Annotated in this window: 51 protein-coding genes (2 of these 51 running past the window's edge); 31 read left to right on the top strand and 20 right to left on the bottom strand. The window is 69.8% G+C overall.

The window, feature by feature from the left end:
* The 8 genes from ACIBO1_RS23305 to ACIBO1_RS23270 all read left to right on the top strand — a co-directional run.
* Positions 1-1,288: the 3' portion of an N-6 DNA methylase gene (locus ACIBO1_RS23305; RefSeq protein WP_396749935.1), read on the top strand. 758 nt of this gene lie to the left of the window's left edge; 1,288 of the gene's 2,046 nt are visible here — the last part of the coding sequence; its start codon lies off the left edge, out of view; its stop codon occupies positions 1,286-1,288.
* The gene (locus tag ACIBO1_RS23300) at positions 1,285-2,571 is read left to right on the top strand and encodes a restriction endonuclease subunit S (protein WP_396749933.1); all 1,287 of its coding nucleotides are present in this window, start codon (positions 1,285-1,287) and stop codon (positions 2,569-2,571) included. The genes ACIBO1_RS23305 and ACIBO1_RS23300 overlap by 4 nt, the downstream gene beginning before the upstream one ends.
* 58 nt (positions 2,572-2,629) lie before the next feature.
* Positions 2,630-3,859 (top strand): AAA family ATPase, encoded by a 1,230-nt coding sequence (locus tag ACIBO1_RS23295; RefSeq protein WP_396749931.1) that lies wholly within the window; start codon positions 2,630-2,632, stop codon positions 3,857-3,859.
* A 26-nt stretch (positions 3,860-3,885) separates the two neighbouring features.
* Positions 3,886-4,449: a hypothetical protein gene (locus tag ACIBO1_RS23290; protein WP_396749929.1), complete on the top strand. Its 564-nt coding sequence runs from the start codon at positions 3,886-3,888 to the stop codon at positions 4,447-4,449.
* 159 nt (positions 4,450-4,608) lie between these two features.
* Positions 4,609-4,872 carry a hypothetical protein gene (locus ACIBO1_RS23285; RefSeq protein ID WP_396749927.1) on the top strand — a complete coding sequence of 88 codons (264 nt, stop codon included), beginning with the start codon at positions 4,609-4,611 and terminating at the stop codon, positions 4,870-4,872.
* A 3-nt stretch (positions 4,873-4,875) separates the two neighbouring features.
* Entirely contained in the window at positions 4,876-5,136 is a 261-nt protein-coding gene (locus ACIBO1_RS23280; RefSeq protein ID WP_396749926.1) for a hypothetical protein, read from the top strand.
* Positions 5,133-5,786, top strand: coding sequence for a hypothetical protein (locus tag ACIBO1_RS23275; RefSeq protein WP_396749924.1), 654 nt, complete (start codon positions 5,133-5,135; stop codon positions 5,784-5,786). Before ACIBO1_RS23280 ends, ACIBO1_RS23275 begins: the two co-directional genes overlap by 4 nt.
* Positions 5,783-6,211 carry a hypothetical protein gene (locus tag ACIBO1_RS23270; protein ID WP_396749922.1) on the top strand — a complete coding sequence of 143 codons (429 nt, stop codon included), beginning with the start codon at positions 5,783-5,785 and terminating at the stop codon, positions 6,209-6,211. Before ACIBO1_RS23275 ends, ACIBO1_RS23270 begins: the two co-directional genes overlap by 4 nt.
* Positions 6,212-6,423: 212 nt before the next feature.
* Here the strand turns inward: ACIBO1_RS23270 and ACIBO1_RS23265 are convergent, their stop codons facing one another.
* Entirely contained in the window at positions 6,424-6,660 is a 237-nt protein-coding gene (locus ACIBO1_RS23265) for a GntR family transcriptional regulator (RefSeq protein ID WP_131050851.1), read from the bottom strand.
* Positions 6,661-7,264: 604 nt separating this feature from the next.
* Here ACIBO1_RS23265 and ACIBO1_RS23260 point away from each other — a divergent pair.
* The 5 genes from ACIBO1_RS23260 to ACIBO1_RS23240 all read left to right on the top strand — a co-directional run bounded on the left by ACIBO1_RS23260 (position 7,265) and on the right by ACIBO1_RS23240 (position 13,716).
* Positions 7,265-8,410, top strand: a complete 1,146-nt coding sequence (locus tag ACIBO1_RS23260; RefSeq protein ID WP_396749919.1) for a helix-turn-helix domain-containing protein — start codon at positions 7,265-7,267, stop codon at positions 8,408-8,410.
* Between the two features lie 329 nt (positions 8,411-8,739).
* Positions 8,740-10,911 carry an NACHT domain-containing protein gene (locus tag ACIBO1_RS23255; RefSeq protein WP_396749917.1) on the top strand — a complete coding sequence of 724 codons (2,172 nt, stop codon included), beginning with the start codon at positions 8,740-8,742 and terminating at the stop codon, positions 10,909-10,911.
* A gap of 49 nt (positions 10,912-10,960) precedes the next feature.
* A complete protein-coding gene (locus ACIBO1_RS23250; RefSeq protein ID WP_396749915.1) occupies positions 10,961-11,431 on the top strand; it encodes a PIN domain-containing protein in 471 nt (156 codons plus the stop codon).
* Positions 11,432-11,440: 9 nt separating this feature from the next.
* Positions 11,441-12,697 carry a hypothetical protein gene (locus ACIBO1_RS23245; protein ID WP_396749913.1) on the top strand — a complete coding sequence of 419 codons (1,257 nt, stop codon included), beginning with the start codon at positions 11,441-11,443 and terminating at the stop codon, positions 12,695-12,697.
* Between the two features lie 23 nt (positions 12,698-12,720).
* Positions 12,721-13,716 (top strand): NAD-dependent epimerase/dehydratase family protein, encoded by a 996-nt coding sequence (locus tag ACIBO1_RS23240; protein ID WP_396749911.1) that lies wholly within the window; start codon positions 12,721-12,723, stop codon positions 13,714-13,716.
* Here the strand turns inward: ACIBO1_RS23240 and ACIBO1_RS23235 are convergent.
* Genes ACIBO1_RS23235 through ACIBO1_RS23225 form a run of 3 tightly spaced genes read right to left on the bottom strand, consistent with a single transcriptional unit; the run spans position 13,707 to position 17,426 of the window.
* A complete protein-coding gene (locus tag ACIBO1_RS23235; protein ID WP_396749909.1) occupies positions 13,707-14,918 on the bottom strand; it encodes a pyridoxal phosphate-dependent aminotransferase in 1,212 nt (403 codons plus the stop codon). The genes ACIBO1_RS23240 and ACIBO1_RS23235 overlap by 10 nt on opposite strands.
* Positions 14,915-15,862 carry an ornithine cyclodeaminase family protein gene (locus ACIBO1_RS23230; RefSeq protein ID WP_396749907.1) on the bottom strand — a complete coding sequence of 316 codons (948 nt, stop codon included), beginning with the start codon at positions 15,860-15,862 and terminating at the stop codon, positions 14,915-14,917. Before ACIBO1_RS23230 ends, ACIBO1_RS23235 begins: the two co-directional genes overlap by 4 nt.
* A gap of 1 nt (position 15,863) precedes the next feature.
* Positions 15,864-17,426 (bottom strand): asparagine synthetase B family protein, encoded by a 1,563-nt coding sequence (locus ACIBO1_RS23225; protein WP_396749905.1) that lies wholly within the window; start codon positions 17,424-17,426, stop codon positions 15,864-15,866.
* A gap of 357 nt (positions 17,427-17,783) precedes the next feature.
* Here ACIBO1_RS23225 and ACIBO1_RS23220 point away from each other — a divergent pair, with 357 nt between their 5' ends.
* Together ACIBO1_RS23220 and ACIBO1_RS23215 are read left to right on the top strand one after the other, a co-directional pair.
* Complete coding sequence (locus ACIBO1_RS23220) at positions 17,784-20,963, top strand: type I restriction endonuclease subunit R (protein ID WP_396749903.1); 3,180 nt, start codon at positions 17,784-17,786, stop codon at positions 20,961-20,963.
* Positions 20,963-22,534, top strand: a complete 1,572-nt coding sequence (locus ACIBO1_RS23215; RefSeq protein ID WP_396749901.1) for a protein kinase — start codon at positions 20,963-20,965, stop codon at positions 22,532-22,534. Before ACIBO1_RS23220 ends, ACIBO1_RS23215 begins: the two co-directional genes overlap by 1 nt.
* An 83-nt stretch (positions 22,535-22,617) precedes the next feature.
* Here ACIBO1_RS23215 and ACIBO1_RS23210 read toward each other — a convergent pair whose 3' ends face one another.
* The gene (locus tag ACIBO1_RS23210; RefSeq protein ID WP_396749900.1) at positions 22,618-23,220 is read right to left on the bottom strand and encodes a response regulator; all 603 of its coding nucleotides are present in this window, start codon (positions 23,218-23,220) and stop codon (positions 22,618-22,620) included.
* Positions 23,217-24,368, bottom strand: a complete 1,152-nt coding sequence (locus tag ACIBO1_RS23205) for a sensor histidine kinase (RefSeq protein WP_396749898.1) — start codon at positions 24,366-24,368, stop codon at positions 23,217-23,219. Before ACIBO1_RS23205 ends, ACIBO1_RS23210 begins: the two co-directional genes overlap by 4 nt.
* Before the next feature lie 104 nt (positions 24,369-24,472).
* Between ACIBO1_RS23205 and ACIBO1_RS23200 the strand changes: the two genes are divergently transcribed.
* The 3 genes from ACIBO1_RS23200 to ACIBO1_RS23190 are packed head-to-tail and all read left to right on the top strand — an operon-like array spanning position 24,473 to position 26,782.
* Positions 24,473-25,354, top strand: coding sequence for an ABC transporter ATP-binding protein (locus ACIBO1_RS23200; protein WP_396749896.1), 882 nt, complete (start codon positions 24,473-24,475; stop codon positions 25,352-25,354).
* Positions 25,355-25,379: 25 nt separating this feature from the next.
* A complete protein-coding gene (locus ACIBO1_RS23195) occupies positions 25,380-26,099 on the top strand; it encodes an ABC transporter permease (protein WP_350699615.1) in 720 nt (239 codons plus the stop codon).
* The gene (locus ACIBO1_RS23190) at positions 26,096-26,782 is read left to right on the top strand and encodes a GPP34 family phosphoprotein (protein ID WP_396749894.1); all 687 of its coding nucleotides are present in this window, start codon (positions 26,096-26,098) and stop codon (positions 26,780-26,782) included. The genes ACIBO1_RS23195 and ACIBO1_RS23190 overlap by 4 nt, the downstream gene beginning before the upstream one ends.
* On the opposite strand, the gene coaD is transcribed toward ACIBO1_RS23190, so the two are convergent.
* The 3 genes from coaD to ACIBO1_RS23175 all read right to left on the bottom strand — a co-directional run bounded on the left by coaD (position 26,779) and on the right by ACIBO1_RS23175 (position 28,725).
* Positions 26,779-27,216 (bottom strand): pantetheine-phosphate adenylyltransferase, encoded by a 438-nt coding sequence (gene coaD, locus ACIBO1_RS23185; protein ID WP_396749892.1) that lies wholly within the window; start codon positions 27,214-27,216, stop codon positions 26,779-26,781. The two genes, ACIBO1_RS23190 and coaD, sit on opposite strands and share 4 nt — an antisense overlap.
* Complete coding sequence (locus tag ACIBO1_RS23180) at positions 27,213-27,746, bottom strand: DUF6817 domain-containing protein (RefSeq protein WP_396749890.1); 534 nt, start codon at positions 27,744-27,746, stop codon at positions 27,213-27,215. The genes coaD and ACIBO1_RS23180 overlap by 4 nt, the downstream gene beginning before the upstream one ends.
* A 127-nt stretch (positions 27,747-27,873) precedes the next feature.
* Complete coding sequence (locus tag ACIBO1_RS23175) at positions 27,874-28,725, bottom strand: ATP-grasp domain-containing protein (RefSeq protein ID WP_396749888.1); 852 nt, start codon at positions 28,723-28,725, stop codon at positions 27,874-27,876.
* Between the two features lie 161 nt (positions 28,726-28,886).
* On the opposite strand from ACIBO1_RS23175, the gene ACIBO1_RS23170 reads away from it, so the two are divergent.
* Together ACIBO1_RS23170 and ACIBO1_RS23165 are read left to right on the top strand one after the other, a co-directional pair.
* Positions 28,887-30,761, top strand: a complete 1,875-nt coding sequence (locus tag ACIBO1_RS23170) for an ABC transporter ATP-binding protein (RefSeq protein ID WP_396749886.1) — start codon at positions 28,887-28,889, stop codon at positions 30,759-30,761.
* Positions 30,758-32,578 (top strand): ABC transporter ATP-binding protein, encoded by a 1,821-nt coding sequence (locus ACIBO1_RS23165; RefSeq protein ID WP_396749884.1) that lies wholly within the window; start codon positions 30,758-30,760, stop codon positions 32,576-32,578. The genes ACIBO1_RS23170 and ACIBO1_RS23165 overlap by 4 nt, the downstream gene beginning before the upstream one ends.
* Here ACIBO1_RS23165 and ACIBO1_RS23160 read toward each other — a convergent pair.
* On the bottom strand, positions 32,557-32,823 hold the full coding sequence (locus tag ACIBO1_RS23160; protein WP_350699624.1) for an acyl carrier protein: 267 nt from the start codon (positions 32,821-32,823) through the stop codon (positions 32,557-32,559). The genes ACIBO1_RS23165 and ACIBO1_RS23160 overlap by 22 nt on opposite strands.
* A gap of 231 nt (positions 32,824-33,054) precedes the next feature.
* Between ACIBO1_RS23160 and ACIBO1_RS23155 the strand changes: the two genes are divergently transcribed.
* From ACIBO1_RS23155 to ACIBO1_RS23140, 4 genes are all read left to right on the top strand, one after another.
* Complete coding sequence (locus ACIBO1_RS23155) at positions 33,055-34,440, top strand: condensation domain-containing protein (RefSeq protein ID WP_396749882.1); 1,386 nt, start codon at positions 33,055-33,057, stop codon at positions 34,438-34,440.
* Positions 34,441-34,560: 120 nt separating this feature from the next.
* On the top strand, positions 34,561-36,234 hold the full coding sequence (lysS, locus tag ACIBO1_RS23150; RefSeq protein ID WP_396749880.1) for a lysine--tRNA ligase: 1,674 nt from the start codon (positions 34,561-34,563) through the stop codon (positions 36,232-36,234).
* A gap of 111 nt (positions 36,235-36,345) precedes the next feature.
* Complete coding sequence (locus ACIBO1_RS23145; RefSeq protein WP_396749878.1) at positions 36,346-37,446, top strand: Ldh family oxidoreductase; 1,101 nt, start codon at positions 36,346-36,348, stop codon at positions 37,444-37,446.
* On the top strand, positions 37,443-38,546 hold the full coding sequence (locus tag ACIBO1_RS23140; RefSeq protein ID WP_396749876.1) for a hypothetical protein: 1,104 nt from the start codon (positions 37,443-37,445) through the stop codon (positions 38,544-38,546). Before ACIBO1_RS23145 ends, ACIBO1_RS23140 begins: the two co-directional genes overlap by 4 nt.
* A gap of 113 nt (positions 38,547-38,659) precedes the next feature.
* Here ACIBO1_RS23140 and ACIBO1_RS23135 read toward each other — a convergent pair whose 3' ends face one another.
* From ACIBO1_RS23135 to ACIBO1_RS23105, 7 genes are all read right to left on the bottom strand, one after another.
* Entirely contained in the window at positions 38,660-39,703 is a 1,044-nt protein-coding gene (locus ACIBO1_RS23135) for a sulfotransferase family protein (RefSeq protein WP_396749874.1), read from the bottom strand.
* A complete protein-coding gene (locus ACIBO1_RS23130) occupies positions 39,700-41,382 on the bottom strand; it encodes a B12-binding domain-containing radical SAM protein (protein ID WP_396749872.1) in 1,683 nt (560 codons plus the stop codon). Before ACIBO1_RS23130 ends, ACIBO1_RS23135 begins: the two co-directional genes overlap by 4 nt.
* Before the next feature lie 66 nt (positions 41,383-41,448).
* A complete protein-coding gene (locus ACIBO1_RS23125) occupies positions 41,449-41,919 on the bottom strand; it encodes a DUF6027 family protein (protein WP_350699636.1) in 471 nt (156 codons plus the stop codon).
* 54 nt (positions 41,920-41,973) lie between these two features.
* Positions 41,974-42,951: a dimethylarginine dimethylaminohydrolase family protein gene (locus ACIBO1_RS23120; RefSeq protein ID WP_396749869.1), complete on the bottom strand. Its 978-nt coding sequence runs from the start codon at positions 42,949-42,951 to the stop codon at positions 41,974-41,976.
* Positions 42,926-44,275, bottom strand: a complete 1,350-nt coding sequence (locus ACIBO1_RS23115) for a sulfotransferase (protein ID WP_396749867.1) — start codon at positions 44,273-44,275, stop codon at positions 42,926-42,928. Before ACIBO1_RS23115 ends, ACIBO1_RS23120 begins: the two co-directional genes overlap by 26 nt.
* On the bottom strand, positions 44,269-46,248 hold the full coding sequence (locus tag ACIBO1_RS23110) for a methyltransferase domain-containing protein (RefSeq protein WP_396749865.1): 1,980 nt from the start codon (positions 46,246-46,248) through the stop codon (positions 44,269-44,271). The genes ACIBO1_RS23115 and ACIBO1_RS23110 overlap by 7 nt, the downstream gene beginning before the upstream one ends.
* 41 nt (positions 46,249-46,289) lie before the next feature.
* Positions 46,290-46,745 carry a hypothetical protein gene (locus ACIBO1_RS23105; RefSeq protein WP_396749863.1) on the bottom strand — a complete coding sequence of 152 codons (456 nt, stop codon included), beginning with the start codon at positions 46,743-46,745 and terminating at the stop codon, positions 46,290-46,292.
* 345 nt (positions 46,746-47,090) lie between these two features.
* Between ACIBO1_RS23105 and ACIBO1_RS23100 the strand changes: the two genes are divergently transcribed.
* Positions 47,091-47,843: a class I SAM-dependent methyltransferase gene (locus tag ACIBO1_RS23100; protein WP_396749862.1), complete on the top strand. Its 753-nt coding sequence runs from the start codon at positions 47,091-47,093 to the stop codon at positions 47,841-47,843.
* Positions 47,844-47,907: 64 nt separating this feature from the next.
* Here the strand turns inward: ACIBO1_RS23100 and ACIBO1_RS23095 are convergent, their stop codons facing one another.
* Positions 47,908-49,137, bottom strand: a complete 1,230-nt coding sequence (locus tag ACIBO1_RS23095) for a sulfatase (protein ID WP_396749860.1) — start codon at positions 49,135-49,137, stop codon at positions 47,908-47,910.
* Between the two features lie 128 nt (positions 49,138-49,265).
* On the opposite strand from ACIBO1_RS23095, the gene ACIBO1_RS23090 reads away from it, so the two are divergent.
* The 4 genes from ACIBO1_RS23090 to ACIBO1_RS23075 are packed head-to-tail and all read left to right on the top strand — an operon-like array spanning position 49,266 to position 53,400.
* Positions 49,266-50,000 carry a QueT transporter family protein gene (locus tag ACIBO1_RS23090; protein WP_396749858.1) on the top strand — a complete coding sequence of 245 codons (735 nt, stop codon included), beginning with the start codon at positions 49,266-49,268 and terminating at the stop codon, positions 49,998-50,000.
* Between the two features lie 19 nt (positions 50,001-50,019).
* Entirely contained in the window at positions 50,020-51,690 is a 1,671-nt protein-coding gene (locus tag ACIBO1_RS23085; RefSeq protein ID WP_396749856.1) for an ABC transporter ATP-binding protein, read from the top strand.
* 3 nt (positions 51,691-51,693) lie between these two features.
* Positions 51,694-52,485, top strand: coding sequence for an energy-coupling factor transporter transmembrane component T family protein (locus ACIBO1_RS23080; RefSeq protein WP_396749854.1), 792 nt, complete (start codon positions 51,694-51,696; stop codon positions 52,483-52,485).
* A 48-nt stretch (positions 52,486-52,533) separates the two neighbouring features.
* The gene (locus ACIBO1_RS23075) at positions 52,534-53,400 is read left to right on the top strand and encodes an HAD family hydrolase (RefSeq protein WP_396749852.1); all 867 of its coding nucleotides are present in this window, start codon (positions 52,534-52,536) and stop codon (positions 53,398-53,400) included.
* Here the strand turns inward: ACIBO1_RS23075 and ACIBO1_RS23070 are convergent.
* Positions 53,345-54,538 (bottom strand): DUF455 family protein, encoded by a 1,194-nt coding sequence (locus tag ACIBO1_RS23070; RefSeq protein WP_396749850.1) that lies wholly within the window; start codon positions 54,536-54,538, stop codon positions 53,345-53,347. The two genes, ACIBO1_RS23075 and ACIBO1_RS23070, sit on opposite strands and share 56 nt — an antisense overlap.
* Positions 54,539-54,751: 213 nt before the next feature.
* Here ACIBO1_RS23070 and ACIBO1_RS23065 point away from each other — a divergent pair, with 213 nt between their 5' ends.
* Positions 54,752-55,507, top strand: a complete 756-nt coding sequence (locus tag ACIBO1_RS23065; RefSeq protein WP_396749849.1) for a phytanoyl-CoA dioxygenase family protein — start codon at positions 54,752-54,754, stop codon at positions 55,505-55,507.
* Positions 55,508-55,569: 62 nt separating this feature from the next.
* On the top strand, positions 55,570-57,213 hold the full coding sequence (locus ACIBO1_RS23060; protein WP_396749847.1) for a B12-binding domain-containing radical SAM protein: 1,644 nt from the start codon (positions 55,570-55,572) through the stop codon (positions 57,211-57,213).
* A gap of 31 nt (positions 57,214-57,244) precedes the next feature.
* On the opposite strand, the gene ACIBO1_RS23055 is transcribed toward ACIBO1_RS23060, so the two are convergent.
* On the bottom strand, positions 57,245-57,671 hold the final stretch of the coding sequence (locus ACIBO1_RS23055; protein WP_396749845.1) for a sulfatase-like hydrolase/transferase. The gene runs 995 nt beyond the window's last position; 427 of the gene's 1,422 nt are visible here — the last part of the coding sequence; its start codon lies beyond the right edge, outside the window — the gene reads right to left on this strand; it ends in the stop codon at positions 57,245-57,247.

The following is a 57,671-nucleotide window of genomic DNA, read 5'->3' as shown; positions in this document are numbered from 1 at the left end:
CGTCAAGGTCTTCGGGCAGGAGTTGAATCCGGAGTCCTGGGCGATCTGCCGCTCCGACATGATGATCAAGGGCCAGGACCCGGAGAACATCAAGTTCGGCAACTCGTTCAGCGACGACGGCCACCGGGGCGAAAGCTTCGACTACCTGCTGGCCAACCCGCCCTTCGGCGTGGAGTGGAAGAAGGTCAAGGACGACATCGAGGGCGAGTACGAGACGCTCGGCGACAGCGGCCGCTTCGGTGCCGGCCTGCCCCGCATCAACGACGGGTCGCTGCTGTTCCTCCAGCACATGATTTCAAAAATGAAACCGGTCACCGCCGACGGCAACGGCGGTAGCCGGGTCGCGATCGTCTTCAACGGCTCGCCGCTGTTCACCGGTGCCGCCGAGTCGGGCGAGTCGCGGATCCGCCAGTGGATCCTGGAGAACGACTGGCTGGAGGGCATCGTCGCACTGCCCGACCAACTCTTCTACAACACCGGCATCTCGACGTACTTCTGGATCCTCACCAACCGCAAGTCCCCCGACCAGCGGGGCAAGGTGGTCCTGCTCGACGCCCGCGACCGCTTCGCCAAGATGCGCAAGTCCCTCGGCGACAAGCGTAAATACCTGACCGCCGACCAGATCGCCGAGATCACCGACCTCTACACCGAGGCGCTGCACGTCGCCGATGACCCCGAGCACCCGCTGCACCAGAAGGTGAAGGTCTTCGCCAACGAGGACTTCGGTTATCGCCGGATCACCGTCGAACGCCCTCTCAAGCTCCGCTTCGAGGTCACCGACGACACCCTGACCCAGGTACGCGACCCGAAGCCGATCACCAAGGCCCTCGACGTCGACTTGTTCACCGCCGCCCTCAAACCACTTGTCGGCCGCTCGTGGCAGACCAAACGGGCCGCCTGGGACGCGATCCGTTCGGCGATGGCCGAAGGCGGCGTCCTCTGGCCGACCGGTGCCCCCTTTCAGAAGGCACTGCGCGAGCTGGTCGGCGTCCGCGACCCCGACGGCGAGGTCCAACTCGTCAAGGGCGACTCCGAGCCCGACCCGGAGCTGCGCGACTACGAGAACGTGCCGCTGCACGAGGACGTCGACGAGTACCTGCGCCGAGAGGTTCTCCCCCACGTCCCCGACGCCTGGATCGACCACACCAAGACCAAGATCGGGTACGAGATCCCCTTCACCCGCCACTTCTACGTCTACAAGCCACCAAGGCCGCTCGCCGAGATCGACGCCGAACTGAAGGCCCTGGAAGCCGAAATCCAGGCACTGCTGGGCGAGGTGACGGGATGAGCCTGAACCCATCCAGCCGACTCCCCTACGGGGCCTCGCCGCCCGACTCCTGGAACGTAATACCCCTTAAATATTTAGTGAGGCTTTCGAACGGCTTTGTCTTCAAATCGGAGACTTGGACCGAAACCGGAACGCCGATCCTCCGGATCGAAAACTTGAACGGTTCAGACAATTTCAACTACTCACAGGCCGACCCCGGAGAGAGGTATCACGTCACCCAAGGCGACCTTCTCTTTTCCTGGTCAGGAAACCCAGGTACGTCATTTGGGCCTTTCAGGTGGAACAAATCCGGCAGGCACTTTCTAAATCAGCACATCTTTAAGGTCTCAGTTCACGGCTGTGACGCCGATTGGCTATACTGGGCACTCAAGGCTGCAACTCACTGGATCGAACGCGAGTTGACGAGCGGCATGATCGGGATGGTGCACGTAACGAAGGACGAATTGGGAATGACCCCGATCCCGATTCCTCCACTCGAAGAACAGCGACGCATCGCCGCCTTCCTCGACGCCGAATTGAATCACACTAACAGCTTAGCGAGACGGCGGAGCCGACAAATTCAGTTGCTAGACCTTCGGCTTTCGAGTTGGCTGACTGAAATTCAGCACAAGCTGATCGACGAATTTGGTCGCGTGAGACTTCGCCATCTCATTCAGTCGATCGAGCAAGGTTGGTCTCCCCAGTGCGAGGATCGACCTACAGCGGATGGCGAATGGGGCGTCGTAAAGGCCGGCTGTGTAAACTCTGGCACTTTCGACAGAAGTCAGCATAAAGCACTTCCGTCTCACATCACCCCACGCCTGGATTACCGCCTAAGGAGTGGCGACATACTGGTGTCTCGCGCAAGCGGATCCCCCGATCTGATCGGAAGCACCGCTGTCGTTGAGGACGAATCAACGAATCTACTGCTCTGCGACAAGATCTACCGCCTAAAGATAGACAACAACAGAACAGCACCTTGGTTTATCGCTTTTATGTTACGCAGCCACCCAGTCCGCGAACACATAAAGAACGGCATCTCGGGCGCCGATGGGATGGCAAATAATCTACCCACATCCGCAGTAAAAGATTGCATCATCCCCAACGCCCCTCTCTCTAAGCAGAGGGAAGCTGTCAAGGAAATCGTGGCAGCGCAAGCGGCTACGAAAAGCGCTCGTTCGGCACTGGTGCGAGCAGATCAATTCCTCCGCCAGAGGCATCAAGCCTTGATTACTGCTGCCGTCACCGGGCAGTTCGATGTGTCCACCGGCGGGCGTGGAGTTGCGGAAGGGGTTTCGTCATGACGATTGACCGGCCCTCGCCCACACCGTCGCTGCATGCCAGCAGAGTCGTTGAAGTGTCATGACCAGCAAGGCAGCCGAGCGACCAGTTCCGTTTATCCGCCGGGTGCGGATCGAGAACTACAAGTCGATCGGGCACTGTGACGTTACCCTCGGCCCGTTCAGTGTTCTTCTCGGGCTGAACGCCGCCGGCAAGTCGAATTTTATCGATTCGCTGCGTTACGTCCGCGATGCAGTGACTTATGGACTCAGCCGCTCCACGGAGACACGTGGCGGCCTGCACGAGCTACTACGTCGCACGCCCGAGCCGACCGATCACGCCACCATCGCCCTGGAGTGCCTCATCTCATCGTCGGAGTCCGGCGATGCCCTCTGGGAGGCTCGGTACGAGTTGACCGTGGGCCACCCCGACATGGCCGGGCACAGTGTTCATATCAAGCGGGAGGAGTGCACGATCGGCCCTCCTGGCGGTCCGCCGCAAGCTCGTTTCCTGGTTGAGGGAATGGAGGTGGAGGACTCGGTCAACCCGCGCCATCGGAGGCTCACTCGTGATGGCCCCTATCTGGGCCAAGTCCGCCTCATCGAGCCGTACGCGCAGTTGTGCGACGCGTTGAGCAGCATGTTCTTCTATGATCCCGACCTGAGAGTGTTGCGCGATGCTCGTCCGAACACTCAGGCCGGCGTACTCGGTGAGAACGGCAGTGATGTCGGCAGCGTGCTGGCTCAAATGGGCACGTGGGAGCGAGACCGGACCTCCGCGTACGCTGCCGCGATCGTGCCACACCTGACCTCGATCGGGCCGACCTCGCCCGGCGAGAACTATGTGGCAGCCCAGATGACAACCGCGACCGGTCCCGATGACACCGAGCAGCGATTCCGGGCCGAGTCGATGTCCGAGGGAACCATCCGGGCGGTCGGCCTGCTCACCGCGCTCTTCCAGCCACCCGCACGGGACGGCCGAATCCCGCTCGTAGCCCTGGAGGAACCGGAACTCGCCCTGCACCCGATGGCCGCAGGCGTGGTCTTCGACGCACTGACCGAGGCAAGCACGTGGACGCAGGTCATCGCGACCAGTCAGAGCGCCGAGCTCTTCGACCGCAAGGAGGCTGACCTGTCTGCGGTGCTCATTGCCGCCGCAGAGAATGGCGTGACCACCATCGGCCCCATCGATCCGGTGAGCCGATCCATCGTGTCGGACGGGCTGGCCACCATGGGCGAACTGCTGCGCTCGGACCAGTTGCGGCCGGTCAGCACGACGGACGAGCCCGGTGAGGAGTCGGACGCAGGATGACGGCCCACCGGGTGACCATAGCGTCAGTGGTCGAGGGGGAAGGCGAGCTGACTGCGCTTCCTGTCGTACTGCGGCGGGTGATATCCGACATGATGATCTGGGATGCGGATATCCAGCGCCCGTACCTGACCAATCGCAGCAGGTTGGTCAAGCATGGCGGTCTCGAAGCGGCGGTGGAAAGCCTTGCCCGCCGAGTGCCGCAGAGCGCTCCAGGCGGCATTCTCATCGTCATAGACGCCGACGACGACTGCCCTGCGACGCTGGACCTGCGCTACTTCAACGGGCGCAGGCCGTACGGCCGGATCGGCGAATCGCCGTGGTTCTCGCAAACAGAGAGTTCGAGGCATGGTTTCTCGCGGCAGCGCCGTCCTTGGCTGGTCGAGCCGGGCTGCCGGAGGGTTTGCCCGTCCCCGAGGACAGCGAGCGACCACGCGACTGCAAGGGCTGGCTCAGCCACCGCCGGACCGACGGCGGAAGCTACCGGCCTCGAATCGACCAGCCTGCGTTGGCGGATGCTTTCGACCTGTCGATGGCGCGTCACAACGCATCCTCCTTCGACAAGTTCTGCCGTGACGTGGCATACCTGGTGACCGGCAAGCGAGAGGAGTAGCTGAACGGTCGGTCCGGCTGCCGCCTACACGCCTGGTCACGCGAACGGGGCTGCGGAAGAGGATTCATGTTGGATAGTGTCTGCCTCGCTACGGCACGTGCAGGACGCCAGCATCCCTCGCCGCGCACCGGAGGACGGCATGGCCAGCATCGAACAAGTCAAAGCCGAACTCGCCCAGGCAGCCGCGCAGAGTAACGCGACGACGGGCCAGATCCGGGCCGCGATCGAGGGCACCGAGCAGGTGCTCTCCCGGCTACGCGCGGTCGCGTCCGGCACCGGGCATCCGGCGATCTCGGAGGCGATCGCCCGCGCCGAGCAGAGCAAGCAGCGGCTGATCGAGGCGGCGACCGTCCTTCAAGGCAGTACGCAGGCGGCCCGGCAATACATCAGCATCCTTGGCTGACCAGTGAATATCGGCGAGGTCAAGGCGGCCCTGACGCAAGCGCACCAATCCCTCGACGAGGGCAGGACCACGGTCGAAGGGGTCGGTACGGACCTGGACGAGGTGTCCGCACTTGTGCTCGCCACCCTGCACGACAGCCAGCGGACCGAAGCAGCGCAGGCCCGCAAGGCCATCGCCGATGCCATCCGCGAGGTGCAGCTGACCTTACGGGTCCTCGCCGCCGGTCAGGACAACGGCCGCGCGTACCGGGATGTGCTGGGATGAGTGGCCTGCTCGCCCAGGTCATCGCCCAACTCAGATTCGCCGTGGACCAACTTGACGGCATCGCGGTACGCGCCACCCGCGCCGCAGCAGACGCCGCCGAGGCAAACGCCCTCTACACCCGGGTCGGCACAGGCACCGACCATCCGAAGCTCCGGGCTGCGGTGATGCAGAGTCGCGTCGGCGTCGACAAAGCTTACCGGCTTGCCCGGCTGAGCAGCGACGCGGCCCGGCACATAGGCGCGTATATGAATACCATCGCTCCGGGATCGGCTTCGCTGCCAGTCGCCGCCTCCGGGCCGCCGTCAGGCGAGGAGATCCTGACGGACAGCGACCGTCGTGCCCTCACCCGCGAACGGATGCGGGGAATGCTCACCCAAGCCGTACGAAAGGCCGACGAACTACAGGAGCGGGCAGCCAACGCGACCGAGGCCACCCAGCAGATCATCAAGGTCTCTCGTGGCCCCCAGGGTCCTACCGGAACACACCACACGGGCACTGGCACCCCCGCCGCCCCGGGCGCCGCACCACGACCGAAGATTGACAGCGCGGAGGCCGCAGGCAACCTTGTGGTGGTTGGCCTGCTTGCAGGAATGGGCGCGCGGTGGTTCGCGATGGCGGCGGGCAGGATGATTGCGAGGTTGAAGCGATGACGGTTCAGGCGCTCAGCGAGCTTGTCCGGGCGTTGGCAAGGGCTGACTGGGATGCTGCCGAGACTCTTGTCGCGGAGATTGGCCGTGGCGGCTGGGTCGGCGGTCTACAGATAATCGGTGCGGCGTTCACCCTCGCCGTCAACCGTTACTTTGGCCCCGGCACCACCCCGACCGACGTAGCCGCCTGGGTGGCCACGACCCGCGCTCGCTACGACGAGGGCGACACCCTGCCAGCCCTTGAGATGGAAGGTCTCATCCGCGCCGCTCTCGGTGAACCGCAACTGGTCGACAGCATCCCAGCCGAGACCATGATCGCCGCCGAGATCTTCGTACTTGGACAACTGCTCCTAGAGATGACGCTGACTCCGGACGAACTCAATGAGTTCGTGGCAGAGGCAGAGGAGGTCGCAGCCGAGTACATGTAGGCGTGCGTCCATGATGACATCGACGTCCGCCAGCTGAGCTAGACCGATGATCATTCGGGAGCCTCCCTCAGGACGGAACTTCGCGGTGGCGCATTCATCTTCGTGGGTGATGACGATTTGGCACCAAATCGGCGGTTTCCCACTGAGTCCCTGCGTCGATCTCATGGACACAGCAGACTTCGCAGTGCGTGGCTCCGGCGTGGCTCCTGTGGCTAGGGATCCTGCTCCGCTGGGTTATTGACGAAGACGCCCAAACCTTGTCGGCCGATGAGCTCGCCAGACTCGATCATGGAATCGACTGCCCTGCGGACGGTCGCAGAGGTTGTCGAGTGCTGGGCCATGAGTTCGCGCGTGGTCGGGATCTTCTCGCCTGGCTTCAACAGGCCTGCCTGGATCCGTGCCCTCAGATCATCGCGGATGGATCTCCAGAGGGGCTGGGCGTAGGGCATTCCTTGATGGGATCACCGGCCTTGAGGAAGAAGACAAGCAACCCTAACTTTGCTAGTAATCCTAGCAAGACTTGCGCTAACGTCAACGCACAGCTGAAGGGAGGGGCCATGGGCCGGCGGTGGAAGTGGTTCTTACGACCCGGCAGGGTGGCGCTCGACATCGTCGGGCAGGAGGCGCCGACGCAGCTTCGTCGGCCTGAGGTGGACTCTGTCGTGTCGGACCTCCGGATGACCTCGCGCTGCGACGGTTTGGAGGTCACCGAGTTACCTGAGGAGCGGTCGACGCGGCCGCGAAACGTGGTCGCGGGTCGCTACGTGCGAAGTCGGCCCGGTACACGCAACCGGGGGCGAGGCATCGCGATGATTGTGGCAGTGCGGCTGCGCGACACGCCGAGGCGCGAACAGCCAGACTGCCACGATCATGTGCGCGCTTCTCGCCCGACTCGCGGCCTGTGCCGGACCGGGTCGAGGTGGTGACGATGATGGTCGTCGGTGCCGTGCTGCTGGGGTTCCTGGCTGGGCTGTTCGCGTTTCGGGTGAAGTCGCGGTGGTGCCCGCGCTGCGGGGAGTCGACCGACGCCATGCCCCCGGCCGGGGGCAGCAGATGACCCATCGACGTGACCACAACTCCGTACCTCTCGGGCGACGGGTGGCCGAACTGCGGGCGCACCGGGGCATGACCCAGCAGGCGTTCGCGGATCGGCTCGGCAAGTCGAAGAGTTGGGTCGACAAGGTCGAACGCGGCGTACGTCAGCTCGACCGGTATTCGGTGATCCAGGAGATCGCCGACGCGCTGCGCCTCGATCCCGAGATGCTCCTCGGTCCCCACCGGCCGCCACCCACGACGCCGAGTCTGGACGGTGTCGACGCGATCCGGGCCGCTCTGGCCCGTTACCAGCACCAGCCGGAGCACACCGTCGCGGAGCACCAGGCCGGTCGACAGGTCGCGCACGCCTGGATGAGCTACCAGCACGGCCGGTACCCGCAACTCGTGGGAACCCTGCCCGGCCTGCTCGACGCCACCCACGACCTCCGGAGCCTGCTGGCGTCCACCTACCGGATCACCGCCGCCGTACTCGTCAAACTCGACCACGCCGACCTGGCCTGGCTCGCCGCCGACCGGGCCGTCGCCACCGCCACCGGTGACCCCACCCTCGCCGCCAGCGCCACCATCGCCGTCGCCCAGGCGCTGCGGGCCCTCGGCCACCACCGAATCGCGCTCACCGCCGCGCTCACGGCAGCGGACACCACGGACGACGACGCCGTACGCGGCACCCTGTTCCTCCAGGCCGGGCTCGCCGCCGCCGGTGACGGCGACCGCCGCAACGCCCACGACCTGCTCGACCACGCCGGCGTTCTCGCCGACGGGCCGATCGACCACACCGACGAACACCACACCGGCTTCGGGGCGGTCGCCGTCCAGGTGGCACGCTGCCTCGCCGCCCACCGCCTCGGCGACACCGTCGAAGCCGTCCAGCGACACGAACACGCCCTCGCCGACGACGGCTGGCCACGACTCCCACCCGAGCATCGCGCCGCCCACCTGGTCGACGCCGCCCGCGCCTACCTCGACGTCGGCGATCCCGGCCGAGCTGGACACGTACTGCTCGACGCCGACAGCATCGCGCCCGCCGAGGTCCGCAGTCGCCCCGCCGCCCGTACCCTCCTCGCCGAGATCATCCAGCGCGGGCCCGCACCGGCCGACGTCGCGCGACTGGCCGCCGTCGTCGGCCTGACCCGACAGCCCTGACCCGCCGACGGTGGGACTGTGTCGGATTTCGGCTGATCAACTCGCTGCCGGCGAATCGTGGCAGGTCATTCGCCCGTGAATCCGGGTGCACATGGCTGTCGATGCCCACTGGATGATCGGTTGATTGACGGTCCCGGCCGTCGGCACAACCCTGGGTGTCCGCAGTGTCCGCCCGAGAGTCGCGGACCAGCCTACGTCCCGGATGGTTGATGCATTTGTTGACGGCAGCCGGAGCGTCGACGCCGGACGGCGATCGCGTCGAGACCTACCGTGCCAACCTCCGGCGCAGGCTACGGCACGACCCGGTCGAATCCTCGATACCGCTCGAGGTGCGCAGCACCACCCTGGCCGGGTCCGACACGTCCGAGTCGCTGCTCGGACTGGTCCGCACCGGCGAGGAACGCCGGATCGTCCTGCTGGGCAATCCGGGTGCGGGAAAGACCACGCTCGCCAAGCAGCTCTGCCTCGACCTCGTCGAATCCTCCCCGGACCGGCTACCGGTCTTCGCCGAGCTCAAGCGCTACCAGGCCACCACCCGTGACATCCGGACCCTGCTGCGCGCGCAGGCGCCGGACCTCTGGCCACGGGACGAGAAGGAGCTTCCCGGCCGGGTGGGTGTCGTGGTGCTCGACGGGTTGAACGAGGTCGCCGAGAGCCAGCTGCACGACGCGTTGGCAGATATCGAGGACTTCATCGACTCGCCGGACGTGGCCGACGTGACCTGCGTACTGACCTGTCGGGCGGTGGACTTTCCCACCAGCTACGGGCCGTCGTTCGCCCGCTACGAGGTGGTGCCGGTCAGTGCGGCGTCGGCGCAGCGCTACCTCGATGAGCGGCTCGGCCCGAAGCGCGCCGAGCAGGTGTGGCGGCAGTTGCCCCACCGGCTGCGGACCCTGTGCCACTCGCCGCTGCTCCTCGGCATGCTGACCACCGTCCTGCTCGACGAGGCGGACACCGACCGGGACCTGCCCCGCAACAGGGGAGCCGTCTACGCCCGGTTCCTCAGCCAGTTGAACCGGCGGACCCGCGAACGCAACCGGGTGGAGACCCCGGAGGACATCCGGGAGGCATGTCTGGCCTTCCTGGCGTACCGGTTGAAGAACGAACGGGTGGACGTCCCCCGGATCGAGCTCGGGGAGTACGTGACCAAGGACTTCTTCGACCCGAGTTGGCACATTCCCATCGGCGCCCTGCAACGGGAGGTGCTGGACCTGCCCCCGATGGGTGCGGTGTCCTCGTCCCAACCGGACGCCGCTTCCCACCGATCGTTCATGCACCAGAGCTTCCAGGAGTACTACACCGCGGTGTACCTGAAGTCGTGGCTCAGCAGACCGCCACAGGAAGGGATCCGCCTGGCCGACCTGCGGACCGAGCTCGGTGCCGGGGCAGTCGCCTGGCGGGAGACGTTCTGCTTTCTCAGCGGGATGCTGGACGACTCGACCGAGCTGGTTCGGGCCTGCCGCAAGGCCGAGAACCATCTGCTCGCCGCCGGCTGCATCGAACACGCCAACACGGTCCTGCCCGCCGAGGTCGACGACTTCATCTGCCAGACATTGGACGCGTTCAAGTACGGCGACGCCTTCAACTACCACCTCATGTTCGCGCTCCAGCGCGTGACGGACCGCAGCAGCAGCGGTCTGCCCCGCCGGGTGGTGGACGACATCGGCTACTGGGCGGAGAAGTACAGCAGGTCCAGGTCGGACCCGCAGACGATTGCCACCAGCGTGACCGATGGGCAGGTGATCGCCATGGTGACCGACGGATCGCCGCACGAGCGGATAGACGCGGTGTGGACGCTGGGGCAGCGTCAGGTCGGCTCCGCCCTGCCGATGCTGGAGGCGCTGGCCGTACGCGAGACCGACGAGGCGGTACGCGAGTACGCCGTCGTCGCGCTCGGCCGGATCGCCGCCGAGCGGTCGTTCCCGATCCTCCGGCAGATCGCCACCTCGAACGACGAGAGCAAGTGGATCCGCTCGTACGCGCTGCACGCCATCGGCTCGTTCCCGACACCGGAGGCGGTCGCGGTCCTGGTCGACTACCTGACCCAACCCGATCGCCAGCCCTTCGCCGACGACGCGGCCTGGCCCCTCAGCGTCCTGGCGCGATCCCACCACGAACTGGTCCGGCCGCAGCTGCCCGTCTTGCTCGAGGTGCTCCACCGGGAAGCCCTGGACCGCTACACCAAGGGCTGCGTCCTCTACGTCTTCGGTTGCGGCGGATTCACCGAAGCCAACGACGCGATCCTCGACTACCTGAAGACCGAGGAGGACCCGTACGTCCTGGAGGATGGCGCGCACGCGCTCGGTGCTCTCGGCCTGCGGACGAGCATCGGGTTGCTGTCCCGGCTGGCCGATCCGGCGGTGTCGGGCGATGCCATGACGAGGCGGGAGGCGCTCCGGTCGCTCGTCGCCCTCGACGGCGTCGAATCACCGGCGGCCCGGGCAGCCCGGCAGGACCCGGCCTCGTTCGTTCGTGACGTCGTCGAGAGACACGACCGGTGAGGAGCTTCGGGATGGCACCACGTGCTACTCCAGCGGGAGGTGAGCCGCCGTGAGCACCGACGGGAGCAGGGTGGATCTCCGCACCACCGCCGAGCTGACCTTCGTCGACACGAGTGCGTGGCGCGCCCTCCTCGACCGCGACGACCTCCATCACGAGCACGCGGTGGCGGTGATCGCCCGCTGTGCCCCGGAGTCGCTGGTCACCACCCGGCAGATCACTGCGGAGATGTCCCGGCTCTGTGCCGAGTACGACGATCCCCTGATCGCCGTCACCTTCACGTGGCGTCTCTGGCGGGGTGACTTCGCGCAGGTGATCGAGCCAGACCCGGTGGTGCAGCAGGCGGCCTGGGAGCGGTTCAAGTACGCCCGTCGGACCGGGGCCAGCTTCGCCGACTGTGTGAGCGTCACATTCATCCGCTGGTACGGCATACGCCGCGTCGTCGCGTACGGGACGGCGCTTCATCGCCTGCTCGACGAGTCGCGCTCCGGACCGGATCGCGACTTGCGTGCGGAGGCATAGGTGCGCGGGGTGTGGGTCGCAGTGGCCGGGGCACTCGCGTGCGCGGCGGTCTTCGCCACGGTCACATTGACCCTCACCGGCCCGATGTCGCTTCCCGACGGCACGCAGGCCCTCGCCGCACCGGCCGATGCCACGGCGTCGGCAAGCGCCGTTCCCCGCACCGAGGTCGGCCCACCGACGCCGTCCGTGCCGGGTGGTGCGCCAGCCTCCGCGCCACCCACCGACGCCGAGGAAGCCGATCCGAACGAGTTTCTCGGCACCGTCGCCTCCGTCGCCGGTACCGTCGCCGCGATCCTCGGCGGCTTCGTGCTCGCCGCCCTGCTGAACCTGAGTTCGGCGCGCAACAGCATGTCCGAACTGCTTCGCGAGCGGAAGCGGTCCACTGCCGCGTTGCGCAATCGGTGGCATGAGCAGAACCGACAGAACGATGCGGCTCTACGTGACCTGCTCCTGTCCTGGCTGCGTCTCTGCTACGAGGACGACGACGAGGCGCCGCCACCAGCCGACGTACGGCACCGGTTGCACGGGCTGCGTGTCGGTCAGCCTGCGGAGTATCTCCACGAGATCGCGCTCACCTTCGTCGAGAACCGGCGCGCAGCCGACGCACTCGTCGCCGACACGATTCCCGACCTCGACCGGAATGCCGACCTGCGATCCTTCGCCCGCTGGGCGGTGCGACATCCGCACGACGACGTCGACGTCGATCTCGTCCGGGACGCCTTCGAGCGGGCCATCGAGTCGATCCGACGGCGCGGCAACCTGACCTCACCGAAGTCGGTCTCGTCGGGGTCGCCGCAGCAACAGGAGGAGGCGAAGCGGCGGGGCGGGGCCCTCGCCGCACTGGAGATCGGCCTGCGCGGCTTCCGGAGCGGACCGATGGCCGCGACGGCTGCGGGCCTCCGCGACGACCTCGACCGGTCCGAGGAGGCCCTGCGGGAACTCCACGACGAGCTGACCGCCTTCCGGCTACCGTCGCATCTCGGCGCAGGCGTAGCGCTGTTCTGCTTCATCGTCGTCATCGGGGTCTGCTATCCGCTGTACCTGATGCCGACCACGCCCGCCGACTTCACACCGACCGCTGAAGTGCTGGTGAAGGCCGGCATCGTGGCGCAGCTGGTGGCGATCACGCTGTACATGTGGGTTCTGATCAGATCTGTTCGAGGCGCCGCGCCGGAGCCCGATGCGTCTGCCGGGCAGCGGGCCACGGATACCCTGACGTCACCCCCGGCAGACGAGATTCCCCGAGTCGGCGAGACGACCGGCTGACACCTACAGTTGAGCGGGATCACATGCGCATTCTGGTCATGGGCGGGACGAAATTCATCGGCCGCCATTTCGTGATCGCGGCCGAACGTCGCGGTCACTCGGTGACGCTGTTCCACCGAGGTCGGCACTCGACCACCCTCTTTCCGGACGCGGAGCAGGTCATCGGAGACCGGGACCGGGACCTGGGGCTGCTCGCCGATGGCACCTGGGACACGACCGTCGACTTCAGCGCGTACGTGCCACGGCAGGTACGCCAGATCGGGGCAGCCCTGGGTGAACGGTCCGGCCGGTACGTGCTGCTCTCCTCCACGGCGGTCTACGCCCCGCCGCAGCGGTACGGTTTCCGCGAGGACGCGCCGCTCGTCGCCCTCTCCGACCCCACCACCGAGGACATGACCGACGAGACGTACGGCGGGTTGAAGGCCCTGTGCGAACGGGCGGCCTCCGAGACGTTCTCCGATCCGCTGATCGTCCGTCCCACGTACGTGGTCGGTCCGCTGGACTACACCGGCCGCTTCACCTGGTGGGTGCAGCGGATCGCCCGAGGCGGAGAGGTGCTCGCGCCCGGCCCGCAGGACGCGCTGTTCCAGCTCATCGACGTCCGCGACCTGACCGAGTGGTTGGTGCGGATGCTGGAAGCGGGCAGTGGCGGCACCTACCACCTGGCACATCCTTTCCCTCCGGTCTCCTTCGGCACCATGTTGGCGGACATCGTCGGTGTCGTCGGCCGCAACGACACGACGCTCACCTGGGTGGACCGGGAGTTCCTGCTCGCCGCCGGCGTCGACGGCACGTCGTTACCGCTGTGGCCCGGAGCCGGCCCGGACGGTGTGCTGGAGGCAGCGGACCCGGCGCGGGCGATCGGCGTCGGTCTCGTCACGCGTTCCCTTCCCGAGACGATCCGCGACCTGTACCAGCACGAGTGCGCCTCGCCAACGCCCGTGCCGGAGCCGGTCGGTATGACACCGGAGGCCGAGACCGAGCTACTGCAGCGGTGGAGGGCCCGCCCTCATCGCTGAAGGTCGGCCAGCGCGGCGCGCAAGCGGGCCGCCGCCACGTCGATAACCACCGGATCGCGGGCCAGCGCCACTCGCAGGTAGCGGTGGTCCCGCACCGCGCCGGGTACGGCAGCGTGGACGAAACTGCCGAAGTCCACCACCCCGATGCCGTGCGCGGTGAGCAGGAACCGGGACAGCTCCGTCTCGGTCATCACCAGCCGGTCGTCGAGCCGGAGCAGCATGAGGCTGCCTGCGGTCGGCGGCACAGGGCGCAACCCGGTGTCGACCAGCGCGGCCGCCAACTCCCTGGCGTTGCGGTGCACGGTCCGGTTCAGGTCCGCCAGGTACTGCCATACGCGGGGGTCGGCCAGGATGTTGGCGAACTGGGCGAGCAGACGGCGGGACACGCCGAACTGGAGGGTGTTCAGCCTGGACATCACCCGGTGCGACAACGACGCGCTACAGAAGATGAAGCCGAGCTTGTCCTCGTGCAGGCCGAAGGTCTTGCCGGTGTCCCAGACGCAGATCCAGTCGAGCTCCGGCGGGGCCAGGTTCGGCAGCAACGGCACCGGCTCGCCCCCGGCACCGGGGAAGAGGCAGAACGTCTGGTCCGCGATCAGCACCGACCGGCGGGCCAGACAGGCGTCGACGAGAGTGTCCACCGTCGCGGACGAGAAGACCTGGCCCGTCGGGTTCTGCGGCGAGGTGATCAGGACGGCTCGGATGTCCTCGCGCATGGCCGCACGGAACTCGTCGAGGTCCAGTTCGTCGACGAACGGCTGGCTGGCGACGTAGCGCACGCGCGCCGCGCCGTCCTCCACGGTCATCTTCGTGGCGATGTCGATGGACGGGTTCGTCGTCAACAGCGTGCCGCCCTCGATCAACGCCGCCCGGATGGCACGGTCCAGGGCCGCGCTGCCGGAGAAGGTGACGAAGCCGTGGATCCCGGCGTCGTCGCGTATCCCGAGGAAACCACGAACCACGGCGACCAGTTCGCGTTCCCAGGACATCCGGTCCGGCCGGTGCGGACTGAGACTGTCCACGGCGAGCGTCCGGCGAATCGTCGCCTCGTCGGTGAGCACGTCCACCAGCCAGGTGGGCAGCGACAGCTGCGGATAACCCGGTCCGAGGTCGACCGCCGCAGTCATGGCGACAATCCGCTCCTGCTCCGTCAGCCCCGCACCGAGGAGCAGGTCGAGGCCCACCTCACGAGCCGCCGTCACACCAGCAGGCCCGCCAGTGCGAGATCTTCGAGGCCGAGGCCGATGGAGCGGAAGTAGCGGGTCCGCCCCGTCCCCGACACGGCAGGTGCGGACAGCAGCTCGGGCAGATCGGCGATGATGCTCGCCGCCTCCCAGCCGACCTGCTCCCGGGCGAGCACCATGTCTGCGGCCCACTCCGGCGTGGTCACCCGGTAGTCGCAGTAGACGTCCAGATCGGGCAGACAGCGCGGAGGGATCTCGTGCGCCGAGGGACCGTCCGTGCCGACCGCGGTAATCAGGGCGGTCGGCGCGACCAGGTCCGGATCCAGGACCGGAGTCGACGACGAGGTGCAGAGCATCACCACGTCGGCGTCCCGGACCGCGTCCTCGACGGAGGTCGCGAAGCCGACGGCCGGGTCGATCGCCGCGAGCGCCTCCCGCCGGACCGCCGCAGCCGCGTCGATCGTCCCGGCTCCGCTGATCGACGGTGAATAGAAGCGGATCGACTCCCACTGCCCGACCTGCAGGATGAACCGGGCGTGCGACTCGGCGATCGGGCCGGTGCCGACGATCGCCACACGACCGCTGCGAGGGCGGACGAGGGCGCGTACCGCGAGGGCCGTGGTGGCACCGGTGCGCACGGCCACGAGCCGTCGGGAGTCGCAGAGCAGCAGGGGGCGACCGGTCTCGGCCGAGAGCACCAGTGTGTACGCGGTCACCGGGTCCTCCCCCGCCTCGGCGAGCTGTGCCAGGTAGGGGGAAACGGTGACACCGAGGTGTCGGGCACGCAGGACTGCGGCGGGGTAGTAGATGATGTCGCCCCGTTCGCCCGGCAGCACCGCCACCGACTGCCCCGGTTGCACGGTGTCGCCCGCCGCGAGACCGACGAACGCGGCCTCGATGGCCGTCAGCACGTCGACCTCGTCGAGCGCTGCGCGTACTGCGTCGTCGTCGAGGAACTTCACGTTATTCCGCGTTACCTTTCCGAGAGGCGGGAGCCGAGCGGTACAGCGCGAAGTCACGGCCGTTCGGCTGGTGGTAGACCGACCATTGCTGACGGAACAGCCCTCGGTCCACCATGGACTGCCAATTGTCGCCGAGGCTGTTCCCGTCGGCTTCCCACCATCGGGTGAAGAACCAGGCGGAGAACGGGTCGTCGATCGGAAAAGACGGGTGGGCTGCCACGATTTCGGCAACCCGGGCCGGGGGGAACATCGCCTCCGCTATCCGGCGCAACTCGGCGGTCAACCCGGAACCGTTGGTGAACTCCTCCTTGCGCCGGTTGGCCACGTGCGCCGGCAACAGCGTCCGCGCGAACTCGCGCAGCGCCCACTTGCGTACCGGTACGCCGTTCACGGTGCGGATCTTGTCGGCGACCGGAAGCTCCCGCGCGTGCCGCATGACCGGGGTGCACAGGAACGGCACCCGCACCTCGACGCCGTGCGCCATGGTGCAGCGGTCCAGCCGCAGGCACTCCGACACGCCCAGATCCGCCTGGTACTGCAACAGCATCGAGTCGAGGTAGGGCGTCGGCACGTCCTGGAACTCGTCGTACCCGCCGAACAGTTCGTCGGCGCCCTCGCCGGAGAGCAGCACCTTCGTCCCCTCCTGACGGGCGGCACGCGCGGTGAGGTAGGTCCCGACCCCCGCCATGACCGTCCACCGCTCGAAGGATCCGGTGGCCTCGACCACCCGGTCGACGATCTCCGGCAGTTCGTCGGGGTCGACGATGACCTCGTGGTGTTTGGTGCCGAGCATCTCCGCGACCTGCCGCGCTGCCGTCAGATCGGTGCTGGATCCGGTGCCGCAGGTGAAGGTCTCGACCGCACCTGCCCCGACGGACTCGGTCGCGAGGCGGGCGATCAGTGAACTGTCCACTCCGCCGCTGAGCATGCACCCCCACCGGACCTCACCGGGGATCTGCTCGGCGACCGAGGCTGTCAGCAGGTCACCCAGGGTCCCTCGGAGGGCGTACTCATGGACGATTCGTCGCCCTTCGCCGGAGGTGCTCCACACCGTGCCGGGTGGCACCCGCCGGACCTGTCGGCGCAGCTCGGGCGGGAACGCCGCGACGGTGCTCGCCACGTACCGGCCCCGCGACGTGTCGCACCAGTACAGCGGTTTGATGCCGACCTGGTCCACGGCCACCACGAGTTCCCGGCGCCGCAGATCCGCCAGGCAGATCGCGAACATTCCTTCGAGATGGTCGGCGAAGCGCAGACCGTACCGCTGATAGAGGAAGTGGATGATCTCGCCGTCGTTGCCACTGCGCGGGGTGAGACCGTGCCGCTCGATCAGTCGGTCGGCGTTGTAGATGGCCCCGTTGAAGACCACGACGACGGACCCGTCAGCGGAACTGAGGGGCTGGTGGCCGTCGTCAAGTCCGCTGATCGCCAGCCGGTTCACGCTCAGCGCACAGAACCCGAGATCGACGCTGGCGGTCTGGTCCGGTCCGCGTGTCGCCTGGGCACGCAGCGCCGCGGTGATGAAAGCGTCGTCGACCGGGTATGAAGCAGCGATGCCACACATCTCACCGACTCCTCGGCGTGGCTCTGGACGTCCACGCATGGCGCTCCTGGTCAGCGCAGCGCGGTTGTCGGCGGGGACCGACACGCCCCGGTGAGCGCCAGCCTCCTGCGGTGAGCAGCACGGTACCGGACGTGACGTCGTCGACAACGCCACAACCGGGTTTCCGACAGACAAGTCGGGTCGATTCTTTCGAAGGCGGCCCCATCGCCCGTCCCGGCCGGCGGGGACAACACAAAGAGCCGCGTGGCGATGTGCCGCGCCGTCGTCGCCGGATGACTGTGCGGTACGCCCGCTTCTCAGTAGGCTCCGACGAATGGATCAGGGAGAGCGCCCGGATCCGGTGGTGGGGGTGGCGAGATGGCGGTACATCACGAGTCGGCGTTCGGCGACGCGATCCTCGCGGCCCTGCTGGGCGACGGCTGGCTGGAGGGCGACCCGGCCGACTACCGTCCCGAGCTCGGTCTCGACACCGCGCAGCTGTTCATGTTCATCGGCGCGACCCAGCCCGACGAATGGGAGGACCTGGTCACCTACTACGGCGGGGACCGGGACGCCGCCCAGCGCGGCTTCACCAAGCGGCTCGACCAGGCGATCGCCGACACCGGTCTGCTGGACGTGCTCCGCAAGGGCGTCAAGGACCACGGGGTACGCATCCGGCTCGCGTACTTCAAGCCGTCGTTCGTGGAGTCGGAGGCGATCCTGGCCGACTACCGGCGCAACCGGCTCACCGTGGTCCGCGAGTTGGCGTACGCGACCAAACAGGCCGACCGGGGCCATCGGCTCGACCTGACGCTGTTCCTCAACGGCATCCCGGTGGCCACCGCCGAGCTGAAGAACCCGCTCACCGGCTCCGGGGTCGAGCACGCCAAGGAGCAGTACCGCACCGATCGCGACCCGACCGAGCTGATCTTCTCCCGCCGAGTGGTGGCGAACTTCGCCGTCGACCCGGACCTGGTCTTCGTCACCACCCACCTGCGGGGTGCGAAGACCTGGTTCCTGCCGTTCAACACCGGCAGCGAGGGCCCGGGACGCCCCGGTGGGGAGGGCAACCCGCCGGCCGACGGATACGGCAGGTACGCCACCTCCTATCTGTGGGACGAGATCTGGCAGCGGGACAACTGGCTCGACCTGCTGGAACGCTTCGTGCACCTGCACCAGGAGAAGGGCGCGGACGGTCGTACCCGAAAGACGCTGATCTTTCCGCGCTACCACCAGTGGCACGCGGTGAAGCGGCTCACCGCGCACGCGGCCCGGCATGGCGCCGGGCACCACTATCTGGTGATGGCCTCGGCCGGCTCGGGCAAGTCGAACACCATCGCCTGGCTCGCGCACCGGTTGTCGTCGCTGCACACCCCGAACGATCCGGCGGCGCTCGACCCGGACGCGCTCGCCGCCGGTGTCACGCCGGGCACCCCGGTCTTCGACAAGGTCCTCATCATCACCGACCGGCGGAACCTGGACTCCCAACTGCGGGACACGGTGGGGAGCTTCGAACAGACCGCCGGACTGGTCGTGAAGATCGACGAGAGGCACGGCGCGAAGTCGGAGCAGCTCGCCAAGGCGCTCTCGCAGGAGACCGGCAAGATCGTCACGGTCACGCTGGCGACCTGGCCGGCTCTCAAGGACTACCTCCAACGCAACCCCACGGAGATCCGCGGTAGCCGGTTCGCGATCGTCGTGGACGAGGCGCACTCCTCGCAGGCCGGCGAAGCCGCCACCGACGTGCGGCGGGTGCTGCGGGACCTCGGCCTGGACGCCGACTCCGACGAGGCCGGCGCGACCAGCGCCGCCGGGCCACGGACCGCCGAGGAGAAGCTGGCGGCGAGCGTCCGCAAGCGGCAGCGCAGCGCCAACCTCTCCTACTTCGCCTTCACCGCCACGCCGAAGGCCAAGACCCTGGAGCTTTTCGGCACGCTCGGCTCCGACGGCAAGTACCACCCGTTCCACACCTACTCGATGCGGCAGGCGATCGAGGAGGGCTTCATCCTCGACCCGCTGCGCAACTACGTCACCTATGACACGTACTGGAAGCTGGTCAACGAGAACCCGGACGAGAAGGAGGTCGACTCGTCCAAGGCGAACAAGGAGCTCTCCCGGTACGCGCTGACCCACAGCTCCACCGTGGCCCAGCACGCACAGATCATCGTCGAACACTTCCGCGCGCACACCGCCAGGCGGCTCGGCGGTCGGGCGAAGGCGATGGTCGTCACCGCTTCCCGGCAGAGTGCCGTGCAGATGTCCCGGGCGATCAAGCGGTACCTCGCCGACCGTGACTACCCCGACCCGGGGGTGCTGGTCGCGTTCTCCGGCACGCTCAGCTACGAGGGTGAGGAGGTCACCGAGTCGAAGGAGAACGGCGGGCTGGCGGAGAGCAACCTGCCGAAGGCGTTCGCCTACACCCGGGCCGACGACCGGACCGGCCGCGCCGGCACCGCCGCCGGCCGGCGCGAATACCGCATCCTGGTGGTCGCGGAGAAGTACCAGACCGGCTTCGACCAGCCGCTGCTCACCACCATGTACGTCAACAAGAAGCTCACCGGTGTCTCGGCCGTGCAGACGTTGTCCCGACTCAACCGGACCGCCGACCGCAAGAGTCAGGGTGACCTGGCGGTGCTGGACTTCTGCAACGACGCCGAAGATGTCAAGGAGGCGTTCCGGCCGTACTTCGAGGAGGCGGAGACGCTGCCCTCGGACCCGAACCTGCTTTACACGGCGCAGAGTCGGGTGATGTCCGCGCGGTTGCTGGTCGAGGCGGAGATGCAGGCGTTCGTGGAGGCGTACCTGGCGGCCGAGGAGCAGGCCGCCGGAAACGCGGCGAAGTGGGAGAAGCTGCACGCCGAGCTCTATCGGCACCTCCAGCCCACCGTGGACCGCTTCGACGAGCTGCTCCACGGGGAGGACGAGGCCGATGGTGAGGCGGCCGAGGAGTTCCGCGCCGACCTCACCGACTACGTCCGCAAGTACGGCTTCCTCTCCCAGATCGTGCCGTACAGAGACACGGAGCTGGAACGGCTCTACCTCTATGGCCGCCATCTGCTCAACCGGTTGCCCCGACGTGGCGACGGTGGCGTCGACATCGGTGAGGTCGACCTCAGCCACCTGCGGGTGGAGCAGACCGGCCAGCACGACATCAGCCTCGCCCCGGAGGGCGCGGCCGAGATGGAGGGCTTCGGCGACGGCTCCGGCGGGGCCACTGAGCCGGAGAAGAACCTGCTCTCGGCGCTCATCGAGCGGTTCAACGAGCGGTTCGGCACCAGCTTCACCGACGAGGACGTGGTCAAGCCGCTGAACGAGGCGATGGCCGAGCCGAAGGTCCGCCAGGCCGCCGTCGCCAACGACGAGGAGAACTTCGGCCACGTCTTCATCCCGGTCTTCGAGGAGAAGATGATGGACCACTTCGAGAGCGCCGCCGACCTCGGCCGCCGCTACCACGGGCCGCAGTCCGACTTCCGTAGTTCGCTCAACCGCAGCGCCCGCAGCGCCGCCTGGCGGCTGATCCGCCGCCAGGAGGGAGTCGTCGACGACGAGGCCGCCTGATGCGGGCAGAGCCGATCGCCGGCCGGTACGAGCGGGTCGAGGAGATCGGCGCCGGCGGGATGGGGCAGGTCTGGCGCGGCTACGACAGCGTCCTCGACCGTGAGGTCGCCATCAAACTCATCCGCCCCGACGCCGTACACAGCCCGGAACAGGCCGATGAGCTGGCCAAGCGGTTCCGCCGCGAGGCCCGCGTGACCGCACGCATCCAGCACCACGGCGTGCCCCAGGTGTACGACGCGGTGCTCGACCGCTCCTACGACCGGCTCTACCTGGTGATGGAGTTCGTCCGGGGCACTGCCCTGCGAGCCTTCATCGACCCGCAGCAGCCGCTACCGGCCACCTGGGCCGCCGCGATCGCCGCGCAGATCTGCACCGTCCTGTCCCACGCCCACGCCATCCCTGTCGTGCACCGTGATCTCAAGCCCGACAACGTCCTGGTCACCGCAGACGGGGCGGTCAAACTCCTCGACTTCGGCATCGCCGCCATCCTGCGTACCGACGTCACCCGGCTCACCGCGACCGGCAGCACCATCGGCACGCATCACTACATGTCGCCCGAGCAGATCCAGGGTGTGCAGATCACGCCACAGAGCGACCTGTACGCCCTCGGCTGTGTCCTGCACGAGCTCCTCACCGGGCACCGGGTCTTCGTCGGCAGCAGCGACTTCGAACTGTGGCGTCAGCACGTCACCGAGCCGCCTCCGCCCCTGCGTACGCTCCGCTCCGACGTTCCCGCAGCGATCGAGGAACTGGTCCTCGAACTGCTGGCGAAGGCTCCCGAGGACCGTCCCGCAGAGGCCTACGACGTCTACGAGCGGCTGCTGCCCTTCCTGCCCCTGCCCGGGTCGGCACCCGCCGTCTCGGACCCGACACGCCACACCATGCCTGATCCGACGCTGGTGTACCGGCGACCCAACATGCCGCGTCGTCGGCCTGAGCCCGCGCCCGTGGTGCCGACACCGCGTAGTGAGATGCCGGCCGCCGACCCGGCGGCGATCCTCCGGACCGACGTGCGGGACGCGATCAGAGCAGCGGTCACCCAGTCGGACGACCTGTTGGACGACGAACGCTTCACCCAGGCGGCCGAGGTGCTCGAACAGGTCATCAGCCCCGCCAGCGCCGCCCTCGGCGCCGAGAGTCCCCGGGTACTGGCGCTGCGCTCCCGGCGAGCCGCCATCCTCGTCATCGGCGGAGACTTCCGACGGGCGCTACCCGAGTTCGACGCCCTCGCGGCCGCCTACGCCCGGACCGCCGGTCCCACCAACGAGGACGCCCTGGAGTGCCTTCGCCAGGCAGCCCACTGCCGGGCCGAACTCGGCCAGGCCACCACCGCACTGCGCCAGTTCCGGCAGGTACTGACCCACGTACGCGCCGCCTCCGGCGACGCCTCCCCCACCGCTCTCGAACTACGCCGCAACATCGGCATGTTGTTGCTCTCCGAAGGTAAGGCGGCGGAGGCCGTCGACGAACTGCGGCCGCTGCACGATGACCTCTGCGTCGTCTACGGCCCGCAGCACGAGGAGACCCAGGAAGTCGCCGAAGTCCTCGCCCGGCTCCGACTCACCCATTGACCCGGATGTTAGGAAGGGACCCCTGCTATACACGAGGCGTTAGCAGGGGTCCCTTCCTTTCATGCGTGCGGCGGCCCTACCGCTCAGAGCCAGTCGTGTTCGCGGGCGTACCGGGCCGCCTCGTGACGGGTCCGGGTCTGCGTCTTGCGCATCGCGTTGGAGAGGTAGTTGCGGACGGTTCCGGGCGCGAGGTGCAGTCGGACGGCGATGTCGGCGACCGAGTAACCCTCGCCGGTGACCCGCAGCACGTCGGCCTCCCGTTCGGTGAGCGGGCAGTCCTCGGTGATGGCCAGCGCGGACACGTCCGGGTCGATCCAGCGTTTGCCCGCGTGCAGGGTGGCCACGACCGAGGTGATGTGGGCCGGCTCGGCGGACTTGCTGACGAAGCCCTGGACGCCGAGCCGCAGCGCCTTGCGCAGCACGCCGGGACGGGCGTGCCGGGTCAGCATGAGGACCACCTGGTCCGGAAGCGTACGCCGGATCTGCGCGACCGCGCCGAGGCCGTCCACGCCGGGCATCTCCAGGTCGATGACGAGAACGTCCGGCCGGTGCCGCAGGGTGGCCTCGACGGCGGACTGGCCGTCGTGCGCCTCGGCCAGGACGGTGATGTCCCCTTCCAGGGGAAGCAGTGCGGCCAGGGCCGACCGCAGCAGCACCTCGTCGTCGGCGAGCACGATGGTGGTCATCGCTCGTCCCTGCCCACGGTCGAGGGGGTGCCGGCGGGAACCGGCGGAAACGTCGCGGCGGTCCGGAACCGCCCCTGTCGCTGGTGCACGGTCAACTCGCCTCCGTCGTCGGCCACCCGCTTGCCGAGAACGGACAGCCCGCTGAGTTCAACGGGTCCGTCCCCGGTCACGCCGTCGTTGACGATGGTGATGCCCGACTCGGAGAGGGTGATCTGGACCTGGGTCGCCTGCGCGTGCCGCAGGATGTTGGTGGTCGTCTCGCGCAACACCTGGCCGAGCAGCTCACCGACCCGGGAGTCGACCTCCCCCTCCCGGGTCACCCGGACCCGGATGCCGGCGGCCTCGAAGAGGTTCTTCGCGTTCTCGATCTCTGCGGTGAGGTTGAGCCGCCGAGACGCGTGGGCGAGTTCCTTGGTCTGCGCGATGGTGTCGCTGACCAGCGCGTACGTCTCCCGCAGTTCCTTCTCCGCCCGCGCGGTGTCGCGGACCATCAGCTTCTGCGCCAACGCGATCTTCAGCTTGACCACGTGCAGGGTGTGGCCCTGGATGTCGTGCAGGTCGCTGGCGAAACGGAACCGTTCCCGTACGACCGCCAACTCCGCCTCGCGTTCCCGGGTCTGTTCGAGTTCCCGGATCAGGTCGTAGAACCGCTCCCCCACCACCGTCATCAGCGTCACCACGACGGTGAGGGCGGCCGGGACGAGGACGTAGGCGACCAGGACCTGGCGTACGTCGTCCCGCTCCACCAGGAGTCGTGTCGCACCGACGGCGGCGACGTAGGCCAACAACGCGACCGCCGCCAGGACGCGCCGTCGCACCTCGCGCAGGGCGAGGGAGCCCACGGCGCAGACCCCCCACCAGGCGTTCGGGCTGCCGGTGACCAGCGCACCGAGCGGCCACACCGCTGCCGCGACGATCAGGCAGGGCAGGGCGACCCGCGCGAGGTCGTCTGCGGTCCACCGCTCGAAGGCGACCAGGGCCGCCACCACCCCCGGGGCCAGCACGAGAGCGTGCCACCAGGTACGCGAGTCGAGGTACAGCAGGAGCAGCGCGGCGAACACCACCGGCGGGAGCGAGGTGATGAGGTTGATCCGACGCAGCCGTCCCCGCGTCGACTCGGTGAAGCGCGCCGATCTTGCAGTCACCATCCCAGTATCCGGCAGTGACCGGTCCCGACCAGTGACACCACGTCACATCCGGTCATGACGTGCGCGCACTGACGGGTGCCGACGATCCGCGCTGTCATGGATGCATGTCCAGCACCCCAGTCATCGACGTCGAACGCCTCAACCTCACCTACGGCGACTTCCACGCCGTACGGGACCTCTCCTTCCAGGTCCGGCGCGGCGAACTGTACGCACTGCTCGGCACCAACGGGGCCGGGAAGACCTCGACCCTGGAGGTCGTCGAGGGGCACCGGAAGCCGACCTCCGGCACGGTGCGGGTCTTCGGGCACAGCCCGCAGGACCGCCGCACGGTACGTCCCCGGATGGGCGTGATGCTCCAGGAGAGCGGATTCTCCCCGGACCTCACGGTTCGCGAGTCCGTCGGTCTGGTCGGCCGGCTCACCCGGCGCACGGACGATGTCGACCGGGTACTCGACCTGGTGGACCTCACCGGCCGGGCCGGCCGGCGGGTGTCGCAGCTCTCCGGCGGTGAGAAGCGGCGGCTCGACTTCGCCACCGCCGCCTACGGCACCCCCGAGCTGATGTTCCTGGACGAGCCGACGACCGGCCTGGACATCCAGTCCCGCGACGACGTCTGGGCGACAGTGGACCGGATGCGGGAGAACGGTGCCACCATCGTGCTCACCACGCACTACCTGGAGGAGGCGCAGCAGCGCGCCGACCGGATCGGGTTGATGCACCAGGGCCGTCTGCACCGCGAGGGCAGCGTCACGGAGCTGACCCGTACCCTGCCGGCGGTCATCCGCTTCACCCTGCCCACGGCGGTGCCGGCGCTGCCGCTGCCGGCGGTCGTCGACGCCGACGGCACGGCCGTGGCCGAGACCTTCGCCCTCCAGAAGGACCTGCACCTGCTGCTGCGGTGGGCCGAGGACCAGGCCGTGGAGCTGCGGGACCTCACAGCCGGACCGACCCGGCTCGACGACGTGTTCCGCGCCCTCGGTAACTGACCGCACCTTAGACAGGAGTGTCACCGTGTTGTCCATCGCGTCCAGCGAGCTGATCCAGATCTTCCGCAACCGGCTGGTCCTGATCACCAGCCTCATCGTCCCCGTCGCGGTCTGCGTGTTCTTCGTCCGCCAGCACGAGACCTTCGCGGCCATCGGCAGCCTCGGCTACATCGCGGCGATCGTGATGTTCACCGTGGCCGCGTTCGGGCTCTACGCCACCGCCGTCACCACCCTCGCCTCGCGGCGGCAGAACCTCTTCCTCAAGCGGTTGCGCTCCACCGCCGAGAGCGACACCGGCATCCTCGCCGGTCTGTTGCTTCCCGTCGTCGTCCTCGCCGTGGTGCAGGTGACCGCCATCCTCATCGCCCTGGCCGTCGTCGCCGGTCAGCCCTCCGACGTCCTCCTGCTCGTGGTGGCGACCATCGCCACCCTCGCCATGATGGTCGGCCTGGCGCTGGCCACCGCAGGACTGACGAACTCCCCCGAGCACGCCCAGGTCACCACGCTTCCCGTCACGCTCGGCGTGATCGCCGTGGCAAGCTGGGTGGGCATCACCGGCACGGCGGACCTCGCCTGGCTCAAGCGGCTGCTGCCCGGCGGCGCGGCCACCGAGCTGACCATGAACGCGTGGAACGGCGGCGTCGCCGTGGCCGACTCCCTGCTCCTGCTGGCGCCCACGCTGGGCTGGGTCGCCGTCGCCGTCGCCCTCGCCACCCGACTCTTCCGCTGGGAGCCCCGCCGATGACCGCCGACACCTGGAAGCCCTCGGACCCGCCGACCCTGGCCGAGGATCTCCTCCTGCTCCTGTTCCAGCCCCGGTCCGGCACCATCGCCGGAGAGAACACCCTCTTCTACGTACTCGCCGGGGCCGTCTTCGCCGACCTCGCGCTCGGCGGTCACCTGGCGACCACGGCGAAGGGACGGATCGGCGGCGTCGCGGACCACGTACCCTCCGACGACCTCCTGCGCTCGACCTGGGACTACGTCTCGGAGAAGCCCCGCAGCGCGCAGACCGTCCTGGCGGCGATCGGCCCCGGCCTGCGCCAGCCGGTGCTGGACCGACTCGTCCGACGTGGCGACATCCGCGAGGAAGCGCGCACCGTGCTCGGTCTGTTCCGCTCCACGACCCTGCGGGACGGCGACACCGACCGGCGGGCACGCCTGCTGGCCGAGGTCCGTGAGGTCCTCGTGGAAGGTGCGGAGCCGCCGGTCCGGGTCGCCGCGCTCGCGGCACTGCTCTCCGCCAGTGGAACGCTCCCCCAGTTCGATCACGAGATCCCGTGGACGTCGCCGGTGATCAAGCGCGCGAAGGACCTCGAACAGGGCGACTGGGGCGCCACCGCCGCAGCGGAGGCCGTGACCCGCACCGTGACGGCCACCGTCGTCAACAGTGCCGTCGCGGCCATCACCGTTCTTCCCCGAAGCTAGCCCCGGCCGCCGAGCGTGCGCAGCGCGGTCGAGGAGACCGCAGCCAGGTCGGGCTGGGCGGGCAGGAACACGGTGGGTACGCCCAACGACTGGTTCATCGCCGCGAGCCGGCACTCGGCCTGCAGGTCGCTGGTGTTGCGTACGCCCCGGAGGATCACCCCGATCCCGTGGTCGCGGCAGTACGTGGAGGTGAGGCCGCTCCAGGCCGCCACGGTCACGGAGGTCCACTCGACCGGCAGTGCGGCCCTCACGGCGGCGGCGCGCTGCACCTCGTCGGTGTCCGGATGCTTGACACTGTTGACGGCGACGAGCACGACCACCTCGTCGAAGAGGTCACGTGCCCGGCTCACCACGTTCATGTGCCCCGGAGTGAAGGGGTCGAAGCTGCCGGGATAGAGGGCTCGCACGCGTACGGTCGACGGCGCGTTCGTCACGGACGCAGGACCCGCTGCACGTCGCTGACGACCGGCGCCGAGGCGAGAGGCACCCAGGAGGCGAACAGGTCCCGGAAATAGGAGCCGTACCTATCCGCCACCGCAGGATCGCGCTCGACGACGTCCAGTTCGTTGACGACGCTCAGGTCCACCAGCGCCCGGAGGCGCGCCGCGTCCGGCGTCAGCACCTGCCCGGTGAAGCGGTCGAACACCTGGCCGGTCTCTGCCAGCTTCGGCCAGGTGCGCTTGCGGTCGCAGGCGCAGTACAGGTAGACGATCTCCTCAGCGTCGGCACCGACGAGGTCGCGCAGCACCGGGCGATCGGCCAGATCGAGCAGAGTGAGATCGAACCCGTCGGTGCCGTAGACGGCATGGGTGAGGCCGGCGGTCGCCACGTCACTGCCGCAGCCGAGGGCGGCGAGTCGTTCACCCACTCGGCACAGGTGGGCGTACAGGGTGCCGCCGGGATGAGCGATCCGCTCCGCGCCGTGCTCACGGAGCCAGTCCCGCACGCCGCCATCGGTGCGCATGGCCCAACCGTAGATGTCGGCTGTCGAATCCGTCGGCCTTGGACGTGGGCAATACGTCACAGCGGGATAGCAGGCGTCCGCTGTCGACGTACGGTCGGCTGTCGCACCTGTCGGCGCGTACCGCCGGTCACCGGTCCCGGGTGAACAGGGCCGCGATCAGCCCCTGCGGTGCGACGGTGGAGGGTCGGTCGCTGACCTGGCCGTCGCCGAGTTCGACGACCCGCCACACGCCGTCGGCGCGCAGCGCGAGGTCCACGGTGACGAAGGGTAGGCCGAGCCCGGCGATCAGTGGTGCGACCGATGCCAGGTCGACCTCGGCCGTCGCGGCAGCGTCCGGGCTGTCGGGGTGCGGTCCGATCAGGACGCACTCGCCGTCGACCCACCAGGTGCGGACCTCGGCGGAGGTGAAGTGTTCGAAGCGCCGCAGCACGAATCCGCCCACGAAGTCGTCCTCGCGCAACTCCAGGAACCGGCGCGCGACGCGCCACGCCGCCGCGCCGTCGGCGAGGTCGGGAATGTACGCGGCCTCGTCCCAGTGGTGCTTCATCGACTTGCTGTAGTCGCGCAGTACCGCCGGTCCCGCGCCCAGTGCGGCACGGGCGCGGTCGAAGTCGGCACGCTCCGCGCCCGTGGTCCACACCGAGGGCGGGGTGACCGGAGCGAGTGCGGCATACCAGCCGGGCAGTTCGTGCGCCCGCCGGTACTGCGCACCGTCGGTCCGCAGCACCACGCCGCGCTCGGCGAGCGCCTCGACGAACGTGGCGTACTGCTCGCTGCGCAGCATCCAGCCCCGGTACACGGCCGTGCCGGGGCCCTGGACCGGGGCGACCGCGCGGCGCGCGTCCCCGCCTCCGGCCAACGCGTCGTGGTCGACCACCGCCACCGTGAATCCGAGGGCACGTGCCGCCTGCGCCTCCGCCGTGAAGTGGTCGTCGGGTTGGCGTGGGCGCATCGGATTCGCGGGGACCGTCAGGATCACGCACACATCCTGCCCCACAAGAGCTGCCGGCCCTCCCCCGTCGACGATCCCCGGCGTTCGACCGGTGACCAGGGCGGCGTACGGCGAGGCAAAGCCGACACCGACACATCGATACGACCGTCGATATGATCGGCCGACGATCGACGCCTGCGGAGGTTCGGATGCGGATGGCACGGTTCTCGGCGGTGTGGCGCGGTGCCCGTTCCCGATTGGACCGCTGGCTGTCCATCGCCCGTCTTCTCCCGCATGCGGGCGTGCCGACGCTGGGCGCGGCCCTCGTGGTGAACGTCCTGCTCGGTCTGCTGCCGATCGGGTTCATCGTGGCCACGAGCGTGATGGTGCAGCGGCTCGCCGAGGCGATCGGGGGCGACGAGCAGGCGTGGAGCGCGACGGTGCTCGCGTTGGGTCTCGCCGCGCTGGCCTTCCTGCTCCAGCAGGTGCTCGCACCGGCGCAGACGGCGTTGGGGCACCTGGTGACCTGGCGGGTGGACGCCTGGTGCACCCGCCGCCTGATGACCTCGGCGTTGGTGGACGCGCCGATCTCGGCGTTGGAGGACGCGACGGAGTTGGATCGGCTGAGTCGGGCCCGGGAGGCGTTCGGCCGGACCATGCCGACCCCGGGTGACGCCGCCGCGGGTGCGTTGGCGCTGCTGCCCCGGTACGGGCAACTCGCGGGGGCGGTGGTGGTGCTCTGGGTGGCGCTCTCGCCGTGGGCGGCGGCCGTGGCCGGGGTGACGGCGCTCGTGGTGCGCTTCGGTCAACGTGGGGCGCTGGGACGGTTCGGGGCGTTCTTGAAGGGTCTGTTCCCGACCTGGCGACACGCGTCCTACGTGCGGTCGATGGCGGCGGGGGCGGCGTTCGCCAAGGAGATCCGGGTGTTCGGCCTGATCGGCTGGGTCCGGGAGCGGCACCGCTCGGAGTACCTGGACTACCTGCGGCAGTTCTGGGCGGGCCGACGGCGGATCAATCTGCGTCCGTTCCTCGGGTACGCGGCGGTCGGCCTGGTCGGGGCGGCGATCGTCTTCGTGTTGATCGCGCAGGCCGCCGCCGGTGGGCGGCTCAGCGTGCTCGAACTGGGGCTGGCGGTGCAGGCGGCGCTGATCCCGATCCGCTTCGGGGTGCACTTCCCGGAGAGCGATGTGCCGACGCAGTACGGGCTCCAGTCGTACGAGGCGATGACCGACTTCGCGCGGTCGGCCCGGTCGCGGGCGGCGCTGGCGGCACCGGTCACCGGTGAGCCGGCGGCCGACCGCCCGGAGCGGGAGGTGCGGTTCGAGCAGGTGCGGTTCCGGTACGCCCCGCAGGGTGCGGAGGTCCTGCGGGGGTTGGATCTGACGTTGCCGGCGGGCCGGTCGACGGCCATCGTCGGGCTCAACGGCGCCGGCAAGACCACGCTGGTCAAGTTGTTGACCCGGTTGTACGACCCGGTGGCGGGCCGGATCACGGTGGACGGGCGGGATCTGCGCGAGTACGACGTGACGCAGTGGCAGTCCCGGATCGCGGTGGTGTTCCAGGACTTCGTCCGGCTGGAGCTGAGCGCGGCGGAGAACGTCGACCTGGCGGCGGGTGCCGACCCGGACGACGAGTCGCCGCTGTGGGCGGCGCTGGATCGGGCTGGGGCGCGTGAGGTGGTCGAGGGGCTGGACGCCGGTCTGCGGACGACGCTGTCGAGCCGCTACGCCGGTGGGCAGGACCTCTCCGGTGGGCAGTGGCAGCGGGTGGCGTTGGCCAGGGCGATGCGCAAGGTCGCCGCGGGGGCGTCGATGATCGTGCTGGACGAGCCCACGAGCCAACTCGACGTCCGCGCCGAGGTGGACTTCTTCGACCGTTTCCTGGAGATCAGCCGGGGGTTGACGACGGTGGTCATCTCGCACCGGTTCTCGACGGTCCGTCGGGCCGACCACATCGTGGTGGTGGCCGACGGGGTGGTGCAGGAGCAGGGCACCCACGACGAGTTGGTGGCCGCCGGGGGCGGTTACGCCACGTTGTTCCGGCTGCAGGCCGACCGGTTCGCCGACGCGGAGGCGGGCCGATGAGCGGGTTGGGGCGGGCGGCCCGGTTCCTGGTGGTGCTGGCGCTGCGGACCGACCGGCGGCGGGCCGGACTGGCCGCCGTCATGATCGCGGCGGGCTATCTGGCCTCGCCGATGGTGGCGGTGCTGCTCGGTCGGTTGGTCGACGCGGCGCTGGCGGCGCAGACGGACGTGGCGGTGACGCTGGCGGCGGCGGTGGCCGTGGTGCTGGTCGTCGAGCTGATGATGGCGCACTTCGCGCATCTTCAGTACTTCGAGCTCGCCGAGTTGATGGAGTTGAAGCTGCACGGCGAGCTGATCGAGCGGGCCAACGGCAGCGTGGACCTGGCTCAGCTCGACGACTCCCGGTTCGCCGACGAACTGCAGGTGGTGCGGGACGACATCTCGCCGATGCAGGTCCCGGTGGAGGGGCTGCTGCAACTGGCGGGCGTGGTCGGTCAGCTCGTGGTCACCACCGTACTGCTGGGGTTGTTGAATCCCTGGTTGGCGCTGCTGCCGCTGGCGGCGGTGCCGCCGGTGCTGTTGGCGCGGCGGGCGCAGCGGCTGGTGGATCGGGCCAAGGACGAGACGGCGGAGGGGATCCGGCGCTCGCAGCACCTGTTGCAGGTGGCCACCTCGGCGTTGTCGGTGAAGGAGTTGCGGCTGTTCGGCACCGGTCCGGACCTGGTGCGTCGTCAGCAGGCCACGATGGCGGCGGTGACGTCGACGGTCTGGCGGGCCCAGGCCAGTGGGGCGGCGGTCCGTGCGGCCGGGCAGGCGTTCTTCGCCCTCAGCTACGGCGCGGCGCTCTGGCTGGTGGTCCGGGACGTCGCCGACGGTCGGGGCAGCGTCGGCGACGTGGTGTTGGCGGTGACGCTTGCGGTGCAGGTGAGTCTGCAGGTCGCCAACGGTCTGGGGCTGCTCGGCACGCTCCAGGGGTTCGGCACGACGGTACGCCGGCTGGAGTGGCTGCGGGCGGCCAGTGCGGTGCCGGACGGCGCGTCGGAGTCGACCGGGTCGGCGGCACCCACCCGGCTCGGCGAGGGCATCCGGTTCGAGGGGGTGGGTTTCCGCTATCCGGGGGCCAGCCGGTCGGTGTTGCGGGACGTGACCTTCGAGTTGCCGGCGGGCAGGACCGTGGCGATCGTCGGTGAGAACGGTGCGGGCAAGAGCACGCTGGTGAAGCTGCTGTACGGCCTGTACCGGCCGACGCAGGGCCGGATCCTCGTCGACGGTGTGCCACTGGACGAGGTGGACGCCGCGCAGTGGCGGTCACGGACGTCGGCGATGTTCCAGGACTTCGCCCGGCTGGAGTTGACGCTGCGGGAGAACGTCGGGATCGGCGCGGTGCAGCGGATCGACGACGAGGAGGCGGTGCGTCGGGCGATCGACTCGTCGGGGGCGCAGCGGGTCGTCGACGCGGTGGAAGGTGGGCTGGACGGCTACCTGGGCACCGGCTTCACCGACGGGCAGGAGCTGTCGGGTGGTCAGTGGCAGTCGTTGGGTCTGGCCCGGTCCCAGATGCGGACCGAGCCGCTCCTGTTGGCGTTGGACGAGCCGGCGGCGGCGTTGGACGCCGCCGCCGAGCATGCGATCTTCGTCCGGTACGCCGAGTCGGCCCAGCGGGCACAGCGACGTGGCGGGATCACCGTCTTCGTCTCCCACCGCTTCTCCACCCTGCAGATGGTGGATCTGATCGTGGTGCTCCAGGACGGCACGGTGCGCGAGTCCGGGTCACACGCCGATCTGCTGGCCAGTGGTGGGCTGTACGCGGAGCTGTACCTGATGCAGGCGCGCGCGTACGGTCCGTCCGGTGAGGATCAGCCGCCGGTGGCGAGCTGACGGTCGATGAGCGCGGCGAGCCCGGCGACGCTGACGTTGTCCATCAGCTCGACGGCGGAGAGTTCGACGTCGAAGAGGTCCTCCGCCTGGGCGAGCATGTGGACCAGTTGCATGCTGTCGGCGCCCAGCGCGATGAGGTCCTGGCTCATCTCGTCGGGGGTGAATCCGAGGAGGGGTTCGACCACTTCGGTGACGAGTCGGCGTTCGGTGTCGGTCGGTGCGGCGGAGGGGCTCAGCTCAGTCATCTCGCTCTCCAGTCGGGGCCGCCCGCGATCGCGGGCGGAACCAGTATGGCCCGCCGTCGATGGACCGGAGGTGCCGTGTGGCACCGCGACGTCCGACGATATTGACAGTGGCCGAAGTGGCTTCATAGGCTACCTTCCGGCCATAAGCGGCATCGCCGGACAGGTGGTGCCGGCGCCCAGACCGGAGCGGGGGATCCCGGTATGGAGAGGAAGCCCGGCCACGATCTCGTGGTGACGGTGCGAGAGGCACGGCAGGCGCAGGCGGCGGCCACCTGGGCGCAGCGGGAGATCTGGGACGTCATCGACTGGTTGGGTGATCAGCCGCAGAGCTTCACGATGCGCGAGATGGTGCCGGTTCCGCAGGGTGTCACGGTCGCCGGGGTGCGGCGTGCGCTGGAGGAGGCCGTCGCGCGCGTCGACGTGCTCCGCACCCGGCTGGTCATGGGCGCAACGGGTCTGCGGCAGGAGGTGGACGGGTCCGGCACCCTGACGGTGCCGGTCTGGTCGGCGGCGCCCGACCGGGTGACAGCGGACGCCAAGGAGTTGGTCGCGGCGATGACCGCGACGGTGTTCGACCTGGCCCGGCAGTGGCCGGTGCGGTTCGCCCTGGTCCTGGCCGACGAGACACCCGCCGCGCTGGTGCTGAACGTCTCGCACGCGGCCGTCGACGCGAGCGGGTTGGCGCTGCTCAAGGCGGAGCTGCGCGACGCTCTGGCGGGTGTGCCGGTCGAGCCGGTCGAGTCGAGGTGGCAGCCGCTGGATCAGGCCGCGTACGAGGCGAGCGAGCCGGGACGCAGGCGCAGCCGGCGGGCGGTGCGGTTCCGCGAGGACCTGCTCGGTGAGGTGCCCGAGTCACTCGTGCCGCCGTCGTCCGATCCGCCGCACACGCCGCGGATCGTGCAGGTCGACATCGAGTCGTCGGCCGTCGCGGTGGCCGCGGAGCTGCTCGCCGACCGACAACGGGTGAGCACCAGCGCGGTCCTGCTCGCCGCCCAGGCAGCGGTGGTCTCCCATCACACCGGCGTGGATCCGGTGTTCCTCACCCTGATCGTCGGTGGGCGGGTGGAACGTCGACTCCAGACGATGATCGGCCCGGTGGTGCAGAACGGTCTGTTCCGGGTCGACGTCGGGACGGGTTCGTTCGCCGATCTGGTCACCCGCTGCTACCGGCAGGCCCTGCTGACCTATCAGCACGGCAACCACGACACCGCCGAGCTGGCCGAGGCGCGGCAGCGGGTGGCGGCGCGCCGGGGGTTCGTGCCGCAGGTCGGCGTCTTCTTCAACGACGCCCGGGAGCAGCAGCGGTGGTCGGGGCTGCCGCAGGTGCGGTCCGACCCGCAGGAGCTGGCCGAGGATCTCGCCGCGCTGTGCCGCGACACCCGGATCGCGTACGTGACCGGCTGGGACCAGCAGGACCTGACGGTGTTCCTCAGTGTCTCGGACGCGCCGGGTGCGGCCGCGTTGCAGCTGCGGGTGGACACCGCGTACGTGGGAGTCGAGGACGCCCGGCGGATGCTGGCCGGAATCGAGTCGCTGCTGGTCGCCGCAGCGGTCGGCGATCTCGACATGCGGCAGGCGGGTCAGGTCGTCGGCGTCGGCCGTTCCGGGTCCCACTGACCACGTCCGGCCGTACGGCGGGTCCGGCGCGCCGACGACTCAGCGTGTTCGTGAGGCGTCCGGACAACGGCGGTGTGCCGGCACTAGTGTGGTGGGCCGACACGGCTGGAGGGGAATTCGGTGGCTGAGGTTGATGCCGGCGACTGGGTGGCGCGAGTGGCCGACGACGTGGTGGCGGAGTGGGAGCGCCGACCCGGGACACCGGTGCTCGTCTGCGCCTCGGGGATCAGTCCATCCGGGCCGATCCACCTGGGCAACCTGCGCGAGATCATGGTCCAGCACTTCGTCGCCGACGAGTTGGGGCGGCGTGGGTTGCCGAGCCGGCATCTGCTCTCCTGGGACGACTACGACCGGCTGCGCAAGGTTCCGGCCGGGGTCGACCCCTCCTTCGCGGAGTACGTCGGCCGTCCGCTGACCGGGGTGCCGGACCCGTGCGGGGAGCACGAGAACTGGGCCGAGCACTTCAAGGCCCCGTTCCGGGCGGCGCTGCGTCAGCTCGGTGTGGTCGTCGACGAGATCTCGCAGACCGCCATGTACACCAGCGGCCGATACCGCGAGCAGGTCGTCACGGCCATGCGGGCTCGGGAGCTGATCGGCTCGGTGCTGGGCAGATACCGCACCAAGGTCGACCAGGGTGAGTCCGAGGAGGGGCTGACCGCCGACGACACCTACTACCCGTACAAGGTCTACTGCGCGGTCTGCCGGCGCGACGACACCACGATCGTGTCCTTCGACGACGAGACCACCCAGATCCGCTACACCTGCGCCTGCGGGCACTCCGACCAGGCCCGGCTGGACCGGCAGGATCCGGGGAAGCTGGTCTGGAAGGTCGACTGGCCGATGCGGTGGGCGTACGAGCAGGTCCTGTTCGAGGCGGCCGGCGTGGACCACTCCTCCCCCGGCTCCAGTTACACCGTCGGCGGCGAGGTGGTCGACCGGGTGTACGGCGGCAAGGCGCCGGTCTATCGGGGCTACTCGTTCGTCGGCACCAAGGGGGCGGCCAAGCTCAGCGGTTCCGCCGGTGCCGCCCCGACGCCGGACGACGCGTTGCGGATCCTGGAACCGGCCCTGGTGCGCTGGTTGTACGTGCGGCGTCGGCCGAACCAGTCCATCACGGTGGCCTTCGACCAGGAGGTGAGCCGGCTCTACGACGAGTGGGACGCCCTGGTGGGGCGGATTCGGGCGGGCACCGCGTCGGAGGTCGACGCGGTGGTGCTGGACCGCTCGCTGCGTACGGCCGAGGTGGAGCTGCCGCAGACCGCGCGGCCGATGTCCTTCCGCACCCTGGCGTCGGTGTACGACATCACCGCCGGCACCGAGGAGCAGACGCTGCGGATCCTGCGGGACATGACGCCGCAGGATCCGGTGGGTTCATTGGACGAGGTGCGTCCCCGGCTCGACCGCGCGGCGGACTGGGTCGCCACGCACGTCGCGCCGGCGGAGCGTACGCAGGTGCGGACGGAGCCGGACCGGGAGCTGCTGGCCTCCCTCGACCCGGTGCAGCGTGAGGGGTTGCGGCTGCTCGCCGAGGGGCTGACGGAGGACTGGACGCTGGACGGGCTGACCACCCTGGTCTACGGGGTGCCGAAGCGGCAGCTCGGGCTTCCGCTGGACACCGCGCCCACTCCCGAGCTGCGGGCCGCCCAGCGGGCGTTCTTCAGTCTCGTGTATCAGCTCCTGGTGCACCGCGACACCGGCCCTCGGCTGCCGACCCTGTTGCTGGCGCTCGGTGCCGACCAGGTTCGGGCGCTGCTCACCCCACAGGAGGCCGACGCGACCGCCGGTCGGGGCTGATCAGGGGTCGACTAGGGTCGATCGTGCTCATCCATGGGGATGGATTGCCGGGTGGGCCGGTGATGGGTTAAGAAGGCTGTGCCTCGACACCCGACATCCGACAGGACGCCCATGGCCCTCATCGCCGTCGCAGACCTTCGTCGACTGGTACTCGCACTGCTCGGTCAGGCCGGCACGCCGGACGACGTCGCGGAGGTCGTCGCCGATTCGCTGATCGGCGCCGACCTGGCCGGGCACGGCTCGCACGGTGTGCTCAAGCTGCCGTCGTACCTGCGGGACATCGCCCAGGGCCGGCTGAAGCCGACCGCGCGGCCCTTCGTCGTCGACGACGCGCCCGCCACCGCCGTGGTCGACGGCGCGGGCGGCTTCGGTCACCTGGCCGCCCGGTACGCCGTCGATCTGGTGGTGGAGAAGGCCGCCCACAGCGGACTGGCGGCGGTGGTGATGTCGCACGCGCACCACACCGGGCGGCTGGGCGGCTGGTCCGAGCGCATCGCCGATGCCGGCCTGATCGGCTTGTTGACCGGCGGAGAGGGTCAGGGGCCGTGGAAGGTCGCGCCGCACGGTGGGACGAACGGCGCGCTGGCCACCAACCCGCTCACCTGGGCCATCCCGCGTGCGGCGGGCCAGCCCCCGGTGGTGCTGGACTTCGCCACCAGCATGGTCTCCATCGGGAAGCTGCAGATCGCGCGGGCCGCCGGGGCGCAGAGCGTGCCCCCGGGGTGGGTGCTGGACGCGCAGGGCGCTCCGAGTGTCCGCCTGGAGGACTTCTTCACCGGCGGGTACCTGCTGCCGTTCGGGGGTCACAAGGGTTTCGCGCTCGCGGTGATCGCCGAACTGCTCGCCGTCGGGCTCAGCGACGGTGACCGGTTCGCCGGTGCCGAGCGGTCGAGTTGCCTGTTCGTGCTCGCCGTCGACCCGGCCCGGTTCGGACCACCGGAACGGTTGCACGACTTCGTCGAGGCGACGGTGCGGCGGCTCAAGGCGGTGCCGGCCGACCCGGACTCCGGCGAGGTGCTGGTGCCGGGTGAGCCGGAGCAGCGCGCCCGGGCGTCGACCGACGGGGTGGTGCTGCCCGACGCCACGTGGCGGGAACTGTGCACGGTGGCTGCCGGTCTCGGCATCGACGCACCGGCGGCGGCCGACGCCTCGGGTCCGGGCGAGTCGGGTGCGGGCGGGTCGGAGTCGATCCCGACGGAGGGAACGGCGTGAACATCCTGGTGGCCGGGCGACTCGGCCGGTACCCGGAGCGGATCCTGACGTTGGCCGAGCGGGGGCACCGGTTGACGTACGTCACGATGCCGGCACCGGCGCAGCGGCCCACTCCGGACGTGCTGCCGTCGAGTGTGCCGCAGTACCGGCTGCCGGCGGGGCCGGCCGGTGCGGAGTTGACCCGGATCGCGGCGGAGCACCGCGTGGACGTGGTCTACAGCCTGAAGAACGTCTGGGACGGTTCGTTGCAGTTGCTCGGCGAGTTGCTCGATGCCGGGGTGGGCCCGGTGGTGCGGCACCACAAGGAGCACTTCTGTGAGTCGGCCGACCTGGAGCGGCGGGCGTTGACCGAGACCGCCGGGCAGATCTACATCAACCAGGAGTCGCTGGACTACTTCCGTGATGCGTACGGGGTCAGCGACGCATCGGCGCACCTGCTGGACCCGGACTACCTGCCGGCGCGGTACTTCACCGACGAGCTGACCGGCAAGCTGCACGCCCGCGACTCAGAGCCGCATCTGCTGGTGGCCGGTGGGGTGTCCAGCACCCGGGGCCGTACCGACATCCGCGAGCTGTGTGCGGCGTTGAGCCGCCGCCGGGTCCACGTGCACATCTACGGCGGCAAGTACATCGGCCCGAACGCCCAGTCGATCTGGAGTGTGGACAACGCCCACGCCCGCGCCGAGTACGCCCGGCTCGCCGAGAGCGGTTACGTGCATCTGCACGACCACATTCCGCCGGAGCGGTTCGTCGCCGAGTGGTCCCGGTACGACGCCGGGTTGATGCACGTGGTGGCGCAGGGCACCCACGAGGTGGGCTTCCAGCGGATGAACCGGCCGAACCGGCTGGTGCCGTACCTGGCCGCCGGGTTGCCGGTGGCGCAGCAGCGCGGCGGCCAGGAGGCCATGGAGCGCATCGTGCGGCAGGAGGGGATCGGTTTCCTGTTCGACGGGTACGACGACCTGGCCGACGTGCTGCACGACCGGGCGCGACTGGACCGGCTCGGTGCCGACGTGCTGGCCCGGCGGCGGGAGTACACCTTCGAGCGGCACGCCGACGCGCTGCTGGAGGTGCTGGCGGGCTACGCCGGACGACGCTGACCGGCGTAGCCGGTGCCGGTTGCTGGTGCCGGTTCCGGTGCCGGTCGCCGGTGCTGGCTTGGGGTTAGGAAGGGTCCCCTGCTATGCACCAGGCGTTAGCAGGGGACCCTTCCTTACACGCCCAGGCGGGTGAGGCGGGCACGGGTGTGGATCCAGCGCACGGTCGCGTCGCGCCGCCACCGGCGTACGGCGTTGCGGTCCTGCCGCAGCGATCGGTACTCGACGCCGGCCCGCAGGGCGCCCTCGCGCAGGCGCAGCAGGGCCGGGTGGGGTGGTGCGGCGGCCCCGGCGGCGTCGGCGGGGTAGCCCAGTTCGGCCATCATCGGCCCGGCGGCGGCCTCCACCAGGCCGACCTCGGCGGGGGCCAGGCGGCTGCGCCAGGTGCCGACGCTGCTGGCGGTGACCGGTCGGCCGGCGTTGCGCCAGGACTCCGAGAGGCCGGCCAGGGCCCGGGCCGTCGGGGTGCGGTCGTGGGCGAAGAGCGCGGGTTCCGGCGACTCCCCCAGCCAGGCGCAGAGCTCCGTGATCATGTCCTGGGGCTGCCGCACCAGGTCCTCGTAGCGCAGCAGGTGGACCGTGTCGGAGCCGTGGCGGGCCAGCGCGTCGGCGGCCGAGGTCTGCTGCCGGGCCCAGAGCTGCCCGGTGAGGTAGGGGTGGCAGTGCCCGAACACCGCGCGGCGGGCGGAGGCGGCCACGTCCCGGGGGTCGCGGACCAGCCAGACGAACCGGGCCGCCGGATACTCGGCCAGCACGTCGGCGACGTGGTCGACCATGAAGGTGCTCTTGCAGCCCCAGCGGGCCTTTCCCTCCGCCTCGCGGTACTGCTCGTAGAGTTCGGCGACCACCCCGAAGAGGGTGGGACTCGCCCGGGCCACCGCCAGGTCGGGGTCGACGCGGTGCGGCCACGGGGAGATGTGCCGGTCGAGCAGGAGGCAGGCGTCGTGGACGAGCCGTCGCCGGTTGCCCTCGTCGGTGAGATCGCCGTAACAGTCGGCCACCGGGGCCAGGTAGCGCATGAAGTGCGGCGGGTGCGGGACGGCGATGCGGGAGTGTGCGTTCAGCACCAGGCGGAGCAGGTTCGAACCGGAGCGTTCGGTGCCGATGATGAGTACCGGGCTCCGGGTGCGCCCGCTCCGCCCGGTGCCGTCCGTGGTCACGCCGCGCCGGCGGTGACCAGCCCTCCGGTCACCTTCTTCGCACCGCAGGCCATCAGGCTGCTTCCGGCGGCGGCCACCTCCGGCGAGGCCACCTGGTCCAGGGTGTACCGCTCGGAGCCGGGCACCAGCGGCGCGCCCGCGGAGCTGGCCTGCGCCCGCCAGCCCGAGCCGGCGTACGAGGTGGAGCGGGTCAGCCCGTCGTCGGGGTTGGGGTGGAAGTGCGTGAAGTTCTCGGGCCAGTGCTGGAAGTCCATCACCGGGCCGGGCTGGTAGGCGTCGTAGACGCGCTTGTAGGCGTCGCGGCAGGCCTGCTCGGACAGTCCGCTGACGTTGAGGAACTCGTCCTCGTGCAGGGCCTGCTCGATGGAGAGCCAGTTGACGTGGTCCAGTTCGCTGCGCATCAGGCCGGACTGGAGCGCCTGCTGGTAGACGGTGGTGCCGGGCATCGCGGAGAGGTACTTGACCCGGGTCACGTGGTTGTACGTCTCGGCGAACTCGACCATGTGGTTGAGCGACTCCTCGCTCTCGTTGGGCAGGCCGACGATGAGCAGGGCACCGAACCGTACGCCGCCGTCGAACGTGGTCCGCATGGCCCGGACGGTGATGTTCTCCGAGTTGCCCTTGCGGGCCTCGCGCAGCACCTCGGAGCCGAGGGACTCGACGCCGTAGAGGATGATGTCGGCGCCCGCGTCCCGCATCGCGTCGATCCTGGGCTTGTCCATGTCGGCGCACCGGGTCAGGCAGGTCCAGCGCAGGTCGTGGTCCTTGATGACGTCGCAGATCTCGATGGTCTGCCGGCGGTGGGAGCTGAACGTGAGGTCGACGAAGAAGCTGAACTCGATGCCGTAGCGGCTCTTGAGCCAGGCCAGGTCGGCGTCCATCTTCTCGGGTGACTTGGCGCGTACCTGGGGGGTGGTCCGGTAGCAGAAGGAGCAGTCCATCTTGCAGCCACGGCTGTAGGAGGAGATGATCTGCGGCTGGAGGCCCATCGGGCTCTGCGCCTGCGGCCACAGTTCCAGGCGCATCCGGGGCAACGCGTCGAGGTCCATCATCTGTCCACGCGGCGGGGTGCGCTTCACGACGCCTTCCGGGCTGCGATAGAGGATGCCGCGGATGGTCGGCAGGTCCTGTGCCCAGCGGCCGGCCGCGTAGCTCTCCATCAGGTCGAGGATGGTGATCTCACCCTCGCTGATCACCGCGATGTCGCAGGCGGTGTGCTCCATGAACAGGTTGGGCACCGAGGTGACCAGCGAGCCCCCGCAGATGATGGGGATCTCGGGTGCGTTGTCCCGGACCATGGCCATCAGCTCGTTGCAGAACGGGAAGTTGTCCTCGAAGGTGCAGATGCCCAGGACGTCGGTCTGGCCGATGATCTGGTCGTAGGCGGCCTGGAGGGGGTTCGGGGTGTACCGGACGTCGACGATGCGCACCGGGTAGCCGGCGTTGTGCAGGACGGTGGAGATGTAGGAGGCCCCCTCGTAGGGGGACGTCAGGAAGAACTCCCAACCACGCGGCATGGTGAACGGTGACGGGCCGACGACCAGGGTGAACCGGGGCAGGGTGGGGTCGGTGGGTACCGGCGTCTTGTCCTGCTCCCGCATCTGTTCCTGGTAGCGGTGGTCGACGGAGTCGGTGGCGTTGGCGTACAGCTCGGGAGCGAGGGAAAGGACACGAGGCATGACTTGAGACCTTCCTGTCGTCGCCGCCGGGGGCGTCCGGTCGGGACGCCCGGCGATTGAGCACAATTATATCGAGCTTTGTCGATCTAGAGGCGTCTCGTCGTCTCCGGGGCCGGACTCACCGGCCACCGGATAGACACTCGGATCGTCGAGGGGAACCTTCAGCCACGAGATCATCTGACGCACCTGGTGGTACGCGGCCAGCCGACGGGCGTCGTCGTCCGCGGCCTCCGCCTCGGCGATCGGCTTCCACAGTCGCCGCACCATGACCGGGCCGATCTCCAACAGCCCTTCACTGCCGCCGGTCGCCCAGCGGGCCAGCACGTAGCGGGCCAGGACACCGACCGGGATGCCCAGGTTGCGCGACATCCCGCGCAGGGTCACCAGCGGGTCCAGCATGCCGTACCGCATCACCTCGTCGCGGAAGTTGGCGTGCGGGTCGTCCTCCGGCCAGGTGGCGTGCCAGCGTTCCAGGCGGACGAGCGGCTCCTCGGCCGGCTCCCCGCCGACGTTGCGCTCCGACGCTGATGTGGTCATCTCGCCTCCCACGTCGCTGCTCCCGTGCTCAGTCCGCCCCGGGCAGGGCGCCCGTCAGTCCGCCCGATGCAGGATGCCCGTCATACAGCCCAGTGCCCCGGCGGCACGGACGTGCTGGTCGACGCCGACCTCGGTCACGGTCACGCCGACGCCCTCCAGACGACGGCGGACGCCCGGCGCGCCGGTCGGCATCAGGACCCTCCGGGGACCCAGCGCCACCAGGTTCATCCCCCGTCGCCGCAGCAACTCGTCGTCCGGCGCGAACTCCACCAGCCGCACGTCCCGGGAGCGCAGCAGCGCCCGCAGCTCGTCGGTCGCGGCGGCGGCGTGCACCGCCGCCAACCGCTCGTCGAGAAAGGTCACCGCGCCGAGGAGGTGCTGGACACCCGGACCGAGGCGGACGGTGACCACCTGCACGCCCTGGTCGGCCAGGACACGCCGCAGACACTCCGCTCCGCCCGCGCTCGTCCGGAACCCCACTCCGACCATCACCGTGTCGCGGTCGAGCCACAGCGCGTCCGCGCCCTCCAACGTGGCGGTGCCCGCCACCGTGGCCAGCACCGGGTATCCGGCGGCGGCGAGCGCGGCGGCGGCGTACCGCTCCTCGCCGGCCCGTTGCGCGGCGGCCGTGCGGCCCACCACCACGCCCGCCGGGGTGGCGACGAACAGGTCACGGGTGAAGACGAAGTTCGGTGGCGTGTCCGCCGCCGGGCGGGCCAGCACCACCTGCACGCCCGCGTCCGTGAACGCGGCGGCGACCGCCTCGGTCTCCGCGCGCATGGCGTCGAGGTCCACCGGCGCGGTCATCAGCGCGGCGGCCGGATCGGTGATCCGCGCCAGACTCTCCGGTGGCCAGCCGAGCAGCACCGCCCGCAGCGGCGCGGACTCCGACCGGTAGCCGCAGCGGGCCCAGAGCCGACCGTCCGCCACCTCCTGCTCGTGACTGGTCGGCCGGGGCGACCAGCCGGCACCGCCGAGGGTGCTGGGGCGCGGCGGCGGCGTGGTCTCAGATCCAGGATTCGTCGTCGTCATATCCGAGCTCCTCGGCCAGTCGCCGCTCCGGTCCCCCGATCGCGGCGCGCACCAGCTCCGCCCGCCGCCGCCACCGGCCGGGCTGCGGCGGCGCGGTGGCGACCACCGGGTCCCGCAGTCCGTCGGCCGCGATCGCGCGGAGCGGCCCGTCCATCGGCACCCCGAGCCAGTCGGTGATCCGGGTCAGCACGCCCGCCCGGCTCTGCGGAGTGCGCACCAGGTCCTCGAACCGCACCCGCAGGTAGGGCAGACGCAGCGCGGCGGCGTCGTCGAGGATCGCCCGGTGGCAGGAGCGCCACTGCAGGGCGCAGACGTCCGGCAGGGGCGCCCGGGTGTAGTCCTGCCAGCCCTGCGGCAGGTCGAACTTCCACCACCAGCGGTCCTCGGGCCGGTCCCGCCCGTAGCCGGTGATGTTCAGCGGCCGGTCCATCCGGTGCGCGTGGAAGCCGTGATAGAGCCAGCCGTCGTACAGTCCGTTGATGGATCCGGCCGGGTTGCGGGTCAGGTGCAGCACGCGCATCCGGGCGTTCGGGAACAGTGCACGGAGGAAGCCCAGGCGGTAGGCGTTGCTCGGGGTCTTGATCACCAGTGGGCGGGTGGCCAGGTCGTGTGCGGTGGCGTAGCGCCAACCGACGGTGAGCACGAAGGGCGGCTCCTCCACCAGCAGTTCGCCGGGCGCACCCCGGACGTCCTGCCGCCACGGCGGTCCGGCGAGATGCGGTGGCATGTCGTAGTAGCCGGTACGCACGGGCACGCCGCGCACGGCGAGGGCGGCGTGCAGCCGGGCGTGGAACCGGGCCGCGTGCGACAGGCAGGCGGGATCGAAGTCGGGCTGCGACCTTAGCTCGGCCAGCACCCGGCGGGCCGTGTCGAGCCAGTCGGCCAGGTCGATCTCCAGGGTCGGCCACTGGATGGTGAACCGCCAAGCCGCGTCCAGGAGGAACTGTTCCGGCGAGACCGTCGGGTCCGGTCGGCCGACGTCCAGGGACAGCTCCTCGTCGAAGACCCGGCGGCGCGCGGGCGGCAGGGCGGCCAGGTGCGCGGCGTCGAGCTGGTCGGAGCCGGTCCCGCTGGCCGGCGGCACCAGGCCGGCCAGCCGCAGGTACGGGTTGAACTCCGCGCGCAGGTGCAGCAGCGCGGGCGTGCGGCGCAGCATCTCGGCGAGCATGCTGGAGCCACTGCGTGAGCTGGAGGCCAGCACCACCAGGTCCCGCACCCGGCCGGTGAAGTCCCGCACCACAGGGCGCCGCAGCCGGCGCAGCTCGGTCAGCCGGTCCGCCAGGTGGGCGTTACCGGCGAGCCCGGGCGCGGTGCCGGTCAACACACCGGTTTCCGTACCGAGTACACGCACCAGCGCCACTGGTCGCGTACCGATCCGTCGGCGGCGACCTCGAACGGGTGCACCGCGCGCACCTGGGCCGGGGCGTCGTAGAACAGGCGGTAGATCTCCTGGCGGGCCGCGGGGGTCGTCTCGTGGGTGTCGATCCACTTGTCGATCGACTCCCAGAGCAGGTACTCCTCCATCGCCAGGTCGGTGAAGCCGGCGCCCAGCAGGAGCCGCCGGAAGTCCGGCTCACGGAACATCTGGAACAGCAACGGCTGCTTCTTCTTGAAGATCCGGAACATCCAGTACGCGTCCTCGTCGGCGTACGGGACGATCTGGCCGACGATGAACTGCCCGCCCGGTTTGAGGACCCGGAAGACCTCCGACACCGGCTTCTCCGGGTTCGGCAGCAGGTGCAGGACCTCGCGGTTGACGACGAGGTCGAAGCTGGCGTCCGGGAAGGGCAGGTCGTAGACGGTGCCCTGGTGGACCTTGTCGAGCCGGGTGGAGGCGAGCGCCACCATCTCCGGGGTGATGTCCAGGCCGATCATCTCGCCGACGCGGCCCCGAAAGGCGTTGCCGACCACTCCGCTGCCGCAGCAGACGTCCAGCATCCGGGCATCGGGGGCGACGTCGCACAGCGCCGCGTGCTGGGCCAGCAGTCCCTCGTCGGTGAGCCAGGAGCAGGAGTCGTGCCAGTTGCGGGAGCGGATGCCGAACTGGCGCTGGTAGACGGCGTAGTCGACCTCGATGCGGCGACGCCGGACCTGTGCGGTGCGGCTGGCCAGCCGGGCGGCGAGGCGGGCGCGGGCGGAGTCGAGCGTCCGTTTGACCAGCCGCTGCCCCAGGTCGTCGTCGAGCGCCAGCTGTCGGGTCAGCTCGGCCGACACGGCGGCGCGGACGAAGCCGGCGACCTCGCTGCTCTGCAACCGCTTCTTGGTCTGTCCGTCGAAGCGGGGGCTGCGCATCCGGACCGCCACGACCGCGGCCAGCCCTTCCAGGATGTCGACCGTGGTGATCCGTTCTCCCGCGGTCGGGTCGAGCAGGCCACGGCTGGTCGCGTACTCGTTGATCACCTCGGCCAGCGCGGCGCGCAAGCCGTCCACGTGGGTGCCGTGGTGGTCGGTCCGGACGGTGTTGACGAAGCTCTGGATGTCCTCGGTGTAGCCCTCGGTCCAACAGAAGGCGGCGTCGAGCGCCAGGTCGTCGGTCTCGTGCCGGACGGCCAGCGGGTCCGGGTGCACCCACACCGCGTCGCGGTGCCGGTGCCGCAGGAACCCACCCACCCCGGACTGGTAGCTGAGCCGGACGTCCTCCCCGGTGCGCTCGTCGCGCAGCCGCAGGGTCAGCGCCGGGTGCAGGAAGGCGACCTCCTCCAGCCGGCTGCGGATCAGGGCGGCGGAGAACTGCGCGGTCTCCAGGACCGTCTCGTCGGGGAGGAAACGGATCCGGGTGCCGGTGCGGTCTGATGCGCCGACCCGCGCGAGGTCGCCGATCGGCGCACCTCGCGCGTAGGTCTGCCGGTGGTGGGCGCCGTCGCGCCAGACGTCCAGCTCCAGCCGCTCGGACAGGGCGTTGACGCAGGAGAGGCCGACGCCGTGCAACCCGGCCGAGGTGCGGTAGGAGCCGGCCTCGAACTTGCCTCCGGAGTGCAGGGTGGTCAGCAGCACCTCGGCCGCCGGGCGCTGGTGCTCCGGGTGCGGGTCGACGGGGATGCCCCGGCCGTCGTCGCCGACCGAGCAGGAGCCGTCGCGGTGCAGGACGACCTCGACGTCGCGGCAGTGTCCCGCCTCCGCCTCGTCGACCGCGTTGTCGACCAGCTCGCTGACCAGGTGGTGCCAGCCGGCCACACCGACCGAGCCGATATACATCGACGGGTGTCGGCGTACTCCGTCGAGGCCGGAGAGGACTTTGATCGTGCTGGCGTCGTACCTGGTGTCGGCGGGTGTCGGGGCGGCCTGCGTGGACTCCATCGGCTGGCTCACTTCCTGATCGGCGGTCTGCGGGCCGGTGGTCATCCGGCGACCGGCTCGCCGAGCGGCCCGGCCGGTACGCCGCGCAGCGCCTCGTGGGCGGCGCTCAGCTTGGCCAGGTGCGCGTGCTTGAGGGCGCGCAGGGTCTCCAGCCAGCTCGCGACGTCGGCCAGTCCCTCCTCGTGCGCCTGCTGGACCAGCGCGGGGTAGCGGGCGGTCGCGGCCTCCGTCTCGCTGCTCAGCGCCGCGGCGAGGTTGAGGTCGGTGTCGCCCAGCGGCCGCCCGGTGGCCGGGTCGGCCACGGCCTGCAGGAAGTCGAGATGCCCGTGTGCCACGCAGGCCGCGCTCTCGGCGAGTTCGGTGAACAGCCGGGCGGAGTCGAGCGAGCCCTCGATCTCGGACACCTGGGCGAAGTACTGGAAACGCAGGACGGTCGATGCTTCCGCGATGAAGGCCGCGCGGATCTCGTCGAACAATTCCTCGGTGAGCGCACTCATTATGCCGTTCCACTCCCCCGAATGATTCTGAGCATTTGCCGACCGGAGCGGAAAGCGCCGGATTCGATATCGGGATTCAGTTTGCCGAAAAGGGTGCGGGAGCGGTCCCCCGAATCGCCGTCTAACGTTGACCAGGCACATCACTGCCCGGCTCACCAGGCCCGGTGGTCAGAACTATAGACGCGTCGACCATCACCCGTCTAGAGTCCAACGTCAATGTCAGTGGGCCTTCGGCAGGGCCGCTCGGAAGCCTTGCGGGGGCTCCTCATCGCCGCCGCGCGCTACCGCACAGCGGTCCCGCGCCGGCGCGGCCGGTCTCGAATTGTGGAAACGACAGGGGGAGCAGTGACAATTAGCGATCAGGACGTCGTCGACCACTTCACCGCACGGGCGCAGGGCTACGACCGCTCCAGCGCCTGGTGCACGGACACCGAACTCGGCCGCCTGGTTCTCGACCTGACCACGCCCGGGCCGGAGCACGAGGTGCTCGACGTGGCCTGCGGCACCGGACTGGTCTCCCGGCTGTTCAGCGGCCGGGTGGCGCGACTCGTCGGCGTCGACGTGACCGCGGCCATGGCGGAGCAGGCCCGGCCGTCGCTGGACGACCTCGTCCTCGCCCCCGCCGAGGACCTGCCCTTCCCCGACGACTCCTTCGACATCACGGTCTGCCGGCAGGGCATCCAGTTCATGGAGCTGCCGGCCGCAGTCGCCGAGATGGCCCGGGTGACCCGGCCCGGCGGCCGGGTCGTCCTGATCAACCTCTGCGCCTACGGCACCGCCGACCGTGACGAGTACTTCGAGATCCTGCGGTTGCGCAACCCGGTGCGTCGACACTTCTTCCTGCCGGGCGACCTCGCGGACCTGCTGCGCGAGGCGGGCTGCGTGGAGGTGGAGACCCGCGGGTACGTCTCGGTCGAGGACGTCGACGTCTGGTCGGACAACGGAGCCATCGACGAGGACGCCAGGGAGGCGATCCGCCAGGTGTACCGGTCCATGTCGCCGGAGTTCCGTCGGCTGCACGCGGTGGAGCAGACCGACGGGCGGATCATCGACCGGATGCTCTTCGAGATCGCAGCGGGGCGCCCCGCCGGGGACTGACGCGCGGGCGGCCCCCGGCCGACGAGGGGCGTCTCTGCCCCGTCGGCCGGGGACCGCGTGCGCGTCAGTCCACCACCGGTGGGACAGCGGGCGGCGCGACCGTCGGGGACACCAACGGGACGGGGTGGAACTCGTCCGGGTCGGTCGTCAGGTCGTACCAGTCGACGGCGCCGCCCTCCACGGGCTGCCAGATCGTCTTGCTGCGGCCGTCGGTGCGGACCGACGCCAGCGCCCGCAACTCGCGGTACTCGCTGGCCTCGCGCTTCTCCTGCGGGAAGTAGGTCTCCGAGTACGCGGGCCGGGAGGTGCCGGTCAGGTCCCGGAAGAACGACACCATGGACTCGCCGTCGGTGGGGGTCGCCGGCAGTCCCAGCAGGTCCAGCACGGTGGGCATGATGTCGACCAGCCGCACCTGCTCGTGGAACTCCCGGCCGGTCGGCACCCCCGGCCCGGAGAAGATCATCGGCACGTGCTGGGTGGCGTCGTGCAGCAGGCAGCCGTGCCCCTCCTCGTACGGGTGCCCCCGCTCCCCCGCGTGGTCGTTGGAGTACCAGCCACCGAGGTCCTCGCCGTGGTCGGAGAAGCAGACGACGAGCATCGAGTCGATGTCGTGCCCGGCGGCGGCCAGCCGGTCGAGCAGCACCCCGAGGTAGTGGTCGCTGTAGGCGACCTCGCCCTCGTAGGGGTTGTCGACGGCCACGCCGACGTCCTCCGGCGGCTCGTACGGCCAGTGCGCGTCGAAGAAGTGGGCGAACAGGAAGAACGGGCTGTTCTGTTCGGCCAACCAGTCGCCGGCCCGCTCGGCGACCATCGGCGCTCGCTTGAGGGCCAGCCCGCGCAGCTTCACGTCGCCCACCGCGAGGGGGTCCCGCCCGTCGGGCAGCAACGGGATCTCGTCGTCGTAGAAGTCGAAGCCGCGGTCGATGCCGTACCACTTGTTGAGACCGGGGCAGGAGACCACGGCGCCGGTCCGGTAGCCGACCTCGCGCAGTCGCTCGGCCAGTGTGGGCACGTCGGCGCGGAGTTGCTCACGGAACAGGTGACGGATGCCGTGGTTCGGTGGTTGCAGCCCGGTGAAGACCGTGGCATGGCTGACCGGAGTCAGCGGGCAGGAAGACACGGCCTGGCGAAACGTGACACCCCTGCGGCGGAGCCCCTCCACGCCGGGGAACTTCCCGGAATACGCGACGTCGGCGCGGACGGTGTCGAGCGAGACGAAAAGGACACTGGGCCGGTCCACGAGAACCCCCTCGCTGGCTACGGGCAGTCTGGGGATCGTAGCTGATCGATGCATGCATTGACGACCACGGAAGTGGCCCGCCGTTGACACGTTGACGGTGATCATCGTTGGCGTTATGTTCGTCGCCATCGGCTTAGGGGGGCGTAATGCGGTCGTGCATCCTGATGTGGAAATACCCGCAGATGGTGGTCCTCACGGCCGTCACTGCCGCCCTGTACGCGACGGCGTACATCGCGTTGTCGCCGTTCAGCATCGATCTGGTGCCGGGCGTCCTCAGCTTCTCGATCCGCACCATCTTCCCGATGGTTTTCGGAATCCTGTTCGGTCCGGCCGGGGCATGGGGCCTCGGCATCGGAAACATTGTCGGTGACCTGTTCACGGGCAGTCTCGCACTCGGCTCGGTATTCGGTTTCCTGTCGAACGCCCTGCTCGGATACCTCGGTTTCACCCTCTGGTCCCGCTTCGGTCCCCGTCCGGCGCAGCTCGACGCCGACACCGAGGACGCACCGGCCGGCGACCGGGTCCGCCCGGTGCTGACCTACCTGGCTATCGGTGTCGTCGCGGCGGCGGCGAGCGCGGTCGTGCTGGCCTGGGGCCTCGACCTGCTCGGTTTCGTGCCGTTCCGGGTGGTCGCGGTCACCCTGGCGGCGAACTTCGTGATCGGCAACTGGGTCGGCGGCCTGCTGTACCTCCTCCTGCACCGGCGGGTACGGGCGATGGGCGTGACCTGGGACGAGATCATGGATCTGGACCAGCCACCGGGCCGAGGGCCGCGCGCGCTGCTGGGCACGGCGCTCGTCGCGGTCGGCGGCATCGCCGGTTGGCTCGTCGGCCTCCAGCTCGGCGGTTCCGACCTGCTCACCCCGGTCGTCGGCGTCGCCTTCGTGGCGGTGCTCCTCGGCGCGGCCCTCCTCTGACGGGACGATGTCCTCCTCGTTGACCGCGAAGCAACTGGGCTTCACCTATCGGCGGTCCCCCACCCCGGCACTGACCGGGGTGGACCTGCGCCTGCCACCCCAGCAGTTCACCGCGCTGCTGGGCGCGGCCGGCGCCGGGAAGTCCACCCTCGCCATGGCGCTGACCGGCCTGATCCCGCGCAGTGTCCGGGGACGCCGTGAGGGCACGGTGCAGCTCGACGGCCGGGATCTCGCCGAGCTGACCGCCGCCGAGGTGGCGCAGCACATCGGCATCGTCTTCCAGGACTTCGAGAGTCAGCTCTTCGCCACCAGCGTCGCCCTGGAACTCGCCTTCGGGCTGGAGAACCTCGCGGTCGAGACCACCGAGATGCGCCAGCGGGTCGAGGACTACCTGCGCCTGCTCCGGCTGACCGAGCTGCGCGACCGGGAGCCGGCCACCCTCTCCGGCGGCCAGAAGCAACGGCTGGCACTGGCCGCTGCCCTGGCCCTCGAACCGGAGATCCTGATCCTGGACGAGCCGACCACCGACCTCGACGCGGCCAGCCGCATCGAGGTGATCCGCGCGGCGCGCTGGTGGGGTGGACGGCCGCGCACCCTCGTGCTGGTGGAACACGACACCGAGGCGGTGCTGGGCCCGCCCGGCGGCCCCGGTGCGGACCGGGTGGTGCTGCTGGAGGCGGGCCGGGTGGCGGTGGACGGCCCCGCCGACACCGTCCTGCGGGACCCCGCGCTTCTGCGCCGGCACGGGGTCCGGCCACCACAGGTCGCCGACGTGTGCGACCGGCTCGGGCTGCCCGAGATCGCCCTCACCGTGGCCGAGGCGATGCCGCTGATCGGCTCACTGCGTCCCTCGGCGGGGCCCGCCCGGGCGCGCGCGGTGCCCGGACCGGCCGTGGTCAGCGCGCGGCACCTCGACCACGAGTATCCCGACGGTCGGACGCTGGCCCTGCGCGACGTGTCGGTGGAGATCCACGAGGGACAGTTCACCGCCATCATGGGGCGCAACGGGTCCGGCAAGACGACCTTGGCCAAGGTGCTCAGCGGGTTACTCGTGCCCGATGCGGGGCAGGTCGACGTGCTGGGCAGGGATCTGCGGGGGCTGCCCCGGGCCGAGGTGGCCCGCCAGGTGGGTTACGTCTTCCAGAACCCCGACCACCAGCTCTTCTCGGCGACCGTGGCGGACGAGATCGCCTTCGGTCCGCGCAACTTCGGCCTCCCGGACGACGAGGTACGCGACCGGGTGGACGCCGCGTTGGCCGACGTCGGCCTGACCGAGCTGCGCCGGACCGATCCGTTCCTGTTGCGCAAGGGTGACCGGCAGCGCCTGGCCGTGGCGGCGGTGCTGGCCATGGGTCCTCGGGTGATCGTGCTGGACGAGCCGACCACCGGCCTCGACGAACGGCAGCAGCAGTCGGTCATGCGGTTGTTGCGCCGCCTCAATCGGGCCGACCTGACGGTGGTCATGGTCACCCACCACGCCAACCTCGTCGCCGAGTACGCCGACCGACTCGTGGTGATGACCGACGGGCGCATCGTCCTCGACGGGCCGCCCGAGGTGGTGTTCCGGCGTCGCGACGTGCTCGCCGCCGCGTCGGTGCTGCCGCCGCCCGTGGTGGACCTCGCCGACGAGCTGCGGGTGGACGCGCTCACGGTCGACGAACTCGCCGCCGCCGTCCGAGTGGGCGGGTGAGACGTGTACCAGAGCCTCTATCTCCACCGGTCGTCACCGGTGCACGCCCTCGATCCACGGGCCAAGCTGCTGGGCCTGCTCGCCCTGGCCGGGCTGCCGTTCGCCTTCAACGATCCCCGCTACGTGGCGGTGGTCGGGTTGCTCGTGCTGGGGCTCTCCGCCGTCGCCGGGTGCCTGGGCAACCTGCGCCGCTTCCGCAACGTGTACCTGCTGGTGTTCGTGGTGAACGTCGTCCTGTGGCAGTTCACCATCGACGGCACCACCACGCTGTTCACGATGGGTCCGGTCACCGTCACCCGGGAGGCGCTGCTGTACGGCATCGCCGCGGCGCTGCGCTTCGTCGTCGTGCTGATGGTCGGGACCCTCTTCGTCTCCTGCACCAGCACCGAGGACGTCACCGTCGGGCTGGTGCACCTGCGGCTGCCGTACACCGTGGCGTTCGTGGTCTCCACCACGCTGCGCCTGGTGCCGGCGTTCGTCACCGCGACCGGCACGGTGATCGAGGCGCAGACGGCGCGGGGCTTCGTGGCGGACAGCCGCAATCCGGTACGCCGGGTCCGCCAGCTCCTGCCCGTGGTGGTGCCGTTGATCGTCTATGCGCTGCGACACGGGTCGATGATGTCGCTGGCGATGGAGGCCCGGGGGTTCACCGTGCGGGGCAGCCGGACCAGCTACCGCACTCCGGTGATGACCGCTCGGGACGTCGCCGTGCTGGGCGGGCTGGCGATCATCCTGGTCGGTGCGATACACCTTCGACTGTCCGGTTACGGCGTGGTGCTGCCCGGACGGCTGTGACGCCGGGGCGGGACCGTGGTGCCGCCGTTCCGGCCGGGAGGGAGCACGATGACGCCTCGCCTGATCGCCACCGACGTGGACGGGACCCTGCTACGCCCGGACGAGACGGTCTCCGCCCGCACCGGTCGTACGCTCGCCGCCGTGGCCCGCTCGGGCACGCCGTTGGCCCTGGTCACCGGCCGTCCGCCGCGCTGGCTGCGTCCGGTGCTGGCCCAGACGGCGCACCGTGGGCCGGTGGTCTGCGCGAACGGGGCGATGCTCTACGACGTACCGACACAGCGGGTGTTGCGGTCGTACCCGATGGAGGTGGAGTGCCTGCGGGCGGTCGCCGAGAACATCCGGCGCATCCTGCCGGACGCGGCGTTCGCGGCCGAGTACGGTGACGCGTTCGTCCACGAGCCCGGGTACCGGCCCCGGTGGGACATCGATCTGCCCGAGGTGAGCATCGTGGACCTGACGGTGGTGCTCGCCCGCCCGGCGGTGAAGCTCCTGGTGCGCCACGCCGAACTCGGCGCGGACGCGATGTTCGCGCTGGTGCGGCCGGCGGTCGGGGACCTCGCGGTGGTGACCCACGGCTCGGGTGACGCTCGGATGGAGATCTCCGCGGTGGGCGTCACCAAGGCCACCGCGCTGGCCGCTCTCGCCGAGGAACTCGGCATCGACCGGTCCGAGGTGATCGCCTTCGGTGACATGCCGAACGACCTGCCGATGATGGAGTGGGCGGGGCGGTCGTACGCGGTCGCGAACGCGCATCCCGACGTGCGGGCGGTCGCCGACGAGGTGGTCGGGTCCAACAGCGAGGACGGGGTGGCCGGTGTGCTGGAGCGGTGGTGGCCGGCCGATCCGCCGCCGCAGACGGTCAGTGGTCCGCGTTCCCGGTCCGCCGCCGTAGCCGCGCCAACTCGGCGGGACTGAAGCCGGAGAGCCGGCGGGCGTCGGCGTTGATCGGGTGTTTGTACGGCGCCCCGGCGTCGTTCTCCTCCAGGAGTCGGTACACCCGCTCCTCGGCCTCCTGGACGGCCTCTTCGCTGCCCAGGAGATGCCGGAGCCAGCGGTTGCCGTTGGCCACGTGGGTCACCTCGTCGGCGGTGATGTACTCGAACACCATCGCGATGTGGTCCTCGCCGTCGGCCTTGAGCCGGCGGTGCACGTTCTCCGCGCTGTCCAGCGCCGCGCCCTCACCGATCCGCTGTTCGATGATGAGCCGTTCCGCGAGGTCGCGGCCGAGAGCGAACTTGTCCCACACCTCGTACTGCACCGGCTGGTCGCCGGGGCTCAGCCCGCACTCGTGGGCGCGCTGCATGAACAGCTCGAAGTGGCGGGCCTCGTCCCGGATCTGCTTGGCGAGGTCGTAGCGCAGGCCCCACGGCGCCTCGGGGTGGTGGGCCAGGACCGCCGCGCACACCTCGGTCGCGCACAGCTCGATGCGGTACGCCATGTCGTAGAGGATCGTGCCGTACCGGCCCGGTCCGTCCGGGGGCACCGCCCGCCCCTCGCGCAGGTCGGGTTCGCGTCCGGGCCGTGTCGGGATCACCGCAAGGGGTGGGCAGGGGGTGTCCGCGACGGGTTCGGTCGGCAGCCGGGACAGGACGTCCTGCCGCAGGGTGGGCTCGTAGGGCAGCACGTCGATGCGGTGCAACACGTCGGTGAGGCACGCGACGGTGGGCTCGTCGGCGGCGCTCAGCAGTCGGGAGCGGTGCGCGAACACCTGGTCCCGCAGGTCGGGGTAGCAGACACCCACCAGTGCCGTCCGTTGCCGCTCCGGGTCGGGTATCCGGGTCAGGCGGTTGAGCAGGCGTATCCGTGCGGTGTCCGGGGTGACGCCGTCGGAGGTGCTGGTGCGCAGGGTGACGATCCGCTCGTCGATGAGCTGCGCGCTCTGGGCCAGCGCCCAGATCTCCCGGGACAGCGCCAGTTTCTGCGCGGTGGCGGGAATCCGGACCAGGACGCTCGCGGCGAGCCCCATGGTCTGCTCCATGGCGTCCCGGATGGTCGCCAGGGCCCGCCGGTTCTGGGTGAGGTCGAGTCCCGGTGGCACGAACTCCGGATCCAAGCGGGAACCTCCCCGAGCGTCCGATCCTGCCGGTCCGGCCGTGGCGGCTACGCGACGCCGTGGGCCGTCCGCATCCCTCTGAGGGCGGATCCTACAGCGCTTCGCGGGGGCCGAGGCAAGAGCAAGATATCCACGGCGGTAACTGTCGTGCCGACTTCGGACTTCGTCTACCATCGATCTTTGTCGCGGCGTTTCGGGAGAGGATGTGACGAGGTGCTCACCGATGAGGAGCGCTTTCTGTTCGACCTGCGGGGTTTCGTGGTCCTCCGCGAGGTGCTCGGTCCGGAGCAACTGGGCGAGGTCAATCGGATCATCGACGGCCAGGAGCTTCCGCCGCCCGGTGACACGTTCGCCGATCAGATCTTCTCCGGCTTCCTGAGTTGGGGACCCGCCTTCACCGACCTGCTCGACCACGAGCGGGTCTTCCCGATCGTGACCACACTGCTGAACCGGCCCCGACTGGACCGCTACTACGGCATCCGGATGCGGGCCGGCACCACCGGCCTGCCCCTGCACGGCGGGGCGCTCGAGGCCGACGGCCAGTCGGAGTTCTACCACTTCCACCACGGCCGGATGGCCAACGGTGTGATCACGGTCAGCTGGGCGCTGACCGACATGCTGGCCGGTCAGGGCGGCTTCGTGTGCATCCCGGGCAGTCACAAGAGCAACCACCCGCTGCCGAAGTCCTGGGACTACCGGGCCGAGGCGGTGCACCACGTGCCGATGGCCGCCGGTGACGTGCTGGTCTTCAACGGGGCGATGGCGCACGGCACCCATCCCTGGCACGCCGATCACGAACGTCGGTCGGTGATGTTCAAGTACGCGCCGGGGCATCTCGCGTGGAGCAAGGTCTACCTGGATTGGGCGGCCGAGCTACGGCAGTCCCTGAGTCCCCGTCAGCAGGCGCTGCTGGAGCCGCCGTACTGCTTGCCGCACCACGAGGACCCCACCGACCGCTTCGTGCGCTGACCCTCCGCTGCCGGCGCGCCCGTCATCGACCCGACGGGCGCACCACCGTCGAGAGGAACGCGATGACCGCACTGCTGCTGTCAGGGCTCGGCCCGGCCTTCATGAACGAGGGGGTGCTGCGCGGCACGCTGTTCGACCCGGACAGCGTGGACCGCCTCCGCACCGACTACTACCCCGACCTGACCCTGGCCGACCTGGGGTTCGAACGCGACGGCCGCCGACACCCGTTGCTGCGTCCGGCGCGCGGACGGGGATCCAGCTCCCTGCGGATCGACGGGCTCGACGGGATCACCGCCGCGCCCGTGCCGCACCTGACCACGGCCACGTTGGAGTCCATCCTCGACGCCGCCGCCACGGACTACGAGGCGTTCGACCTGTCCGGGGTGTGGCAGGGCGACCGGGAGCCGGTCACCCCGTCGTCCCAGGTGCACGTGGTGCTCCTGTCCACCACCTTCATCTGGGACCACCGCTCGATGTCCCGGGCGATCCGGTGGGCCGCGGACCGCTACCCCGGGGTGCCGATCGTGCTGGGCGGCCAGTACAGCAACCTCAAGTACCTGAAGATCATGGCGGCCCACCCGGAGGTCACCTGCGTGGTACGCGGCGACGCGGAGGAGGCGTTGCCGCTGCTGCTGCGGGCCGTCGCGGGCGGCGGCGACTGGCGCGACGTGCCGAACCTGGTGGTACGCACCGACGACGGTCGCATCGCGCACACCGACTTCCGGTACGTGGACATCGAGGTCCACCCCTCGCCCACCATGCGGGGGCGCCGCCCGATCGTGCCGTACGAGTCGATGCGCGGGTGCCCCTTCAGCTGCAAGTTCTGCTCGTTCCCGGCCGCCTCGCCGAAGTGGCGGTACAAGTCGGCGAAGAAGATCGCCACCGACTGGGCCGGATACGCCGAGGTCAACGGAGCCCGGCACATCAGGGCGTCCGACTCCACCTTCACCGTGCCACCGACCCGACTGCGGGAACTGTTCGACCTGCTGCCGGAGGTGGGCATCGGGTGGGAGGCGTTCGCCCGGGCCAACGCCATCCGGGACGCGGAGACGGTCGACCGGCTGCTCACCGCGCACTGCCGGTGGTTGTCGATCGGTTTCGAGTCGATGAGCGACCGGACGCTGACGCTGATGAAGAAGCAGGTGACCGCCGCCGCCAACCGCCGCGCCTTCCAGTTGCTGTCCCGCAGCGACCTGGGCTACCGCTGCTCGTTCATCCTCGGCTATCCCGGGGAGACGCCGGAAGACTTCGGCGAGACGGCCACGTTCCTGCGGGACGAGTACGCCGGTCACTTCACGCTGAGCATCTTCTCGCTCCAGGACGAGACGATGCCGGTCTGGGAGGACGCCGAGCAGCTCGGCATCGAGGTCGACGACCCGGAGGCGCCGGACTACTCCTGGCGGCACCACGGCATGGACATCCACCAGGCCCGGCAGTTGTGGCGGCAGACGCTGGAGGAGGTGCGGTGGGGCAGCGACACGGCGGTCCACCTGCTCTGGCAGAAGGACTACGAGACGCCGCTGATCCCCTGGCGTGACGCCCGGACCAACTTCCGGCTGGAGAAGCTGGTGGAGCGCCTGGCCATGCTGCCCACGGCCGAGCCGGACCCGCGTCGGGCCCGGCCGAGGATCGCGCGGATCCTCGACGAGTTGGCACGGGAAGGGGTGTCGGCGCACCCGGCCCCGGTGGCGCGCCCGGCCGGGTGAACCGGTCGCGGTACGCGCCAGCCGGGACCGGTCAGATCGCGTACCCGAGTGACCGGAGCTGGGCGCGGATGTCGACGGTGGCGGGCACCGGCTCCGGGGTGCTCCGGGCCAGCGTGTAGGCGTCCAGTAGTGCTCGCAGGTCGCGGTCGTTGGCGGTGGGATCGACGTGTGGCACCAGGTCGTCGTCGAACCGTTCGACCCAGGCCGTCTGGACCTCGTCGATGCCGGCGTAGGACTTGCGGTACCTGCGGGGAACTCGAACGAGACGGTGCCGGCCCTGATAGGCGGCCTGCCCGACCAGGACGTGGCGCAGCGGGCCCTGGGCCTCGCCGGCCCGCTGCCGTTCCTGGAAGGCGATGAACTCGCCGAGGTCGGAGGTGTACGCCTCGGCGAGGGCCTCCGCGTCGGGAGGCGGGCCACCGGTCCCCCGGGCCGCGTCGGCCAGGCTTCGCCCGTCC

Source organism: Micromonospora sp. NPDC049903 (assembly GCF_044460945.1).
Classification (GTDB): domain Bacteria; phylum Actinomycetota; class Actinomycetes; order Mycobacteriales; family Micromonosporaceae; genus Micromonospora.
This window is presented reverse-complemented; position numbering and strand designations above follow the sequence as displayed.

Coding starts and splice junctions, on each gene's coding strand:
- ACIBO1_RS23300 (WP_396749933.1), top strand. CDS start 1,285: ATGAGCCTGAACCCATCCAGCCGACTCCCCTACGGGGCCTCGCCGCCC.
- ACIBO1_RS23295 (WP_396749931.1), top strand. CDS start 2,630: ATGACCAGCAAGGCAGCCGAGCGACCAGTTCCGTTTATCCGCCGGGTG.
- ACIBO1_RS23285 (WP_396749927.1), top strand. CDS start 4,609: ATGGCCAGCATCGAACAAGTCAAAGCCGAACTCGCCCAGGCAGCCGCG.
- ACIBO1_RS23275 (WP_396749924.1), top strand. CDS start 5,133: ATGAGTGGCCTGCTCGCCCAGGTCATCGCCCAACTCAGATTCGCCGTG.
- ACIBO1_RS23270 (WP_396749922.1), top strand. CDS start 5,783: ATGACGGTTCAGGCGCTCAGCGAGCTTGTCCGGGCGTTGGCAAGGGCT.
- ACIBO1_RS23265 (WP_131050851.1), bottom strand. CDS start 6,660: ATGCCCTACGCCCAGCCCCTCTGGAGATCCATCCGCGATGATCTGAGG.
- ACIBO1_RS23260 (WP_396749919.1), top strand. CDS start 7,265: ATGACCCATCGACGTGACCACAACTCCGTACCTCTCGGGCGACGGGTG.
- ACIBO1_RS23240 (WP_396749911.1), top strand. CDS start 12,721: ATGCGCATTCTGGTCATGGGCGGGACGAAATTCATCGGCCGCCATTTC.
- ACIBO1_RS23225 (WP_396749905.1), bottom strand. CDS start 17,426: ATGTGTGGCATCGCTGCTTCATACCCGGTCGACGACGCTTTCATCACC.
- ACIBO1_RS23220 (WP_396749903.1), top strand. CDS start 17,784: ATGGCGGTACATCACGAGTCGGCGTTCGGCGACGCGATCCTCGCGGCC.
- ACIBO1_RS23215 (WP_396749901.1), top strand. CDS start 20,963: ATGCGGGCAGAGCCGATCGCCGGCCGGTACGAGCGGGTCGAGGAGATC.
- ACIBO1_RS23210 (WP_396749900.1), bottom strand. CDS start 23,220: ATGACCACCATCGTGCTCGCCGACGACGAGGTGCTGCTGCGGTCGGCC.
- ACIBO1_RS23205 (WP_396749898.1), bottom strand. CDS start 24,368: ATGGTGACTGCAAGATCGGCGCGCTTCACCGAGTCGACGCGGGGACGG.
- ACIBO1_RS23200 (WP_396749896.1), top strand. CDS start 24,473: ATGTCCAGCACCCCAGTCATCGACGTCGAACGCCTCAACCTCACCTAC.
- ACIBO1_RS23190 (WP_396749894.1), top strand. CDS start 26,096: ATGACCGCCGACACCTGGAAGCCCTCGGACCCGCCGACCCTGGCCGAG.
- ACIBO1_RS23180 (WP_396749890.1), bottom strand. CDS start 27,746: ATGCGCACCGATGGCGGCGTGCGGGACTGGCTCCGTGAGCACGGCGCG.
- ACIBO1_RS23170 (WP_396749886.1), top strand. CDS start 28,887: ATGCGGATGGCACGGTTCTCGGCGGTGTGGCGCGGTGCCCGTTCCCGA.
- ACIBO1_RS23165 (WP_396749884.1), top strand. CDS start 30,758: ATGAGCGGGTTGGGGCGGGCGGCCCGGTTCCTGGTGGTGCTGGCGCTG.
- ACIBO1_RS23160 (WP_350699624.1), bottom strand. CDS start 32,823: ATGACTGAGCTGAGCCCCTCCGCCGCACCGACCGACACCGAACGCCGA.
- ACIBO1_RS23145 (WP_396749878.1), top strand. CDS start 36,346: ATGGCCCTCATCGCCGTCGCAGACCTTCGTCGACTGGTACTCGCACTG.
- ACIBO1_RS23130 (WP_396749872.1), bottom strand. CDS start 41,382: ATGCCTCGTGTCCTTTCCCTCGCTCCCGAGCTGTACGCCAACGCCACC.
- ACIBO1_RS23125 (WP_350699636.1), bottom strand. CDS start 41,919: ATGACCACATCAGCGTCGGAGCGCAACGTCGGCGGGGAGCCGGCCGAG.
- ACIBO1_RS23120 (WP_396749869.1), bottom strand. CDS start 42,951: ATGACGACGACGAATCCTGGATCTGAGACCACGCCGCCGCCGCGCCCC.
- ACIBO1_RS23110 (WP_396749865.1), bottom strand. CDS start 46,248: ATGGAGTCCACGCAGGCCGCCCCGACACCCGCCGACACCAGGTACGAC.
- ACIBO1_RS23105 (WP_396749863.1), bottom strand. CDS start 46,745: ATGAGTGCGCTCACCGAGGAATTGTTCGACGAGATCCGCGCGGCCTTC.
- ACIBO1_RS23095 (WP_396749860.1), bottom strand. CDS start 49,137: ATGCATCGATCAGCTACGATCCCCAGACTGCCCGTAGCCAGCGAGGGG.
- ACIBO1_RS23090 (WP_396749858.1), top strand. CDS start 49,266: ATGGTGGTCCTCACGGCCGTCACTGCCGCCCTGTACGCGACGGCGTAC.
- ACIBO1_RS23075 (WP_396749852.1), top strand. CDS start 52,534: ATGACGCCTCGCCTGATCGCCACCGACGTGGACGGGACCCTGCTACGC.
- ACIBO1_RS23060 (WP_396749847.1), top strand. CDS start 55,570: ATGACCGCACTGCTGCTGTCAGGGCTCGGCCCGGCCTTCATGAACGAG.